The sequence below is a fragment of the Mesorhizobium sp. WSM4312 genome (assembly GCF_002294875.1).
Lineage (GTDB): Bacteria > Pseudomonadota > Alphaproteobacteria > Rhizobiales > Rhizobiaceae > Mesorhizobium.
On the sequence record NZ_NSFU01000013.1, the window covers coordinates 1 to 53,476 of the forward strand.

Genomic DNA, 53,476 nt, shown 5'->3' on the forward strand with positions numbered 1-53,476 from the left:
CGGCGACCAGAACCTGCGAAGCCGGCGCGGCGGCCGACGCCACGCCGACGATCAGGCTCGCGGTCGAGACGATGCCGTCATTGGCCCCCAGGACGGCGGCGCGCAGCCAGCCGATGCGCGACACCTGATGGTTTTCGATATGCAGGCGGCTCAATGCCTTTCTCCTGATCTTGCCTTCGCCGCCCACGGGGCGGGCGCTGTTCAGGCGTTTCTAGCCGCTTTTCAGGAATCCGGTTTTGATCCAGGTCAGAGCCGGGCCGTGCTGGCCCCGTTCACATGCGCGAGCACCCTGCTGGTTGCGGGTAAGGCCGCCATTGTGAAAGCGATGGCGAGTATATGCCGAAGCTGCATGGTCAAATTCCCTGTTGTTCGCGTCGGGCCGGCGTGCGCGCTCAATGCCGCCCGTTGAAGAACGCCGTCAGCACCGGCGCATGCGCGGCGGGTTTCAGCATGTGGTTCTGGCCTGCCAGCGTCTGGTGGCGGGCATTGGGCAGCGCCTGCGCCAACGCCTTGTTGCCATGGCGCATCCATGGCGGGCTTTTCCCGCCATCGGTCACCAATGTCGGCACGCCGAGCGTGGTCCAGCGGGCGCGGTCCAGCGGCTTGCCGAGCTGGTCGCCGGCGACGATGGCGCCGTCGTAAGGCAGCGTATGCGCCACTGCCTTGAGCTTGCGCCAGATCGGCGTCAGCTTCATGACGGCGATCAGCAGGCCGGGCATGCCGACCGATTTGAGGAAGGCGCTCACGGCGTCGCCGCGCCTGTCGTCGGCGATGGCTTGCCGGATCGTTGCCCAGTCGCCTTGCGTCGTCGCGCGGCTGTCGTCGACGATCAGCGGCGCTTCGTAGAGTGCAAGCTTCCCGATGCCGGGCAGGCGGGCTGCTGCCATCAGTGCCAGCATGGCGCCTGAGGACATGCCCCAGAGATGGGCTTCACCGCCGGCCGCCCGCAGCACGGCCTCGATGTCATCGACCTCGCGCTCGACCGTGTAGGGCGCGGTGTCGGCGCTGTCGCCACGGCCGCGGCGGTCGTAGCGAAACACGGTGAAATCGCCTTCCAGCGCCTTGGCAAGCGGACCGCTCGGACCCATGGCGCGCGAGCAGAGCGCGCCGTCGACGAGGATGAGCGGATGGCCCTGGCCGCGCCGCTCACACGCGATCGGCGTTCCGTCCCGCGACAGCACGGCTTGCGTGGTCGGTTTGGCGTTCTCAGCCAGCATGGTCGGCTCCCTTGCCTATCAGCTGTTCCAGCCGGTCGAAGCTCTGCATCCAGCCGCCGCGCATGCCGAGCGCCAGCAGGCGTTCGCGGTCGGCGGCAGTCTCCAGCGTCACCTCGAAATGGACATGGGTGCGCGCGCCGTCGGGCGTGAAGTTCACCGTGTGGCGGCTCCGACCCGGCGGCTTGCCGGCCCATTCACGGATTTCAGGATCGGGTTCGTCGCAATAACTCAGCCTGACGTTCTCGACGACTTCGAGATAGCTGCCCTGGTTGCGGTAGAGCGCGCCGCCCGCGGTCAGCATGTCGATGCGCCAGCGGCCGCCGACGCGCACGTCGAGCACGCAAAAGGGGACGGTGCAGTCCCTGATGCCCCACCACTGCGCCACCAGAAGCGGATCGGTCCACAGCCGGAAGACGCGTTCGACCGGCGCGTTGAAGATCCGCTCGATGGCAAAGCTGCGGTCGGCGGTCGCGGGCGCGCTCATTCCGGCCTGTCCGCGCCGTGCCGCAGCAGGTCCTCCATCCGGTCGAAGCGGTCTTCCCAGAGTTTTCTGTAGTCGTCGAGCCAGCGGTCGATGTCGCGCAGCGGCTTGAGTTCGATGCGGCTGAGATGCTTTTGCGCCGCCCGGCTGCGGGTGACGAGGCCGGCCTGTTCCAGCACGCCGACATGTTTGGAGACCGCGCGCACGGTGAGCGCGAAAGGCTGCGCCAGTTCGGCAACCGACGCTTCGCCGTCGAGCAGCCGGGCCAGGATCGCCCGGCGCGTGGGATCGGCGAGGGCGGCGAATGTGTCGTCGAGCGAGACTTGATGAGCCATTACGGAACCAATCAGTTCTGGAACTAGTTGGTTCTATATGTGGTTTTGCCCGAGCCGTCAACGCGCTTTACGGGGCTGGGAGAGCTCGGGGAAATATAGCTTGAAACCCCAGGCTCCCGTCTTTCGTCCGCAATGTCGTTCAGCACGTCGAGCGGGTCGGCCGGCAATTCCAGTTCGGCCGCCGCGAGGTTTTCCCTGAGGCGGCTTTTTTTACGTGCGAAGCACCCGGTAGATCGCGGGGATGACCAGCACCGTCAGCAGCGTCGAGGAGGCCAGGCCGAACAGCAGCGAGATCGCCAGCCCCTGGAAGATCGGATCGGTCAGGATCACCGCCGCGCCGATCATGGCGGCAAGCGCCGTAAGCAGGATCGGCTTGAACCTGATCGCGCCGGCCTCGATCAGCACCTCGCTCAACGGTCTGTCGGGCGACGCCGCATGGCGGATGAAGTCGACCAGCAGGATTGAATTGCGCACGATGATGCCGGCCAGCGCGATGAAGCCGATCATCGAGGTGGCCGTGAACGGCGCCCCGAACAGCCAGTGCCCGCCGAGGATGCCGATGAAGGTCAGCGGGATCGGCGTCAGGATCACCAGCGGAACCTTGAACGAGCCGAACTGGGCGACGACGAGGATGTAGATGCCGAGCAGCGCGACGCCGAAGGCCGCCCCCATGTCGCGGAAGGTCACCCAGGTGACTTCCCATTCGCCGTCCCACAAAAGCGTCGGCCGGCTTTCATCCTCCGGCTGGCCATGCAGCGAGATTGCGGGCTTCTGCAGTCCGGTCCAGTCCTGCGCGTCGATGGCCTTGCTGACGGCGAGCATGCCGTAAAGCGGCGCCTCGAAGCTGCCGGCAAGCTCGGCCGTCACCATTTCGGCGGCGCGGCCATTGTGCCTGAACACCGGGAACGAAGCGCGCTCCGGCGTCACCCGCACGACATCGCCGAGTTCGACCACGCCGCGGTCGCCAGGCAGGACATTGGCCGGAATGGAGGTGGTCAGGAAGCGCTCGTCGAGCGTCCTCTCGCCCTTCGGCCGCTCGATGCGGATCGGGATCGGCTGGCGGCCACCGCCGCGATGCGAATAACCGACGGTCCTGCCCCCATTGAGGATGGCAAGCGTGTCGAAGACGTCGCTTTCCTCGACATGGAAGAACTCCGCATCGTCGGTGGAAATCGTGGCGCGCAGCCGGCGTGCCGGCTGTCCCCAGGAATTGTCGACGTCGACGATGAAGGGCACGGAGCGGAACGCCGTTTCGATCCTGGCGGCGACCTTGCGGCGGGTCTCGCCGTCGGGTCCGTAGATCTCGGCCAGCAGCGTCGCCATCACCGGCGGGCCGGGCGGCGGCTCGACCACCTTCAGGCTGGTGCCTTGCGGTACGGGGATCGTGGCGATGCGCTGCCGGACGTCGAGCGCGATCTCATGGCTGGAGCGGGCACGGTTCGCCTTCGGCAGCAGGTTGAGCGCCACGTCGCCCTGCTGCGGCTCGGTGCGCAGGACGGCATGGCGGACGAGGCCGTTGAAGTTGAAGGGTGCCGCCGTCGCGGCATGTGTCTGGACCGATCGAACCTCCTTCAACTCGAGAACCCTGGCGGCGACGGCCTGCGCCACCGCATCTGTGGCTTCGACGGAAGACCCTTCCGGCAGGTCGATGGTCACCGACAGTTCGGACTTGTTGTCGAAGGGCAGGAGCTTGACCGTGACATGCTCGGTGTAGAACAGCGCGAGCGAGCCCAGGGTCAGCACGCCGACGACGAGCAGGAAGGCCCAGCTCGCCGTCTTCGAGGCCAGGATCGGCCGGGCGACGGCGGTGTAGGCGCGGCCGAGCGGGCCGCCATTGCCATGATCCTGACGGGCATGCACCGGCGCCCGCCCGGCAAGCTTGAGCATCAGCCACGGCGTCACCATCACCGCGACGAAGAAGGAGAAGATCATCGCCGCCGAGGCATTGGCCGGAATCGGGCTCATATAGGGGCCCATCATTCCCGAGACGAACAGCATCGGCAGCAGTGCGGCGACCACGGTCAAGGTGGCGACGATGGTCGGGTTGCCGACCTCCGCCACCGCCTCGATTGCCGCCTGCCGGCGATCGCGGCCGCCGCCCATGGCCCAGTGGCGGGAGATGTTCTCGATCACGACGATGGCATCGTCGACGAGAATGCCTATGGAAAAGATCAGCGCGAACAGCGAGACGCGGTTCAGCGTGTAGCCCATGACGCGCGAGGCAAACAGGGTGAGCAGGATGGTCACCGGAATGACGACGGCCACGACCATCGCTTCGCGGCGGCCGATGGCGACCCAGACCAGCACGATGATCGAGATCGTCGCCAGGCCGAGATGGTAGAGGAGCTCATTGGCCTTGTCGTTGGCGGTCTCGCCGTAATTGCGCGTCACGTCGATCGAGATATCGCCTGATATCAGCCCGCCCTGGAGCAATGCGACCCGGTGCAGAATGGCGTCGGCGACGGCGACCGCGTTCGATCCCGCGCGCTTGGCGATGGCGAGCGTGACCGACGGCACGCGCTCGACACCAACGCCGGCCCTGGTGACCGTCGACACCAGCGTATCACCGGCGTCGGCGGCGAAGGCGACGTCGGCCACGTCGCGGACATAGACGGGGCGGTTGTCACGCGAGGTCAAGAGCAGGTTGCCGATCTGGTCGGGCGAGGCCAATGTCTCGCCGGCGACGATGTCGATCTGCTCGCCCATGTCGCGCACGCGTCCGGCGGGAAAGGCCTTGTTGGCGCCCGACACCTTGGCGGCGAGCTGCTGCAGGGTGACACCGTAAAGGGCGAGCTTTTCAGGGTTCGGATTGACGCGGATGATCTCACCGGTGTCGCCGACCAGATAGGTCAGGCCGACATTGTCGATCTTGGCGATCTCGGTGCGCAGTTCGCGCGCGATGCGGGTGAGGTCGTTGGCTGTCATGCGCGCGGCTGTCTGCGGCTTCGGCGACAGCGTCAGCGTGACTATGGCGACGTCGTCGATGCCGCGGCCGACGATCAGCGGCTCGGGCACGCCGACGGGAATGCGATCCATGTTGGCGCGCACCTTGTCGTGGACGCGCAGCACGGCAGTGTCCGACGAGGTGCCGACGATGAAGCGGGCGGTGACAATCGCCTGGTCGTCTCGCGTCTGCGAATAGACATGCTCGACGCCGTCGATGCCCTTGACGATCGTCTCCAGCGGCTCGGTGATCAGCTTGACGGCGTCGTCGGCCTTCAGCCCATCGGCGCGCACGAAGATGTCGACCATCGGCACCGAGATCTGCGGTTCCTCCTCGCGCGGCAGCGTGAGCAGCGCCACCAGCCCGAAGGCGAAGGCGGCGACCAGGAACAGCGGCGTCAGCGGCGACGCGATGAAGGCCCGCGTCAGCGCGCCGGCAATGCCGAACGAGGCGGGACCTTTCATGGCGTGACCACGACGTCGCCGGCCGCAAGACCGGTCAGGATCTCGACATAGTCGCCGTCGGCGCGCCTGGACCGCTCGCCTGTTACCACCGCGCGCTCGACACTGCCGCCGCCTGCGGCGACGCGCACGAAATCGATCCCCGAACGGATCTGGATGGCCGAAGCCGGCACCAGCAGCGCGGAGCGCTCGGCGACCGGCAGCTCGACCAGGACGCGGGCGTCGATGAAATTGGTGTCGAGATCATCGACCTCGACGTCGGCGATGACGCGGCCATTGTCGATCTGCGGATAGATCTTGGCGAGGCGGCCGGGGATCTCCTTGCCGCCGGCATTGATACGGATGGCGGCTCCCTCTTTCAGCGACGCCGCGTAACGCTCCGGAACGGCAAGCCGCAGGAACACCCCGCCGCCGCCAATGGTGGCCACAACCTCACCGGCCATGATGACCGCGCCACGCGTCACGGGCACGGTCAGCACGCGGCCGTCGCCGGGAGCAAAAACATCGCCCTCGGCGCCCTGCTGCACGATCACGCCTCGGTCGCGGCAAGCTGGTTGCGCGCGACGTCGACTTCGGTGCGCAGCTGATCGAGACGCTGCGCGGTCATGACGCCCTTGTCGACCAGCGTCTGGCCACGGGCAAGTTCGGACTGCGCGGTGTCCAGCTGCGCCTGCAGAGCACGAAGCTGGGCGTCCAGAGCGGCGACCTGAAACGCGATCTTGTCGTCCTGGACGGTCGCGATCTTCTGCCCCGCCTTGACCTGCTCGCCCTCCGTGACGGCCAGATCGACAACAAGGCCGCCGATACGGGCGCGCGCCGGAACGGTGTCGCGCGCCTCGACACGGCCATAGACCGCTTTCCATTCGGTCACCGTCGTCGGCACCAGTGTCAGCGTGCCGGCAAGCGTCGGAGAGGCCGCCAACAGCGCGCCGAACAAAAGAGGCAGGCGCATCCGGATTTCCTTAGAACGCGCATCCCGGCTTGATGCCGAGCTTGCGGAAGACCATCGCCGCGGGGCAGAAGCCGGTGAACGCCGACTGCAGCATGTTCAAGCCGACGAACACCGTCAGCCATACGAACAGCGGCGAGACAAAGGCGGTGAGCACGACGGACAGCAGCACCATGATGCCGGCGAAGGCGAGAACGGAACGGTCGAGGGACATTGTCATCTCCATTTGTATATGATGATATCTAAATATAAGAATACAACTACCGACCGCAAGAGGCGGCGTCGAATTTGCGACAGCAACTCTCGCCCGCCGCCGGCTAGCGCCGGTCAGGCTCCCGGCACATCCGCCGATGCCTCGACCTTGATCTGCTTGAGCTTGTCGATCCCAAGCGCCTGCAATGCGAGGCGCTCATAGAAGGGTTCGGACTTGCCGGCCCTTATCTTGTGCAGGAAATACTTCTCGAAACCGACCTTGGCGGTATGCACCCATTTTCCGGAGGACGACCAGTTGACATTGCGCGGCGGGATCTGCGGCTGCGCCACGAAGGCGACGCCGGAATCGCCGAAATCGGCGAGGCAGACCGCATTCCATGTGCCCTGGGCGTCAGGCTGCTTGCCCTCCACCAGCCGGCCGATGTTGCGCGCCGTCGCCGTGACCATGGATTCGATCATGAAGCCGGTCTTGGGCACGCCGACGGGGACCGGCGTCTTGCCGATCGGCGGGATGGCGACGCAGACGCCGACCGCGAATATTTCGGGGAACGCCGGGTTGCGCTGGTGCTTGTCGACAAGGATGAAGCCGCGCGGATTGGTCAGGCCCTCGATGCCGCGCACCGCCGCCACGCCGCGAAAGGCCGGCAGCATCATGGCATAGGCGTGCGGCAGTTCATGCGCCTGCCTGACCGACCCGTCGTCGGCGAGTTCCTGGATGAACATCTTGCCCGGCTCGACCTTGTCGACTTTGGCGTTGCAGATCCACTTGATGTGATGCTGGCGCATCTCGCTCTCGAGCAGGCCCTTGGTGTCGCCGACGCCGTCGAGGCCGAGATGGCCGATATAGGGTTCGGAGGTAACGAAGGTCATGGGCACGCGGTCGCGCACCCTGGCGTCGCGCAGCGCCTTGTCGAGGATGAAGGTGAATTCGTAAGCCGGCCCGAAGCAGGACGCGCCCTGGACCGCGCCGATGACGACCGGGCCTGGCTTGGCGACGAGCGCGTCGAAGGCGGTCCTGGCCTTGAGCGCGTGATCGATGTGGCAGACTGACTGGGTGTTGTGCTCCGGCCCGAGGCCCTCGATCTCGTCGAAAGCGAGTTCGGGACCGGTGGCGATGACCAGATAGTCGTAGGAGACAGATGAGCCGTCTTTGAGTTCCACCGTGCGCTCGACCGGGTGGACGCGCCTGGCTCCCTGCGGATGAAAACCGATCTTGCGCCGTGCCAGCACCGGAGCAAGGTCTATTTCCACCGCTTGCCTGTCGCGCCAGCCGACGGCGACCCAAGGGTTGGACGGTACGAATGAATAGTGGCTGCCATTGTTGACGACGGAAACCTGGTGTTCCCCGGCCAGTCCGTCGCGAAGCTCGTAGGCCATGATGGTGCCTCCCAGCCCGGCACCCAGGACGACTATATGCGCCATGTTCTTCCTCCGTTGCGGCGTCGCTTTGGCGCAACGCCAACACTGCTGATCCCGCGCGGGATTGGCTGATTTTGCGCCATTGTGGCAGGCTGCGACTTGACGCTGATCAAGCGACCTTGACGGTGCGAAGCATCGGCATCGATCCATCGACTTGACAGGCAGCCGTGCCAGACTAATATTATTCGTAACTCTTAATATGATAATGTGTTCATATGCGCAATATAAAAATAGCCGACCTGGACAAGCAGGCGCGCGAGGCGTCCGAACTGCTTGCCGCGATGGCAAATGAAAAACGGCTGATGATCCTGTGCCATCTGCTGGACGGCGAGACGAGCGTGAACGAACTGGCCGAACTGGTTGCGATGAACCAGTCGGCGCTGTCGCAGCAGCTTTCAAAGTTGCGCGCGCTCAAGCTCGTGGACACGAGGCGCGACGCCCAGCAGGTCTACTACCGGTTGGCTTCGGTGGAGGTAGAGCGAATCCTGCAGACGCTCTACGGCATCTATTGCGATCCGCAGACACGGATCGCCAGGGTCGGCAGCCGGTAGTCTGCCGAGGAATGCCTTATGCCGCTTGCTCGGCTTCACTGCCGATGCCGTTCAGCACTTTGAGCGCGTCGGCCGGCAGGTCGAGTTCGGCCGCCGCCAGGTTTTCGCGGAGATGGCCGACCGAGGAGGTGCCGGGGATGAGCAGGATGTTGGGCGCGCGGCGCAACAGCCAGGCGAGCGCCACCTGCATCGGCGTCGCGCCGAGTTTCCTGGCGACATTGGCCAGCGTGTCCGACTGCAGCGGCGTGAAGCCGCCAAGCGGGAAGAACGGCACATAGGCGATGCCGTCGGCGGCAAGCGCGTCGATCAGCGCGTCGTCGTCGCGGTGCGCGATGTTGTACTGGTTCTGCACGCAGACGATCTCGGCGATGCTGCGTCCCTGGGCGATCTGGGTCGCTGTGACGTTGCTCATGCCGATATGGCGGATGAGGCCCTGGCGCTGCAATTCGGCGAGCGTGTTCAACTGCGGCTCGAGCGATCCTTCGGCGGGGCCGTGGATGCCATGCATGGAGCGCAGGTTGACGACCTCGATCACATCAAGCCCGAGATTGCGCAGATTGTCGTGCACGGCCTCGGTCAGCTCCTTGGGCGACATTGCGGGAAGCCACGATGCATCGGCGCCGCGCCGGGCGCTGACCTTGGTGACGATGGTGAGGTTGGCGGGGTAGGGGTGCAGCGCTTCGCGGATGATCTGGTTGGTGATGTGCGGGCCATAGAAATCGGATGTGTCGATGTGGTCGACGCCGCTGGCGATCGCCTCGCGCAGCACGGCAAGGGCTGCGTCGCGATCCTTCGGCGGGCCGAAGACGCCAGGTCCCGCCAGTTGCATGGCGCCGTAGCCGAGGCGCTTTACGGTGCGGTCGGCGAGTTTGAAGGTTCCGGCCTTGCTGATGTCGGTCATGGTCTCATCTCCTTTGGATCGGCCCAATGTAGACAAAGCGCGCATGCGCGATAATATGGTGCAATCGGCACAGCCTGTGCGAAAAGGCGAACAATGGCAGCGGATCTCGGCGACCTACAGGCGTTCATGGCGGTGGCGCGCGCCGGCGGCTTTCGCGAGGCGGCGCGGGTGGGCAATGTCAGCGCCTCCAGCCTGTCGGAGACGGTGCGGCGGCTGGAGACCGGGCTCGGCGTGCGGCTGCTCAACCGCACGACGCGCAGCGTCGCTCCCACCGAGGCCGGCGCGCGCCTGCTCGAGCGGCTGGGTCCGGCGCTCGGCGAGGTCGAGGCGGCGCTCGACGTGGTCAACGGCTTTCGCGGCCGCCCCGCCGGCACGCTGCGGCTCAACGTGCCGGTCGTCGCGGCGAAACTGGTGCTGCCGCGCCTGTTGCCGCCTTTCCTCGCCGCCTATCCCGACATTCGCGTGGAAGTGACCGCCGAGGACAGTTTCGTCGACATACTGGCGAGCGGCTGCGATGCCGGCATCCGCTATGAAGAGCGGCTGGAGCAGGACATGATCGCCGTGCCGATCGGCCCGCGCCGGCAGCACTACGCCACTGCCGCCGCACCGGCCTATCTCGACCGGCACGGCCGGCCCGAGCATCCGCGCGACCTGCTCCGTCACGCCTGCCTGCGCGGCCGCTTCGCCAGCGGCCTGACGCCGCCCTGGGAGTTCGAACGCGACGGCGAGGTGGTGAGCGTCGAGCCGACCGGCCCGCTGCTGGTCAGCACCGGCACGGCCATGGCGCTTGCGCTCGAGGTGGCGGTGGCCGGCGGCGGCATCGTCTCGCTGTTCGAGGACTGGCTGCGCCCCTATTTCGACGATGGCCGGCTGGAGCCGGTGCTGGAGCCCTGGTGGCAGGAATTCTCAGGCCCGTTCCTCTACTATCCCGGCCGGCGGCTGACGCCGGCACCGCTCAGGGCGTTCATCGACTTTGTCGGCGGGATGCGCTGGGGGTGATTTCGAGCCGATATCGCGCCGGCGGATATGCCATGCCCGTTGGCCTTGCCTGGTTCCTTCGACCGGGAGTCAAATGGCTGACGTAACACTTTGTTGTCATTGAGGGACTATCGAGGAGGCGATACGGCGAAAGCCCGGTGACAGGAAAGGCGCGCAATGGGTTCGCCCTGGTCCGAATTGCTGGCCAATCTCGCGGTCGTGGCGATGTTCGTTTCGGTCTGGATCCACACGCATGTGTGGCTGGACCGCAGGCCGGCCCCGGTAAAAGCCGCGGCCTTCGGCCTGCTGATGGGCGCCGGCGCCATCGTCCTGATGCTCACGCCCATGCAGTTGCAGCCGGGCGTGCTGGTCGATCTCAGGGCGACGATGATCGCCGTTGCCGGCTTCTTCGGCGGTCCTGTCGCCGGTATCGTCGCCGGCGTCATGGCCGGTGCTTTCCGGACTTTCGAGGGCGGCATCGGCGCCTTCGCCGGAGCGGTCGGGATCGCGGCCACCTTGCTGGTCGGTGTCGGCGGCAACCTTGCGCTCAGGGGCCGCGCGCCCACCATGGCCGATATCATGATCCTTGGCGTGGCGACCGCGGCCGGATCGCTGCTCGGCCTCAGCGTCCTGCCGCATTCCGTCCTGCAGACGGTTCTGCCAAAGGTGGTGCTTCCCTCCACCTTGCTCATCTTCGTCTCGGTGGCACTGTCGGGGCTTACGCTTTACCAGGAGAGGCGGCGCCTCGATGCATTGCAGTCCCGACGCATCTTCAAGGCCGTTGTGGAGACATTGCCCGATTGCCTCAACGTCAAGGATCTCGAAGGACGGTTCATCGCCGCCAACCCGGCAACAGCCGAACTGATGCATGCGGCTGATGCCAAGGCGCTGATCGGCAAGACGGATTTCGACTTCTTTCCGCGCGAAACGGCGCAGGGATACCGCCAGGACGAGCTTGCCGTCCTGGCCTCGGGCGCCTCATCCACCATCGAACAGCGCCTTCACCACGACGACGGGACCAATGGCTGGCTGTCGACATTGAAAGCGCCCTTTCGGGACAGAAGCGGAGCGATCGTCGGGCTGATTACGCACAATCGCGACATCACCGCACGCAAGCACTTGGAGGAGGAATTGGCGGAAAGCCAGGCAAGGCTGGGAGACGCCCTGACGCACATGGCCGACGGCCTGGTGATGTTCGATCCTGCGGGAAAGCTGATGCTGTGCAACACCCAGTACCGCGCGATGTTTCCGAAGACGGCTGACATCAGGGTTCACGGCACCGACTATCGCGACATACTGCGCGCCTCGGTCGCTCGCGGCGAAAGCATCACGCCGCCCGACGCCGTCGAGGGCTGGATTGCAGAGATCATGGCAACGCAGACGCATGCCAGCCACCGCCAGATCCGGCTCGCCGACGGGCGTTGGCTCGACGTGCGGACCCGTCCGACCGGCAATGGCGGCAGCCTGAGCGTGTTTTCCGACATCACCGAGGCCAAGCAGGTCGAGGCGGAATTGCTGGCCGCCAACGAGAAGCTGAACCTCCTGGCGCATCGCGACGGGCTGACCGAACTGATGACACGGCGGGCCTTCGACGAGGCCCTGGCGCGCGAATTCGCCCGCGGCCGGCGCAGCGCCACACCCCTCAGCCTGCTGATCATCGATGTCGACTGGTTCAAGCGGTTCAACGACCATTATGGCCACCCGGCGGGCGACGAATGCCTGCGCGCCGTCAGTCGCTGCATCGAGGCGACGGCGCGGCGGCCGGCCGACGCGGCGGCCCGCTATGGCGGCGAGGAGTTCGCGCTCGTCCTGCCCGAGACCGACGCCAGAGGCGCCTTCGTCATCGCCGAGACCCTTAAAGGCAAGGTGCGCGACCTCCGGCTCGCGCATGCCGGCAGCGAAAAGGGCATCGTCACCGTCAGCATCGGGGTCGCCACTTTCGACGGGAGTGCCGACATCGAGATCGCCGATCTGCTGCGGCGCGCCGACGAAGCCCTCTATGGCGCCAAGGCCGCCGGGCGGGATCGCGTGCATGGCTGGCGCCCGCATCTGAGCGAACCACGCACGACGGGTTCCCGGCGCAAAGCGTGAGCCATCGCCGTCACACCACTGTCATGCTCCACTGCCACTAATCCATAAATCTGGATATGTGGATTGATGGACAAGGCAACAGCATTGCAGGCGCTCGCCGCGCTCGGCCAGGAAACCAGGCTGGAGGTGTTCCGGCTGCTGGTGCGGGCCGGGACCGAGGGCGTGCCGGCGGGCGAGATCGCGACGCGGCTGGGTGCGGTGCAGAACACCATGTCGGCACATCTGAAGGTCCTCGGCCAGGCCGGGCTGGTGCATGCCGAGCGCGACGGGCGCAGCATCCGCTATACGGCCGACATGACCGGGTTTCGCGATCTGCTGGCCTACCTGATGGAGGATTGCTGCAATGGCGCGCCGGAGCTTTGCCAGCCGATCCTCCAGGCGGTGACCTGCAGATGTTGAGCTTGACATGACCGACCTTCGCCGCCGTCTCGCAGCCGAAGCGCTGGGCACCGCCATGCTGGTCGCCACGGTGGTCGGCTCGGGCGTCATGGCCAGCCGGCTGACCGGCGATGTCGCGCTTTCCCTGCTCGGCAACACCATTCCCACCGGCGCCATTCTGGTGGTGCTGATCACCACGCTGGGGCCGGTCTCCGGCGCCCATTTCAATCCGGCCGTGACGCTGGTTTTCGGGCTGCGGCGCGACATCGGCTGGCTGGCCGTGCTGGGCTACGTCGCTGTCCAGATTCTCGGCGGCCTCGCCGGCACGCTGGTCGCGCATGCCATGTTCGACCTGCCCTTGCTCGAGGTGTCGGCGACGGTGCGCAGCGGGCAGGGGCAGTGGCTGGCCGAACTGGTCGCGAGTTTCGGCCTGGTCTTCACCATCCTTGCCGGCTTGCGCTTCCGGGGCGATGCCGTCCCCTGGCTGGTCGGGCTCTACATCACATCGGCCTACTGGTTCACCGCCTCGACCTCCTTCGCCAATCCGGCGGTGGCCATTGCCCGTGCCTTCTCGAACACGTTTGCCGGCATCCGGCCCTCCGATGTGCCGGCCTTCATAGCAGCGGAACTGGCGGGCGCGCTGCTGGCGCTGGCCTTGGCCGGATGGCTGCTGGCTGAACCCAAGACCTTCACTGACAAGACCGTCACTGAGATGAAAGCCGCGCAATGACCATCACCATCTATCACAATCCGGCCTGTGGCACCTCGCGCAACACGCTGGCGATCATCCGCCAGTCCGGCGAGGAGCCGCGGGTGATCGAATATCTGAAGACGCCGCCGTCGCGCGAAAGGCTCGTCGAACTGATCGACGCGATGGCGATGACGCCGCGCCAGTTGCTGCGCGAGAAGGGCACGCCCTATGCCGAACTCGGCCTTGGCGATCCCAAATGGAGCGACGACGAGATCCTCGATTTCATGCTGGCGCATCCGATCCTGATCAACCGGCCGATCGTGGTGAGCCCGCTCGGCGTGGTGCTGGCCCGGCCGTCCGAAAAGGTGCTCGATATCCTGCCCAATCCGGATATCGGCCCGTTCGCCAAGGAGGACGGCGAGGTCGTCATCGACGCGAGCGGCAAGCGGGTCGTCTGAAGCCCTATTTCGATATTTTTCGAAATAGGGCTTGACGGTTTCCATCGTCGGCCGCATGCTATTTCCATGAAACTCGAACAAGCAGCGAAGCAGCTGGAGGCGCTCGGCAATCCGACGCGGCTGAAGCTTTATCGTATCCTGGTCCGGGCCGGCGAAGCGGGCCGGCCTGTCGGTTATCTGCAGGAAAGCCTCGGCATCGCCGCCTCGACGCTGTCGCACCATCTGCACCGCCTGATCCTGACCGGGCTGGTCAGCCAGGAGCGGCAGGCGACGACGCTGATCTGCCGCGCCAACTATCCCATGATGAACGATCTCATCGGCTTCCTGGCCGACGAATGCTGCGCCGATGCCGCCTGCAATCCGGCAGTGGATGACGCAGCCGCCTGAATTTTTTGCCTGTTATTTCGATAATACCGGAAGGATAGAAACTGATGCAAAACGATCTGCCCATCGCCGTCATCGGCGCCGGTCCGGTCGGACTGGCCGCCGCCATCCATCTCATCGCCCGGGGCCTGCCGGTAAAGGTCTATGAAGCTGGCGATGGTGTCGCCGCGAATTTGCGGGATTGGGGCCATGTGCGGGTGTTCACGCCCTGGCGCTATTGCGTCGATGAGGCGGCCAGGAAGCTGCTCGAAAGCCATGGCTGGCGAATGCCGGACGCGGAAGCCTTTCCCACCGCCGATGAACTCGTCGCGCACTATCTCGAGCCGCTGGCCAACCTGCCGGAACTGGCGCCGGCGATCAAAACCAAGGCGCGTGTCGTGGCCATATCGCGCTGGGGCGCCGACAAGGTGCGCGGCAGCGCGCGCGGGACGCGGCCCTTCATGCTCGTCGTCGAAACCGCCGATGGGACAAGGCGCGACAGCGCCCGAGCGGTCATCGACGCCTCGGGGACATGGCGCACGCCCAACCCGCTCGGTGCCGGCGGCATCGCGGCGGAGGGCGAGGCGGAGTTTGCCGACCGTATCGCGTATGGAATTCCCGACATTCTTGGCCGCGACCGCGCGCGCTATGCCGGCCGCACGACGCTGGTCGTGGGTTCCGGCCACTCGGCGGCCAACGCCTTGCTCGACCTTGCCAGGCTGGCGGATGCCGCGCCCGGCACGGCCTTCATCTGGGCGGTGCGCGGAACCGACCTCGTGCGCATCTATGGCGGCGGCGACGCCGACCAGTTGCCGGCGCGCGGCGAACTCGGCGCCGATATCCGCGACCTCGCCGAAAGCGGCCGCGTCCAGCTGGTGACCGGCTTTGCGACGCTTGCGATCGGCGAGCGTGACGGAAGGCTGATCGTCGAGGGGCAAAGCGGGGAGGGATTGCTGCAACTCGGCCCCGTCGACCGCATCATCGCCGCGACCGGGCAGCGCCCCGACCTGTCGCTGACCCGCGAGCTCAGGCTCGATCTCGATCCGTGGCTGGAAGGCGTCAAGGCGCTCGGTCCGCTCATCGATCCCAACGAGCATTCCTGTGGCGACGTGCCACCGCACGGCCACCGCGAACTCAGCCATCCGGAGCCCGGCTTCTACACGGTCGGCATCAAGAGCTATGGCCGTGCGCCGACCTTCCTGCTGTTGACCGGCTACGAGCAGGTGCGCTCGGTCGCGGCGGCGCTCGCCGGCGACATGGCGGCGGCCGACGCGGTGCAACTGGTGCTGCCCGAAACCGGCGTCTGCACGGTGCCGGCTGCCCGCTCGTCGCAGGGCTGTTGCGGCGGACCGGCGCCGGCGGCGATCGATGCCTGCTGCGTGGCGGATGCCGACGCCAAGGCCGCCGGCAAAAGCGGTTGCGGCTGCGCCGGCACGATGGAAGCCGCCGAGTGAGCGACGCCAAGATTCCTGCCTCCGCGATCTGGGCGCTGGGCACCACGCAGATCGTCGGCTACGGCACGCTCTATTACAGCTACAGCATCCTGGCGCCGGCGGTGGCGGCGGAACTCGCCTGGTCGCAGCAATGGGTGTTTGCCGTGCTGTCGGTGTCGCTGCTGGCAAGCGCCATCCTGGCGCCGTTCGCGGGCAGCCTGGCGGACCGGGTCGGGGCAGGGCGCCTGATGGTGCCGGGATCGCTGGCGGCGGCGGGCGCGTTGCTGTTGTGTGCGCTGGCGCCGGGTCGCGCCGGCTTTGCCATAGGCGTGCTGGCCATGGAACTCGCCTCCTGCTTCGTCCTCTACAGCACGGCCTTCGTCGCCATCGTACAGCTCGGCGGGGCGCGGCGCGGCATCACCCATCTCACCTTGATCGCCGGCTTCGCCTCGACCCTGTTCTGGCCATTGACGACGCTGCTGCACCAGCATCTCGGCTGGCGTGAGGTTCTCGCTCTCTTTGCCGCGCTCAACGCTTTTGTCTGCCTGCCGATCCATTGGTGGCTGGCCCGGCTTTCCAGCCGTATCGGCAAGGCGCGCGAGAGGATCGTTCCAGTCACGGCGAGCCTGTCGGGGCCAGCGCCCGGCCGGCGATGGTCGCTCCTGTTCGTCCTGGTGCTGGCCGGCTTTGCCATCGAAGGTTTCGTGCTTTCGGCTGTTCTCGTGCAGATGGTGCCGCTGCTCACTTTGGTCGGCCTCGGCGGCGCCTCGGTGCTGGTCGCCAGCCTGTTCGGCCCGTCGCAAGTGGCGAGCCGGCTGGTCAACATGCTGTTCGGCCGCGGCCTGTCGCAGACGTCGCTGGCGCTCGGCGCGACCGCCGGACTGGCCGGCGGTCTTGCGGTGCTGCTGATGGTGGCGCCCTCCGTTTCCGGCGCCATGCTGTTTGCCGTGCTTTTCGGCTTCGGCTCGGGCCTGATGAGCATTGTCGGCGGCACGCTGCCGCTCGAATTGTTCGGCCAGGAACGCTACGGCTCCTATGTCGGCTGGATCACGGCGGCGCGCCAGTTCAGCTCCGCCTTCGCCCCGTTCGGCCTGACCCTGATGATATCGGGCCTCGGCGTCTTCCCGGCCTTGTGGCTGAACGTCGTGGTCGGCCTGTTCGGCATCGCCGCCTTCGCCGCCGTCGCGCTGATCAGCCGGCAATCGCGCAAGGGTGAAAAGGGCGGCATGGCCGATGCGGCCGCGCCGGGCGCGGATAGTTTTACGGCAGCGCCGGATTACATGTCAGGTGCTCGTCTGAAAACGCTGAACTGAAAGGACTGGGAGGAGCCCCATGGCGTCAGATGCAGATGGTCGAGCGTGCGAACAAGTGCAAAGCCGGATCCAAGGACTTGGGCGAGCTTGCTTGCATCGTATCGTTGAACGGGCAGGCCGCTGCATTTCTCCGGCCCGTCGAGCGCGAACGTCGCGATAATCGCGTAGCCATTTGGTGCGAGTGCCCGCCTGAGTGTGACGAGGTAGGCGTCACGATCGGCTTCTTCGACCATGAAATGGAAGGCAGCCCTGTCATGCCAGACATCGTAAAGCCGCCTCGGCGACCAGGTGCGAATGTCGGCAACGATCCAATCGATGTTCCCGCCTGTCCCAGCCAGCCGATCGCGAGCCGCCGTGATCGCCGTAGCAGACAGATCCAGGACAGTGACGTCCTCAAAGTGTAGTTCTTGAAGATTATCCACCAGTCGAGAGGCGCCGCCCCCCACGTCAACGATGGCAGAGCTGCGCTCGGCAATCTCTTTGATCAACGAAAGCGAGGGCTCGGGATTATCTTGGAACCAACTGACGCCGTCCTCGCCCTTCGATTCATATGCTGCGTTCCAGTGCAGTTGCGATGCCTCTTTCTCCATCGGGCCGGCCCTCACTTTTGGTGACACCGTCCAGCATATCAGTCGCGGTGGCCGGCCGGCGATCAATTTGTGGCAGCACGATTGTTCAGACCGGCAAGGATTGATCCAGCAGGCGCCGTTCCCGGCAAGGCACAAATTGCTGCCGGCTGAAATTGCGCGGAATTGCCAACCGATATTGCGCTACACTTTCCCCCGGCAGTCGCGGTAAAATGCAGGGATGACCGATCCCTCAGCGCCGATCGTCAAGACCGTCGCCATAGCCGCCGAGCCGCCCAGGGTCTGGCGCGTGCTGACGACGCCTGGAATGATCCCGCAATGGATGTCCGACGAGGAGCTGACCGTCAGCCTGGAGGGGCATGCCGGCGGCGCGATCGTGATAGGCGGGCTGCTGCATGGCATGGCGTTCGAGAACCGTGGCATTGTCCGCGCCTTTGAGCCGGAGCGGCTGTTTGCCTACAGCTACTGGAGCACGCTGTCGGCCTCGCGCCTGGCGGACGTGCCGGAAAACCACACGCTGGTCCGTTTCGCCCTGGCGCCGGCGGATGAGGGAACACTGCTGACGCTGACGCTCAGCGACTTCCCCGAACCGGCGATCCGCCCGCACGCCAATCTCTACTGGGGTCCGACCTTGCAGATCCTGAAGGCCGTGTGCGAGCGCCGTTGAAGAGGGACGCCATCGCAGCGGCGCCGGTCTTACCTCGGGCGCCTGGCCAAAGCGCGGATGCGGTCGGCGACCTTGCCGTCGACCGGGTTGTAGACGGTCAGGTTCAAATCCGGCCGGCCGTCGACCGCGAAGGATGAATATTCCAGCTCGATGTCGCCCAGTTCCGGATGCTTCAGGCGCTTTGTCCCGTCGCCATGGGCGAGCACGTCGTTCTCCTGCCACAGCGTGGCGAACTCGGCGCTGCCGCTGCACAATTCGTCCACCAACTGGGTGACCTCGGAGACCGCGCCGGCGCGCGCCGCATCGGCCCGGAACGCGCCGACCACGAAACGGGCAAGGTTTTCCCAATCATGCTGCTTGGCGCGGATGTGGGGCGTGAGGAACATGAAGCGCAACACGTTGCGCCGGCCGGCGGGGATGGTGCCGTAGTCGGTCAGCACGATCTCGGCGGCGCGGTTCCAGGCGACGACGTCCCAGGTGGCGGTCTTGACCAAAGCGGGGCTGGCCTCGAGCGTGTCGATGAGGCGCTGCAGCCGGGGGCTGACGCCCTCGTCGCCCCGGTAGCGGACCTCGGGCGGGCGGCCTAGCCCGAGCATGAAGAGATGTTCGCGCTCCGCCTCGGTCAAAAGCAGCCCCTTGGCGATGCGGTTCAGCACATCGGCCGAAGGCGCGCCGCCACGGCCCTGCTCCAGCCATGTGTACCAGGTCGGGCTGATGTTGGCGCGCTGGGCGACCTCTTCGCGGCGCAGCCCCGGCGTGCGCCGGCGCCCGGAGAAGCCGAACGAGGCGGGATCGAGCCGGGTGCGGCGGTCTTTCAGGAAGGCGGCGAGCGAACCGGGGGCGGGCATCCTGTTAGCCATTATACCATGATAAGATCACTACTTTAATGGAATAATAGACCGGAGATACTGCGCGGGCAACTGTGCAGGAGATTTTGCATGCGTATCTTTTTGACCGGCGCCACCGGCTTCATCGGCTCGGCGCTCGTTGCCGAACTCATCCAGGCCGGCCATCAGGTGATCGGCGTCACCCGCTCCGATGCCGGCGCCGACGCGCTGGCGGCCGCGGGCGCCGAAGTGCATCGCGGAACCCTCGAGGAACCGACAAGCCTGCGCAGCGGCGCGGCGAAGGCGGATGCCGTGATCCACACCGCCTTCGACCATGATTTTTCGCGCTTTGCCGAGAATTGCGAAAAGGACGCCAGAGTCATCGCGGCGCTCGGCGAGGCGCTCGCCGGATCCGACCGGCCGCTGGTCATCACGTCGGGCGTCGGCATGGGCAGCCCCGGACACGGCCAGCTGGCGGTCGAGGACGTCTTCAACGCCAGCCACCCCAATCCGCGCATCGCCTCGGAACTTGCCGGCAATGCCTTGCTGGAGGCCGGCATCAATTTGTCGGTCGTGCGCCTGCCGCAGGTCCACAATCCGGTCAAGCAGGGGCTGATCACGCCGTTCATCGAGATCGCCCGCCAAAAGGGCGTGTCGGCCTATGTCGGGGAAGGCCGCAACCGCTATTCGGCCGGGCATCTCTCCGACGCCGCGCGGCTCTACCGGCTTGCCGTCGAAAAGCGCCAGCCGGGTGCGCGCTATCACGCGGTCGGCGAGGAAGGCGTCGAGGTGCGCGCCATCGCCGAGGCGCTTGGCCGGGGCCTGAAATTGCCGGTCGTCTCGATCGCGCCGGAAAAGGCGGCGGAGCATTTCGGCTGGATGGGAATGTTTGCCCCCATGGACCTGCCAGCCTCCAGCGCGCTGACCCAGGCACGGCTCGGCTGGCATCCGACCGGCCCGACGCTGATCGCCGATCTCGACGCCATGCGGTACTGATGGGCTGCGGCCTCAGCCAGGGCTGACGGCGTAGCGCAAATGGATGAGCCCATGCGCCAGCGTTTCGCAGCCTGTCAGCGACAGCTGCATCTTGCCGGCGAGGCCGCTTTCGCCGAACTCGACAAAACCCTGGTTTCGCGCCCGCGCATCGAGCGCGGGCGCGACCAGAAGACTCAACTCATCGACAAGCCCTGCCGCGAAGAAGGAGCCGTTGATGCCGGCGCCGCCTTCGAGCAGCAGCCGGCGGATTGCGAGTTTCCGCCCGAGCACTTCGAGCATGGCGGCGAGATCGATCTCGGCCGTTTCCGACACGATATAGGACACGCCGTCGGCGGCGAGCTCGGCCAGATGGCTGTCGGAGACGTCACGCCCAAGCAGCACCACGACATGGTCGCCGCCGACATCCGGCCTGGCGAAGTGGAGCCTGCCGGAGGCATCGAGCGCCACGGCATAGGTGCTCGCGTCGCGCTGCGCGAAATGATGCGGCCGCTCGACCTTGCCGATCCGCGCCGGTGGGTGTGCGCCGGCCTTGCTCATCTCGGCCATGGTGACGCGGCCGACGATCCAGGCGTCGCCCTGGAGATCGCCGTGGATCTGCTCATAGAGGCCTGACCACTCGGCCCGGGTTCCGTCCGGGCTCGTGGTGTAGCGGCTCGGATGAAGACCGCCGTCGAGCGAGGCGAGCATATGGCAGATGACGTGCGGCTTCATGGTTTCTCCAGGGACAGCCTGATCTTCGGGAAGGACTGAGCTTCAGGAATGACTCGGGGTTCAAACTAGGGCCGCAGCCCGGGAATGGAAGCCGGCAGGTCGGTTTGGCCAAAATTCCGACAATTCCGATAATTCGCCCCCAGCGCTGTTATATCGATGTTGCACAAATGGTTGACCCTGGGTTAGCATCCCGTGGCTGATGCCGATGGGAGGCAGTTTTTGCAACGGCGATCAGCTGGAGCGGCATGCGCTGTTCTGCGCAAGGAGGATGCTCCAACACTTTGAACCGACGCATGATCCTTCCTGAAACCGTCCCGGTTTCCGGGGCGTGCGTCTTGTGGAGGAGATCAACCATGAACAGACGTGAATTCCTGATGACGTCCGTGGCCGCGGGCGCCATGATGCTGGCCGCACCTTCGGCGTTCGCCGAGGATAAGCTGACCATCCTTGGCTCGGTGCCCAATCTCGGCTTTCCGTTCTTCGTGCACATGCTGAACGAGATCAAGGCCGAAGCGCAGGCCCAGGGCGTCAACCTGACCGAAAGCGACGGACAGAATTCGGCCACCAAGCAGACCGCCGACATCGAGGCGGCGCTGGTGCAGAAGGTCAACGCCATCGTGATTTCGCCGCTCGACGTCAACGCGCTGGCGCCGGCCATCGAGGAAGCGGTCAAGGCCGGCGTTCCCGTGGTGACGATCGACCGCCGCGTCGACGGTGTCCAGGGCATTCTCGCCCATGTCGGCGCCGACAACGTCAAGGGCGGCGAGGCGGAGGCGCAGGCCATGGTGGCGGCGTTCCCCAACGGAGCCAAGCTGTTCCACCTGCAGGGCCAGCCGGGTGCCGGTCCGGCGATCGACCGCAACAAGGGCGTGCACAATGTGCTCGATCCCTTGAAGGACAAGTACCAGATCATCTTCGAGCAGACCGCAAACTTTGCCCGCGCCGAGGCGCTGTCGGTGACGGAAGCCGGGCTCGCCGCCAATGGCAAGCCGGACGCCATCATCTGCGCCAATGACGACATGGCGCTCGGTGCGCTCGAAGCCTGCGCGGCGCGCAACTTCACCGACGTCAAGATCTACGGCTTCGACGCGCTGCCGGAAGCGCTGGTTGCCGTGCGCGACGGCAAGCTCGCCGGCACGGTCGAACAGTTCCCCGGCCAGCAGTCGCGCACCGCCGTGCAGATCGCTGTCGCCTACGCCAAGAACAAGACCGAGCCGAAGGAGAAGCTGGTGCTTTTGACGCCGATCGTCATCGGCAAGGACAATCTCGACAAGGCCGAGAGGTTGAGCGAGACGAAGTAGAACTTGGCGGAGACAGGCTCATTGGCAAGGCTGGCGGGACAGCGCGCCGAAGGCGGGCGCGCTCCCGCCACTTACCGCAATACGGGAGCAACCCTTGCCAGCTGAAGCCGCGCCCGTCCTGCTTGCCGTCGAGGGCGTCACCAAGCATTTCGCCGGTGTCACCGCGCTGAGCGACGTCTCGCTCGACATCCGCCCCGGCGAAATCCTCGGCCTGCTCGGCGAGAACGGCGCGGGAAAATCGACGCTGCTCAAAATTCTGTCGGGCGTCATGCCGCCGTCCAGCGGGCGCATCATTTTCGACGGCGCCGAATACGCGCCGTCCAGCCCGCAGGATGCCAAGCGGCTCGGCATCGTCACCATCTACCAGGAGCTCAGCCTGATCCCGACGCTGACCGTGGCGGAGAATATTTTCATCGGCCGCGCGCCGGTCGGGCCACTGGGGCTGGTGAGCTGGCGGCGCATGGAACAGGATTCCCGCGACATCATCGCCCGCGTCGGCCTTTCCATCGATCCGATGACGCCGGTCTCGGCGCTGTCGGTGGCCGAGCAGCAGCTGGTCGAGATCGCCCGCGCGCTGTCGCTCAAAAGCCGGCTGATCATCATGGACGAGCCGACCTCGGCGCTGACCGAGACCGAGGTGCAGCGGCTCTTGTCGATCATGGGCCGGCTGCGCCGGGACAAGGTCGCCATCATGTTCGTCACCCACCGGCTGGAGGAGGCCTCCGCCATCTGCGACCGCATGACGGTGCTGCGCGACGGCCGGCTGGCCGGGCATCTCGACCGCGACAAGGGACGGCCGATCCAGTTGCCGCGGATCATCGAGAAGATGGTCGGCCGGGCCGCTTCCGAACTCTATGCAAGGCCGGTGCAGCGCGCGGTGGCCGGCGATGTCGTGCTGTCGGTGCGCGGCCTGCGCACCGTGCGCGACCCTGAGGCGCCGCATGCCATCGTGCTCGACGGCGTCGACATCGATCTCAAGGCCGGCGAAATCCTCGGCGTCGCCGGGCTTGTCGGGTCGGGCCGCACGGAGCTGGCGCGCGCCATTTTCGGCGCCGACCGCATCGCCGCCGGTACCATCACGCTCGACGGCAAACAGATCGCGCCGGCCTCACCGGCGGATGCCATCGCGCTCGGCATCGGCCTGGTGCCGGAGGACCGCAAGCACCAGGCGATCTTTGCCGCGCTCGGCATCCTGCCCAATTTCTCCGTCGCTTCGCTCGGCACATTCAGCAACGGCTTCGGCTTCATGGCCGAGCGGCGCGAGCGCGACGCGCTGTCGGGTTTCAGGAAAATGCTGTCGATCCGGATGGCCTCGGCCGAGCAGGCGATCGAGGGCCTGTCGGGCGGCAACCAGCAGAAGGTGATCCTGGCGCGCTGGCTGGCGCGTGACCCGAAAGTGCTGATCGTCGACGAGCCGACGCGCGGCGTCGATGTCGGCGCCAAGGCGGAGGTGCATCAGATCCTGGTGCAACTGGCGGCGCGCGGCATCGCGGTGATGATGATCTCGTCCGAGCTGCCCGAAGTGCTGGCGGTGTCGGACCGCATCGTCACCATGCGCCGGGGCCGCATCACCGGTGAGATGCCGGGCGTCGAGGCAAACGAGGAAAAACTGATGGAACTGATGGCGCTCGACAGCCAAGATGCGCTTGGGCAGGATGCGGAGGATCAGGCACGATGAGCATCGCCGAAGAGCAGAGCCAGCGCGGCGGCGCGACGATCGCGCGGTTGCTGATGAGTTTCGGGCCGCTGCTGTTCCTGGCGGCGCTGGTCGTCGTCTTCACGGTGCTGAAGCCGAGCTTCATCGACCCGATCAATCTGTTCAACATCACGCGGCAGATCTCGATCACCGGGCTGATCGCGCTCGGCATGACCTTCGTCATCCTCACCGCCGGCATCGACCTGTCGGTTGGCTCGCTGCTGGCCTTCTGCGGCATGGTCGCCGCCGTCGTCGCCAAGGGCGGTGCGGCCAACACGCTGTCGCTGTCGACCTCAGGCACGCAGGGCTATGGCTGGTTCGCGGCGCTGCTCGCCGCCGTCATCGTCGGCGCCGCCGCCGGCGGCGTGCAGGGGCTTGCCATCACCCGACTGAAAGTGCCGCCCTTCGTCGTCACGCTGGGCGGGCTGACGGTGTTTCGCGGGCTGACGCTGACCATCTCCAATGGCGGCCCGATCTCCGGTTTCGACGCCTCGATGCGCTGGTTCGGCACGGGGCTGATCGGCCCGGTGCCGGTGCCGGCCATCATCTTCGCCATCGCCGCGATCCTGTGCCACATCGTGCTGCGCTACACGCGCTATGGCCGTGCCGTCTACGCCGTCGGCGGCAATGCAGAGGCGGCACGGCTCTCGGGCCTGCGCGTCGACCGCATCCTTGTCTCGGTCTATGTCATCGTCGGCTTCTTCGCCGGGCTTGCCGCCTTCGTGCTGTCGGCGCGGCTCAATTCCTCGGAAGCGGTCGCCGGCATCGGCTACGAGCTGACGGTCATCTCCGCCGTCGTCATCGGCGGCACCTCGCTGTTCGGCGGCATCGGCTCGGTCGGCGGTACGGTGGTGGGCGCGGCGCTCATCGGCGTGCTGCAGAACGGGCTGCAGTTCAACAATGTCTCGTCCTACACGCAAAGCATCGTGATCGGGCTCATCCTGATCCTGGCGGTGGCGTTTGACCGGTGGCTGAAGTCGCGGGTGCGGCGGTAAGGGCAAGAGGTCTGCGCTCACCCCCTCTGTCCTGCCGGACAGAGGGGGCGCCTCGCACCAGCACTTTCACCCCGGCAACTGCTCCTCGATAATCCGCGCCGAACCCGGCACCAACTGCCTGGCCTGATCAAACCGCAGCACGACCATCCATTTCCCGGCCCGGTTGCAAAACGATCGGGCCTTGCTAGAAAGGCCTGGGGCGGGTGGCATCGTGAGAGACCTCATGTTTGCCGATATCATCAGGCCGATCAGCTTGAGTTTTTCGCTGCTGCGGCGCTTCTGGCCGCAGCTTGTCGCGCTGGTGCTGGCCGGGGTGCTGGCCGGCGATCTCCTGCTGCAGCTGGCGGCGAAAGTGGCGCTCGCCAATCATTTCGCCGGGCTCGCCATGCTGACGCTGGTGGCGCTGGCGCAGCTGGTGGTGACGGTGGCGATGTTCCATGTGCTGCGCCCCGGCCTGCCGCATCTCTTGGCCGCGCAGCGCGGCGCCGACAAGGCCGCGAAGCAACAGGACACTGCCGACCGGCGCGGCTCGCGGCTGGTGCGCATGATCACCATCGCGCTGCTGCCTTTCTTCGCCTATTACGCGGCCTGGGGGTTTCTCGGCGATATCGTGCGGCAATATTCGCGCGCCACGCTCGACCAGGCCGATTTCGGCCAGGCCGGAAATGTGCTCGACGTGCTGGATTCGCGCTGGCTGCTGATCTCGGTGGCGGTGTCCTGGCTGATCCGCCGGCTGGCCAAGTTCATGCAGACGAAAACCAAGACCGCCTCGTTCTGGCAGATCGTGGTGGTGATCTGCGAGACCAACTGGATCTTCGTCGGTCTCTATGTGATCAGCCGCTGGAAGGACACGGCGCTGCAATGGCTGATGAGCCGCTCCTTCTGGTCGGCGCTGCAGGCCGCCGCCGACGGGCTGGCGAGCGCGGTGCCGGTGGCGAATGCGGCCCCGATGGTGCCGGTCGAAATCACCTCGATCGCGCCCTCGACGGTGGCGGTCAACCTGTTCTTCTACATGCTCCTGCCGCTGATCTGGCTGGTCATGGCGGCGCTGATCTACGGCTATGACGTGCGCGACGATGCCGCCCTGATGCGCGTGCACGATCGGGTGGAGCGCTTCGGCGCGCGCTATGCCGGCCTGCCGAAATTCCTGCGCGACTTCGTCGAGCATTTCATCGCCGGCTACCGCTCGCGCTATCTGCCGATCGCCAATGGCGTGCGGCTGACGGTGAGTTCCAGCCTGCTGCTTCTGTGCACGCTGATCGTCGGCTATCGCCTCATCGACTGGGGCGCCGCCTGGCTGTGGCTCGGCGCGACGCGGCTGATCGGGCCGCACGAACTCGATGTCTGGCAGATTTTCTCGCACGGCGTGACGCTGCTGTTCGGCAGCCCGTTCCAGGATTCCTCCACCGGCATTTTGATCGAGCCGATCAGGATATGTTTTCTAGCCGCGGTGCTGGAGACGGCGTTTTCGCTGAGTTCCCTTCGCCCCGTTCACGGCGAGAAGGTGCCGACAGGCGGATGAGGGGCGGCGCTGACGTGAAAGAATTGGGCTTGGATACGCAAAGCCGGTGCTGACGCGACGTTGGGCAAATCAGCCACTTACCGGAGCGTTGGCGCTGCGCCTCATTGCCCTGCCGGGCGTTCGTCACTCGAAAAGCCAAGCAATTGGCTTTTCGTCCGCTTCGCGGACCGCTTCTCAACTCCCCGTATAGTGACGGGGAGAAAGTAGCTATTTCGGCGGGCGCTGGAAGCGCAGAAACCAAGGCCGCTCGCTGCCCAGCCCGACCGCCGGGCGGATGGTTTTCACCGCATCCTCCGGCACAATAAAAGTGTCGCCGATGGTGATGGTGTCGCCCTTCCTGGCGCTGGAGAAGATCGCCGAGGTGCAGCTCATCACACCCGCCGGCAGGCTGACGCCGCTGATGGCATCCGGCAGCCAGCGGCGCCCGGCGGCGTCGGTCAGCATCAGCTTGCAGCCCAGCCACTGCTTTTGCAGGTCGGGGTCACCTATCTTGACCGAGAACGTGGCGATGACGGCGAAGGCGTGGTCGGGCAGGCGGCCGGCCTTGCCGCCGCGCAGATCGGCCAGTTTCCAGTCGCTGCCGCCGAACGGCACGGCCTGGCCGAAATCGACATCCCGGGCGATGAGGTCCTCGCCATGCAGCCATTCGCGCAGGCTGTCATAGCTGGTCTCGGCCAGCGTCAGCGGCAGCAGGATGGCAAGCGCGACAAGGCTGCGCCGCCGCCATTTTTTCTCGGGCTGCCGGTCTTCGCCGGCGATCGGTCCGGTAGAAACGGCGCTCATGACTTGCCTTGAGGTGTCCGGGCCTGCGGGGCATCCAAGTCGAATTCCGGCAGCACATCCGCCGGCTGGCCGTCGGCGCTTGTCGGCACCCCATCGAGGCTGATGCGCGCCTGGGCGTCGAGCGGGGCGAACTGGCGCGCTGCTATCAGCAGGCTGGCGCCGCGGATCTGGTCGGGCGGTATTTCGAACACGAACAGGCCGCGCTTCTCCAGGCCCGGATCGACGCCATGCGGCGGCATGTCCTGGCGGTAGCCGAGCCGCTCCGTCTGGTGGTAGCGCAGCCCGGTCGGGCCTTGCCAGGTGCCCTCGGCAACCGTTGTGGAGGCGGCGGTGGCGGTGAGATTGGTCGACACCACCGCCCACAGGCCGCTGGTGGTCAAAGACCTTTCCTGGCCGAACTGGTTGGTTTTCAGGGCGCGGGCAAAGACGACCTTGTCGAGCCGGACATCGAAGCTGCGCGCGCGCACGGTGTCGCGCATGGCGCCATCGACCGGGATCGGCGCGGTGAGGTCGGCATAATGTGGTTTCGACACCTGCATGCCGTAGCTCAGCGCTACGGTGCTGGCGAGGATGACGAGATTGCCGAGGATGCGGATTCTCATGAGCCGGTTCCCGGCGCCGGCACGTCGGCGACCGGCAAGGTGATGGTGCCGAGCCGGTAGGGATTGAACCAGCCGGGCATGCCGTAGAGGTTGTCGCGCGGCTTGAAGATCTCGGCGGTGACGCCGAAGCTCAAGCTGGCCGGGACAGCGGCGTCGCCGGCCAGCGGCCAGACATAGGCCATGCGCTCGGTCATGCCGGGATGGAGTTCCGGCGTCAGCGTCGAATCACGGATTAGCGCGATCGTCGGCATGGGGTCGGGCAAGGTGATGCCGTCCGGCTTGAAGACATCGAAATAGGCCTTATCGGATTGCGCGGTGCGGTTGGTCATGTCGGCCTCCAGCACCAGCGCCTTCTGGCCGGGCTTCAAGAGCACGCCATAGGTTCTGGCGTGGCTGACATAGGCGCGCACCGGCTGGACGCGCCAGCGCCCGGCATCGATGGCGGCATCAAGCGGCAATTGCGGCGGAGCGTGGGCGGGCAGGGCGCCGAAAGCGCCCATCAGACCGGCGACGAACAGCGCCGCGATGGTCCCCGCGCCGGCCGTGATCCAGGTTTGAACTTTTGAGCGGGCAGTCCTGAACATTCCAAATCATGCACGTCGAACAGCCACCCACGCACAATCTAGAAAGAAACAGAACCGATTGGAACCCGCAAATGGCTGGTCCAACATGGCCGGTCTTCAGGCCGCTTCGCGCGCCCACAGGCGATGGCCGTGGCGGCGGAAGAAGCGGGCCACGAGACGCTGCTGCCTCGCCCGGACGAGGTCGGGCAGGCGCCGTTCCTGGCGCCAGCGCGACATGTTGCGCCAGCAGGCGATGAAACGGGCAGTGTCCTCGATGGCCTCCTGCGCCGACAGCGCCGGGCCGATCGCCGCCAGGAACAGCGGTTCGGATTGTTTCAACTCGTCGATGACGGCCTTGCGCCGGAAATGCTCCTGGCGGGCCTGCGCGATGCCGTTGCGGCGGATCGCCTCGAAGGCTTCAAGCAGAGCAGGGCTGTCGCCGGTGTAACCGCAGGCGCGGGCGAAATCGGCGGCATCCATCATTGCTCCCGGGTCTGGTGCGGCAGGCGACTCACGTTTGTGAGTTTTTGGAAGCATAACTCAAAAATTGATAAAAGGGAAACTTTTGGGAAAGTGTTAAAACTGCGACTCGACTCCAGGGCTAAAACGCAGGATTATGCGAACAAATCAGGAACAAATGGGGTGGAGTGGCAATGGCATTGCCGGGCAGGAAACCAGTCATCGCGCATGTCGTCTCTATATCGGTCGAGTGCGCCGATTGCGGCCGCAACAGATGGTGGAAACCGGATGAACTCCGGCGTTTCGGGGTGACGGGCAGCACGCCGCTGGCGGAGCTTTCTGGCCGCATCGTCTGCTCGGCCTGCCGCGCCGACGGGCTGCCGGGCACGGCGATCTCGATCCAGGCGGCCTTCCTCGACGAGCGCCAGCGCGTGCGCAGCGAAGCGCAGATGCTGAGCGAGCGCGAGGTGCTGGTGGAGGGGGCGAAGCGGGCTTGAGGGGGCTGGTTCTTCCTTCTCCCACAAGGGGAGAAGGAAAAAGGGCCTAATATCCCAGCAATTCCTTCAGCGGGATGACCCGCCAGACATGCTTGATCGCGTAGCGGTTGAAGGTCAGCGTCTTGGGCGGATTGTACTGCTCGACCACCAGCTCGCCCGCCGTGCGCTTGACCAGCTTCTTGATGAAGGCCTTGCCGTTGCGCTCGTTTTCTTCCGGAAACGTCTCGATCACCACATGGTCGCCGGGGATCGCGTCGCGGCCGCCGCAATAGATGAGGTCGCCGGGTTCGTAGCGCGGCACCATGGAGTCGCTCAGCACATGCAGCGCGAAGACTTTCGGCAGGTTGCGCACGCCCGGCGGGCGCTGGACATAGCCGGCGGGCTCGCCGTTGAAGGTGAAGTCGCCGTCATCGCCGCCGACCGCGGCGCCCAGCACCTCGATATCCATTGAGCCGGCGGGCATCGGGCCGGCATCGGTGACGATCTCGGCGTCGGCCACCGGGCCGGCATCGTCGAGGAAGACGACCTGCCCCTGGCCGAGTGCGACCGGGTCGACGCGCAGGAAGGCGGCGGTCTTCAGAAGGTTCTCGGTCTTGGGCAGGTTGCGGCCGGTTTCCCAATTGCCGACGGCAGCGACATCGGTGTCGTTGTGCTCGGCAATGTGGCGCATGACCAGGCCGCGCTGCTTGCGCGCCTGGCGTATCGCCGCCCCGACCTTGATCGACAGTTCCGTTTTGGCCATGGCACCCATGTGAGCGATGAAAGCGGCTCTCGTCTATGAAAGAATGGCTTGCATATATTTTTGAGTTATGCTTATATCCGGCCATGCAAAACCTGTCCAGCTTTCATGGCGCGGTAGCGCCGGCCTCACGCGAGGCAAACAAGGCGACCTATGTCGCCGCCCTTCCGTCCCGGCCGTCCTCCTCCCCGGCCGAGGCGAAGCCCGAGCGCCTTGATGCCTCGGGTCCGGCCCGCCCGTCCCCGGCGGCCGGAACGGCCGGAGCCGCCGCTCCCCTCGGCTCCGGCCCCCAAATCGACCGGCCCGTTTTGTTCGCCGGTCCTTATGCGCGCTGCTGCATCCGCACGCAGGACGGCACCGTGTTCGAGCCGATGACGGGCAGGGCGGTTTCGGCTCCCGACAGGAAGACCGCCGGGGCGCGGCTGGCGCGCCTGGCCGCCGGGCACGCGATCCGCCCCGGCTGATCCGGCCCGCGAGCCGGCTTTCGCACCGAACCACCCTGACCGTGGCCCGGACCGGGCCGAACCCTGACGCCTGGCCGACGGCGCGCTCTCGAGCGCTGCCGAAGGCGGACCCCTGGATGGAGCCTGGAGATGGCAAGCTACAGCGACGCCGAACTGCAAGAGATCGCCCGCTGGCTGCAGGAGGGGCTTTCGGCCTCGAGGATCGCGGCGGCGTTCAGCGCGCTGCGCGGCAGCCCGGTGTCACGCAACGCCATCATCGGCATCGTCCACCGCAACGCCATGCTGGGCGCGATCGGCTTTGCCAATGGCCGTGGGATACCGCCGGCCGCGAGACAAGCCGCCGGCGAGCAGGCAATATGCAAGCCGGCGGCCGCAAAGCAGGCAAATGGCAAGCCCAGCGGCAAGGCAGTGGCGCAACACCGCGCCGGCGTCCACGCCGCCGGGGACGCGCGCAAGAACAAGGCGCGGACCAGGCGCGAATCCTCGCCGGCGTGGCTGCCGCCGCGCCTGTTCGTGCGCGAGGTGGGCATGCTGATCGCCGATGGCGAGGCCTACCGTCTACAGGTGCCGGCGCCGCAGCGCGCACCGATCGGCCGCCAGCCGCATGGCGTGGCGATGCGCTTCATCGACTGCCTGTTCGACCGCTGCCGCGCGCCGCTCGATCTCACGCTGGAAGAGGATCCGGAGAACGAGGCGCCGGGCGGCCGGCCTGGCGCCGACATGCTGTGCTGCGGCATGCGAACGAAAGCACAGAAAAGCTACTGCGGCTACCACCAGGCGCGGTTTCAGCGGCGGGTTTGCCAGTGAGCTTATTTCGGTATCTGCCGGCCCTGCTTGGGCATGCGGCTTTGCACGCTGCGTGCCTCGAGCCGCATGGCCGGGCCGCCTTCGGCAACCAGGATGCCGGAGACGCGGGCAAAGCCGGTGAACACCTTAATCGCGTCGGATTCGGAGATCTGCGCGGCGATCGCGGCACTGCAGGCGTTGAGCGCGCTGCGGTAGACGTGACCGCGCCGCTCGATCGGCCAGCGCTGCAGGAAATCGGCGGCATCGCTGACGCTGTCGATCTCCTCGACATGTCCTTCCAGGCTTACTTTGAGCGGCACTCCGGTTTTCAGCGTACCCACGGCGTCCACCTTCGATCTCAGCGAGACTATAAAGCCCGCGCTTATAAACGCGCAAGGCCGCCACGCGGTTGCATCGCCCCGGCGTCACGGGCCGGCGGCGGCGTCGAGCCAGTCATGCGCGCGGCTTCTCGGCTTCACCACCAAGATGCCCTGTTGCCTGGCGGCCTTGCTGAAGGCCTCGAAGGCGGTACGCGGGCAGCAACTGCCCTCGACCGCCAGGCGGACCAGCCTTGCGGCTTCGATGTAGGCGGGTGCGGTCTTGTCGGGCCATTGCTGTCGCAATGCCGTTTCGGCGTCGGCCACCGAGCCGACCAGCATGGTCTTGTTGTTGCAAAAGCGCAGCGTAATCGGCATGAACGCCGTCATCGGCAAACCTCCCCTTTGCATCGACGCGTCATAACGTGCGGGCCGGCGGCTGGTTCCATTAGCTTGCGTGCAGGCATGGTATGAGCGAGCGGCCCTTCATGCAGCTCTACGTCTCCGATTTCGTCGGCGACACCTTGCAACTCTCCACCGAGCAGATCGGTGCCTACATGCTCATCCTGATGGCGATGTGGAACGCCGGCGGCCGGCTGCCCGATGACGACGCCAAGCTCGCGCGGGTCGCGCGCCTTTCCCTGAAAAGATGGCGCGCCATCAGCGCCGATCTGTTGGGTTTCTTCGAGCGCCAGGCGGGCGAGATCGGCCACAAGAGGCTGACCAGGGAATTGCACAAGGCGCAGGTCAAAAGCGAGGCGAGGGCCGCCGCCGGCGCACGCGGCGGTGCCGTCACCGCCTTGAAAACAAAGGCGCATGGGGCGGCAAGTGCCGGCGCTTTGCCGCGGCATTCTCCAGACTCCAGAAACCAGAGTGAAAAAGCTTCCGCTTTTTCAGGCGAAAACAACAGGCATGTTTCGGCGCAAGGACAACGAGAGCCGTTCTGTCGCGACGGTGCGCAGCGTTCTTCATCGCGCGCGGCCAGTTCCAAGAAACCGCCCGGCTGGCAGCGGCCGAGAACCCATGCCGACGCCGCCAACGCCATCATCGAGGAGATCCGCAGCCATGACCGCAGCCGAACTGCAGCAGGCGACGAAGGCGCTGGCGGCGATGTTCTCATGCTTCCCGCAATCCGCCCTGACTGACGTCGAGATGCAGATGCGCGGCTATCTCGGCGCGGTGCGCGACGCCGAGCTTGCCGATCTGCAGGCCGCCATCCAGCGCTTCGTGCGCGGCGAGGTGAGGAGCGGCAACGCCCAGTTCTGCCCGTCCAGCGCGCAGCTCTGCATCGAAGTGCGGGAGCGGAAAACGATGCGCGAGCTGATGGCGCGGCGGGCGGCGCAAGCGCCCGCGAATCTGGTGACGGGATGATCAGACCGGTCGGTGGGACAGCGCCCCCCTCTGGCCTGCCGGCCATCTCCCCCACGGGTGGGGAGATTGGCAGCGTCGCCGGCGCCGCCTTTCCTGCAACGCTGATGATTGGCGAAAGCCGACACGACATCTGATCTCCCCCCTCGTGGGGAGATGCCTGGCAGGGCAGAGGGGGGCGCTGCCCCGCCGACCTTTCCAAAAACACCACACGCCAAACCCAAGGAGCCACTCCATGCCCAAAAAAGCCAAAGCCGCCAAACCGCAGGCGCCGAAATTGCCGAAGGGCGAGGCAGAGCAAGTGCGCATACGTCGCGAGCTCGGCCATGATTTCGCGCTTAGCGACGACGCCTTCGGCCGCAAGCGGCTGGCCGCCGGCACGGCTGAGGCGCGGCGCGTCTACGAGGTGTCGAATGACGGCTACACGTCCACCGGCGGCATCGTGCGGGTGCGCAATGTCGACCCGCTCGTCGGCATCACCTCGCTGTCGCGCCAGCAGCGCGAGGCCGGCCAGCGCTACCGCGAGGATTTCCAGTGCAGCCAGCAGGCGAGCGTGAAGCCGATGCGCTGGAGCGAGCGCGTCGATAGCGGCCGCCATGGCGGCGGCATCGCCGACAGCGTGCTCGACGCCGGCCGCGCGCATGCCGCCGCCACAAGGGCGCTGGGGCATTGGGAGGTCGTGGCGGTGGTGCGGCAAGTCTGCTGCGCGGGCGGCTCGATCAAGAGCCTGGCGGAGCAGACGGGCGAGGGGCGCGATGTGGTGACGAAGCTGTTGAAGGTGGGGCTCGACCTGCTGGCGGTGCATTATGGGATGATGATGGGGCGCGGATAGCGGCGCTGTCATCCGGGAGCGATGCGCAAGCGAATGTCAAAGGGCAATCCGGCCGGCATGGTGCCAGCCGGATCAATTCGCAAGTCAGTTCCTGCAGACGCGGACTGTTTCGATGACGCGATGGTGGTGACGCCAGTGCCTGATCACCTCGGTGTGACAGCGGCGATGGTACATGCCGTAGTAACGGTGATGGTACATGCCGTAGTAACGCGGCCGGTAGCCTTCGTCGTCATACATACTGTATCGGCCATAGTAGCCGTCGTCGTTGTAGTCGCGATGATGATGACGATATCTGGGAACGTAATAGTCGTCGTCATAGCCGTTGCCGATGCCAAGCGTGATGCTGGCGGCATTCGCCGGTGCAATCACCGACACGGCCGACGCAATCGCGATCACGGATGCGAGCAAAAGTTTCTTCATGACAACCTCCTCTTCAAGGTCTGCCTAATAAACGCCGCCGGCGCGGCCCTGTTCCCATGAAGCCGGTAAACCAATGTTTCTCACGGTGACGGCGACAGGCGGGGGAATGCGCAGGATCGAGCGCGTCGTCGGGATAGGCTGGCCAACGGGCAGGTCCCGCCCTTGGGGCCGCAAGGCCAATCCGGGTCTGCCAGGGCGCCGACTTAGCGCGCCCTCGCAACGCGGCGGCTCACGCCTTTTTCAGGAATTCGGTTTTCAGCACCAGGCCCTTCACCTGCTTGGTGTTGCATTCGATCTCGCCTGGATTGCCGGTGAGGCGGATGTTCTTCACCAGCGTGCCCCGCTTGATCGTCTCCGATGTGCCCTTGACCTTCAGGTCCTTGATCAGGGTCACGGAGTCCCCCTCGTTCAACTGGCTGCCGTTGCTGTCTCTCACGATCGGGTCTGTCATGTCTTTCTCTTCTGCGCGGGGCCGGGTGAGCGCGGGCTTAAGGCTTCGACCGCCGCCTCGTCAATGCGCTGCCGGGCCAAATCGTCGGGCTGTTGCGGTCAGACGCCGCTGTCTCGACCTCAAACCTAAGGCGCGCCGCGTTGAAGCTGGATCCACTTTTGCACGACATGCATTGGAGCGGGTTATCGTCCATGGAAAGGCCGACCCGCTCTATCTCTTTGTTTTTCTTGAAATTCCGAACGGAGAATTGCTCTAGAACAGCGCCTTCTCCAGCGGCCCCTCCAAGGTCTCGGCAAAGGCCGTCGCCAGATGATGCCGGTCACGAAATGCCAGTTTGCCTGATATGAACACGTGGCACTGTGTGGGGCCACAGAAGCGGTCGGTGAGGTCGACATAGCGCGTGTCGGGCACGCTCTTGACCACGGCGCGCTCTTGCGCCGCCGCGCCGTCATTGGCGGCCTCAGCCCGCGGCGTGTCGCAGCGCGAGGGCGCCTCGCGCCACCACAGGGCGCGCGCCACGCAGGAATCGGCGAAACTGTCGCCGATCGGCGTGTCGCGGATGACGGCGGTCTCGACGCCGGCCTGGCTGAAGGCATGCAGTGTGGAGCGCAGGCCGGCCTGCCAGCGCGCCGTCTCGGCCTTGCGGCCGGCGGCGGGCATGTCGCGCGTCAGATTGCCGATCGAGAATTCCGAGATCACCACAAGGCGCGGCTTGCGGCGGATGATGTCGGCGATCGCCTGTTCGCGCCAGGCGTCGCATTCGGTGTAGTCGCGCTTCAGCACGGTGTTGAAGGTCGACAGACGCGAGGCGCGGCACGAGGATTTGAGATAGGTGATCACCTTGGTGTCGTTGCGCCTGGCAGCCTCGACCAGCGGGGTCGACCAATGGTCGGCGTGCGAATCGCCGAACAGCACGATGGTGTGGGCGGCATCTGCCGGGCCGAAGGTGCAGGGTTTCGGCCTCACCGTGTGGAAGTCGAGCAGGCAGTTTTTGTCGGTGGCGCGCGCGATGGAGGGCTGTTCGGCGGCCTGTTCGATGCCGCGCTGGGCGGGGTCGATGTTGCGAGTCGCCAGATGCGCATTGGCATAGGCCGCCGCCACGCCCACGCCGGTCAGCGCCAGCGCGGGAACCAGAGCAATTCCGGGAAAAGTGTGAAGCGGTTTTCCCTGGGGAATTGCGGCAAAACGAACCGCACGCGCGCCCGCCGTCAGCCAGCCGGCGCGCCGTGCCGGGTTCTCGATCAAATGATAGGTGAGGAATGCCAGCGCCAGCGCCAGCGCGCCGCAGCCGAGGCGCTGGAGGACGCTGAGATCCGGCACCAGCATGCCGGCATAGACGATGACCGGCCAGTGCCAGAGATAGAGCGAATAGGAGAGCGTGCCGACCCATTGCAGAGGCGGCAGCGACAGCGCGGCGGCGGGCGTCAGGGCCTGCCGACGGGCCGGACCCGCTGGCTGCTGGTTGTGTTCTTCGCCCGCGCCGCTCAGCAGCAGCAGCACCGTGCCGGCCACCGGCAGCAGCGCGTACCAGCCGGGGAAGGGCAGGTCTTCGCTCAAGCAAAGATAGGCGGTCGCGATCAGCGCCAGGCCGAGCCAGCCCTGCGCTGTTCGCAGCCATGGCCGCTGTTGCCACAAGGCTGCCGGCGCCAGCGTCGCCAGCCCGCCGGCGGCGAACTCCCAGGCGCGCAGCGGCGAGAAGTAGAAGGCCCAGGCCGGCGACAGGCTGGTCAGCCACAGGCAGGCGGCGAAGGAGGCGAGGCCGGCGACGCCGATCACCACGACAGCCATGCGCCGACCCGGGCGCAGCCAGGCGGCCAACAGCAGCAGCGCCGGCCAGACGAGATAGAACTGCTCTTCCACCGACAGCGACCAGAAGTGGATGAAGGGGTTGCTCAAGGCGTCCGCGGCGAAATAATCGAACGACCAGCGCAGCAGCCACAGGTTGATGGCATAGGCCGAGGCGAACATGGCGCCGCGCGAATAGAGCGCCTGCTCCTGCGGCGCCAGGATGAAATAGCCGAGGCCAAGCGTCGCCAGGATCACGAACAGGGCCGCCGGCAAGAGACGCCGGGCGCGCCGCGCATAGAAGCGCCAGAGGTCAAGCCGGCCGGTCTCGGTGATCTCGCCCATAAGGTGCGTGGTGATCAGCCAGCCGGAGATGACGAAGAAGATGTCGACGCCGGCAAAGCCGCCGGGGAGGGCCGAGAGGCCGAAATGATAGGCCACGACGCCGCCGACCGCCAGCGCGCGCAATCCTTGTATATCAGGCCGAAACGATGCCGCCACGACAGCTCCTTCGTTACTTCAAGCCCGCCCCGCATCGCGGCCCTGGTCGGCCGATATCGCAATGCAATATTCTTTTCGCAGTGCAACATGGCCAGAACAAGGAAAGGATTGGAGAGGACGGCGGCTTCGCCGACCGACACTCAGCCCGGCACCCGCGCTCTGCGCGCGGCGTAGAGGCCTGCCGCTGCCGCGAGGATAACCAAAGCGGAGAAAATCGCCAGCTTCTGTGCTGTCGCGCCCTGCGGGCCGAAGGCGACGGCATACATGGTGCGGCCGGGAATGAAGGTCAAAAGCCCGGTGATGATGAGGCCGAAAATGTAGGTGCCCTGCATGATGCGGCGGTGGGCGGCAATGTTGCCGCCGCGCGCCGCGCGCACGCCACGCCACAGCATCACCAGCACCAGCAGCGACAGAAGGTGGATCGGGCTGAACGGCCCCCACAGCCGGATCGTCCAGATGAACAGGCCGGAGCCGGCGACCGTCGCCATCAGCGCCACCCAGACGCGGCCAAGCGCGCGGTGCAGCCGGTCGCCCTTGGTGCGCCAGAGCTGCGCGGCGCCGAGCAGCAATGCGGCGATGGCGATCAGCGCGTGGAGCTGGATGACGGGCGAGGCGTTGAATAAAGGGCTGAGCGACATCGATGTTCTCCGCGAGATGGCGGATTATCGCCGAGGGGGCGTTGAGGCGGCAAGGGTTTGCGGCGGCGACCGCTCAATCCGCCGTCCACAAAACAGCCCCGCGAACGGGGCTGCTTTTCAACGGTATGGAGGCATCGTCTACTTGCTGCCGCCGATCTTTTTCACGTTGCTGCAGAATTCCGGATGGGTGTTGGTGGGGTTGGCGTTCTTGACCTCGTCGGCGCAGGCCGTCATCATCATCTTCTGGTCTTCGGGTGTCAGTGCTTTCCAGGCCTTGGTGAACTCGTCATCGCTGCGCATCTTCTTCATGGTGGAGTCCGTGTAGAAGGGCTGCATCTTGGCCGGATCGTCGAGAGCGGACGTGCCGCTGCCGCCCGATGCGGCGAGAGCCGAGCCGGCGACCATCGAAAGCGCTATGGCGCCAAGGCAGATCATCTTGATTTTCATGATAGGATCCTTCCCTGTTGCTTTGTGATCGTCTAAGCAACGATCAAGGGCGTAACGGCAGTATTTGGGTAAAAGTTCCAAATTTCCGGGCAAAATGAGCTCTACTTTTCTAAAATATATTATACGAAAGCTTGAATATGTCATACGAAAGCTTGAAAATTTCCGAGCTTTCACTCATACGCACAAGCAAAAGCCCATTTTGTTGTCGAATAGCCACGCAGTAACCTGCCCCCCGTGGACCGTGGCCGGCGTCGAAGGTCGGTCGGACGTCGCAGCGTCCAGCGATTTCAAAACTTCCCGGCTCTGGGATTGTTCCGCGCCGTCAGCCCCAAAAAGGCCCCACCGGCAGGACCGGCGGGGCATTGATCGGAGGTCTGCGATCGCCCGCGAGGCGATCCCTAAAGCAACGGGAGCGGCATGCGAAAAGTTTCACCGTTCCGGCGCCGGCTGTCGCCGATGGCGGGTCTCAGCCGCTCATCTCGGCCTGACGCTCGCGGCCGTCACGTCGCGGCTGATGGGCGATCTGGTTGCCGGGCGCGACGATGCCGGTCGCCTTGTGCCCTTTGCGGCAGACCGATTCTGAGGCCGCATGTCTAAGATGCCTCTTCCTCCCGCCTCGGCTGGATCAGCGCACGCGCCGCATCCGCGCCCGCCGCCAGGATGCGGTCCGACAAATCCGTTCCTTCCACTGCACGGGCCAATTGAAGGGCGCCGATAAGCGCGGCGAATACGCCCAACGCCACGCCTTCGCGATCGCGGGTGCGCGGCGGCAGGTCCTTGGCCAACTGGTGCACCAGGGTCAGCAGCTTTTCGGTGTAGAGGGCGCGCGTCTCGGGCGATTGACGCGCGATTTCCGGCAACAGCGCGGCGGACGCACAGCCGGTCTGCGGATGATCCCGGTGCTCGGGCGACAGATACATCGCCATCACCAGTTCCAGGCCGCCTGAGGCCAGTGCCTGCTGCAATTGCTGCGACTGGGTTTCCAGTGCCGATGCCATGCTCTCGCGGACGAGGTCGGCCTTTGACTGGAAGTGCGGATAGAAAGCCCCGTTGGTCAGCCCGGCGTCTTTCATGATGGTTGCCAATCCGGACGCAGCGATGCCGTCACCGCGAAAACGGTTGGCGGCAACCTCCATGATCCGGCTGCGTGATGCGTCCTTCCGGCCCTTGTCATAGCGCATGATGGTTCCTTCTCATTTCACTATTGCATTATGATCATAATGTGATATTACAACCATAATGCAATCGCCGACCGCAGGCAAGACCTCTCATGTTTGGAGCCTTCGGAATGAACCGGAATTCGGGAAAGACCGCGATCGTGACCGGCGCCTCGTCAGGCATTGGCCGTGCCAGTGCGGAGATTTTGGCACGCGCCGGCTTCACTGTCTTCGGCACCAGCCGCAAGGCATCCAATCAGGCCTCGAACGGGATATCGATGCTGGTTTGCGACGTGACCGACGACGCGTCCGTCGCGTCCCTTGTCTCAACTGTCCTCGGCAAGACCGGCCGGATAGACCTGTTGGTCAACAATGCCGGTATCGGGCTGCTGGGAGGGGCGGAAGAGTCCTCGGTCTCGCAGTCGCAGGCCCTGTTCGACATCAACCTGTTTGGCGTCATGCGGATGACCCACGCGGTGCTGCCCTGGATGCGCCGGCTGGGCGAGGGGCGCATCGTCAATATAGGCTCGATCCTAGGGCTGGTCCCGGCGCCGTATTCGGCCCATTATTCAGCCGTCAAGCACGCGCTTGAAGGCTATTCGGAATCGCTCGACCATGAGGTTCGCGCTTTCAATATTCGCGTCTCGGTCATCGAACCGGCATTCGTGCGCACCGTCTTTGACCAGAACGGATTCGAGCCCGATTCCGTCAAGAAGGAATATGATGAGGCGCGGGCCGGTGTCGAGGCATTGCTTCGCGACGTGATGCCCAAGGCCGATCTGCCGGAGGTGGTGGCGAAGGTGGTTCTGCGGGCTGCGACCGACCGGAATCCGCTGCGGCGCTACACCGCCGGCAAGGCAGCGCGGCAGGTAAGCATGCTGCGCCGGTTCGCGCCGACAGCGATGTTCGACAAAATCTTGCGCAAGCAATTTCGCCTGCCTGTCTGAACGAAGCCGCGGATTTAACAGCAACATCGCCGATCTTGTCCGGCGACCGACCACACCTTGCGGCTTGGCCGTTCGTGCCGGCCACAGAAAATCATTTTTGGAAAGCGACCATGATGAAAGCCTTTGTTGTCGACAAGTATCAAAAGAAGGGCGCCCTGCGGCTCGCCGAGATGCCGGAACCCGAGTTGCGGGACAATGATGTCCTGGTCGAAATTCACGCCGCCGGGGTGAACCTTCTCGATTCCAAGCTTCGGGACGGGGAGTTCAAGCTGATATTGCCCTATCGCCCGCCGTTCATCCTGGGCCATGACGTGGCGGGGATCGTCGTGCGGGCCGGATCGAAAGTCCGCAAATTCAGGCTCGGTGACGAAGTCTATGCGCGGTCGCGCGACGGGCGGATCGGCACGTTCGCCCAATCCATCGCCATGGATGAAGCCGATGTGGCGCTGAAGCCAAAAAACCTCAGCATGGAAGAAGCCGCCTCGATTCCGCTGGTGGGCCTGACCGCCTGGCAGGTGCTGGTGGAGACAGCCGGGCTGAAGAAGGGCCAGAAGGTGTTCATCCAGGCCGGCTCGGGCGGAGTGGGGACCTTCGCCATCCAACTGGCGAAGCATCTCGGCGCGACCGTCGCGACGACGGCGAGCGCGGCGAATGCCGATCTGGTGAAAGGTCTGGGAGCCGATATCGTCATCGACTACAAGAAAGACGATTTCGAGAAAATCCTGCAAGGCTACGACGTCGTCCTGAACAGCCAGGACGCCAAAACACTGGAGAAATCCCTGCATGTGCTGAAGCCGGGCGGGAAACTCATCTCCATTTCCGGCCCGCCGGATCCCGAATTTGCGGGAAAGCAGAAGCTGAACATGGTCCTGAAGCTGGTGCTGCGCCTGCTGAGCCGCGGCATACGCAGCAAGGCCAGACGCGCCGGTGTCGGCTATTCTTTCCTGTTGATGTGGGCGCAGGGCGATCAGCTGGGCAAGATCACGTCGCTCATCGAATCCGGCATCATACGCCCCGTCATCGATCGGACCTTTCCGTTCGAGAAGACCAACGAGGCATTGGCCTATGTCGAAGCGGGGCGTGCCAAGGGCAAGGTCGTCGTCAAGGTCAGGTAGAGACAGCGTTCGGCGACTATCTCCTTGTTCTTTTGCGCCATTACGGATGGACGGTCGTTGCTTCAGCCAGCCGGCGCCGTCTCGATCTCCTGGAGATAAAACACCTTGCTCGGCTGCAGATGGTCGACGCACAGCTGCGCCAGCACCCAATTGTCCCGGCGCTTCAGCGCCTGGATCATCATCGCGTGGTGCTGACGCGAGATGTCGAGCTTTTCCCTGTCGGCCAGCGAATTGGCCCGCACCGGCAGGCTGAGGCGCATATAGTGTTCGATCGAGGCGACGAGATAGGCGTTGCCGCAGGCCGAGAACATGGTCAGGTGGAAGCGGTCATTGGCCTCGTGGATGCCCCTGAGATAGCCTGCATCGACATGGCCGCTGTAGATGCGGTGGATCTCCTCCAATTGCGCGATCAGCACCTCGGTGACCGGCAAGGGGATCATCAGCGCCGCCTGGCGCTGCAGCATTTCGCGCACTTCGTAGATCTGCCGCACTTCCTCCGGCGAGAGCCGGCGCACCATGGCCCCCTTGTTGCGCTCGCGCGTGACGATGCCGAGCTTTTCCAGCTGGTACAGCGCCTGGCGGATGGTGTGGCGCGAGACCGGGAAGCGGGCCAAAAGGACATCCTCGACAAGGCGCGTGCCGGGCGCCAGCCGGCCGAAGATGATGTCCTCCTCCAGCGCATGCACGGTATCGGCTTCCTTGCCGCCATAGTCGAAGCTGTTGAGCATCGCGAATCCCTGTTAGCCCGGGTCAACGTCCGTTGACCCGGGTCAACGTCCGTTGGTTCGGACGGCACTCTAGCCTTCGCGCGCAAGGCTGGCCACAAGCTGGTCGAGGCGCGGGTCATCGAGGCTGACGAGCCCGGTCATCCGCAACGTCTGCCTCAGGCCGATCCTGCCGACCTCCCGGCGCATGATGACCTTTACGCAGACCGGCCTCGTTCCGGTCAGGACGAAGGCGTTGCCGACCAGGACCGGCTCCGAGAACGGCGCCCACTGCACGGCAACGATGGATGGCTCGCCGGTCTGGCGGCGGTTGATGCCGGCGAAATAGATCCAGTTCAGCTGCGAGATCGCCACGCCATAGTGCCAGCCCGGCGCCCGCGCCCCGCTCCGGCGGAGGCCCTCGGCCCAGCGGGTGACGCGCCTGAAGGTCACCAGCTCGGCCTCGCGCCGCACGAAGGTGACCGACCGCATGACAAGGTCGGGACGGTCCGGAACCATGAAGTAGGTGAAGTAGGTGCCGCCGGCGATGGCCGGAGCCGGGCCGCGCACCATGTTCTCGTAGAGCGCCTGGTGGATTGGCAACAGGGCTTTGTGTCCAGGCGCGGGGACTTCCGGCGCGCGGTACAATTCATCCTCGTCGATGCGGAAATAGGCGCAGATCAGCCTGGCCGTGGCCCGGTTGGGCACGCTCTTGCCTTGCAGATAGCGCTCGAACTGCGTGCGGTTCATGTTCAATCCGCGGCATACCGCTGCCACCGACGCATGGCTGCTGACCAGCCGTCGCAGATTCGCGGCAAGATTCCTGCGAATTGGCACGACACCGCCCCTCGACAGCCGTTCGAACCATTATTCAAGCAATCGCTTATATTGCGACAATCTCGCACAACATCGCGGCGCCGCGAATGGGACCTTGGGCCAATAGTGCGCGGCGGCGCGGAGCAACGGGATAATCCTTATTCAGGTCAGGAACCATTGCGTGCGGCCGGCCGTTGGGGCGCACGGAAGGGACATCCGAAAATGACGGACAAGCAAGAGAAACCACCTGCCGCGACGGACGAGGTTGTTCGCCGTTTGGTCGACAAAACCGGAATCACCGACGCGCAGGCCCGCGAGCTTGTCGCCTTTCTCGGGCCGAACAATTGGACATCGCTGTTGCGCGAAGCGCGGATATTGAAGCCGAAGGGCCCTAAAGCCGTATGAAGTCGGCAAGGCCCAAGCGCATCCTCTGGCCTTCCGCGAAGGCCAAGGCAGAGGATTCAATCTCAAAAGATCGGGTTAGGTCCTGGTCTTCCTCGACCACGCGGACGAACCATTCGCCGCAGGCCTCGATCACTTCCACGCAAGGGCAAACCTTGCCGTTCGGCATTGCGTTATCCATCGCAACCTCCCTAGAAAGCAATGGGGAACGTCGATTTCTATAACGCTCGTCCGAAGCCGTTTTCAACATCAAATGTGAAGGCGCGGCCAAGCCAGGCGCGCCGCGATTCGACTCGCTATTTCCATAGGAAAGCGTAGGCTTACGGCGTCGTCCGTTCTACACGGCATACGGATGCTTGGTAGCCAACTCAGGTGCTCCCGCCCTCGACGCGGAGACTGAAATGGCTGAGGTCCACTCAGACAGTAGGGTAACCGCCTTGGACTGCGAGATCCTTCGCGGCGCCTTCCGAAAATCGGTCGCGGAAAATCGCATCGCGGAACGCGAATGGCGCATGCACGCCAAGCTGCTGGCGCGCGAATTGACCGGGCTTGACGATATCGATCCGGACATTCTGGACTGGATCGTACGCAAGTAGACTTTGCCGGCCTTCGCTTTGCGGGCGGTTACGCACTTTCGGAGCGCACGGTCTCCACCAGAAGCGCTCCAGCCGGAAGTGGACGCAACAGTTCGGCCTCCGGCTTTGCCAGGTTGATCCAGGCCGCCCAGTCCGCGGGCTGAAGAACCACGACCTGGCGATTGTGGTAGGGCGCGATATCCGGCCGCAAATGAATAGGCCGCCGGTTCGAACGGCGGCCTCCAATTGTCTTTGGAAAAGCGAAGAACCTTAGAGGTTCTTGTTGATGGCGGCGGCCGTCTTGTTGGTCGCCTCCTTGACGGCGGACTTGGCGTCGCCGACAGCCTTTTGGACTTTACCCTTGGCCTCCTGTGCGGCGCCTTCGGCGCGCAGGCGGTCATTGCCGACCGCCTTGCCGACGCCTTCCTTGGCCTTGCCAACGGCCTGATTGGCGAGACCAGAGGCCTTGTCACTTGTGCTTCCCATGGAATGTTCCTTTTTGCGAATTGTCTGCCTGACCGGCGAGGACCAACGTCGCTTTGTTGCGAAGGTTCCTCATGCCATGGAGTGCGCAGCAAAACGAAAAGGCCCGCCACCGACGCGAATCGTGACGGGCCTTCTGGAGTAGGTCGGGCGTCCCACCGCCCGGCCTATTGCAAAACCTGTCAGGGGGACGATTGTTCCATCACGACGAGACGCGCGTCGGCCTGTGGGCTTTCCGGATCAGTCAAATCTCCCGCCACCAAGCGGGTGTGCCCGCCCCGTCAGTTCCGGTCCACCGGCTTGGAGCGCATGCGCGAGACCGTTTCGCGCTCGGCGCGCTTGGAGCGCAGCGGCGGCAGGCCGCGATCGATCAGGTCCATGTCCTCCAGCACCATGTCGCCCATGCGCTTGAAGGCGATGTCGAGCGCGCCGGCGCGGTGGGCCGAGCGCAGGAAGCCGGGCAGGGTGCGGACCGGATGGTCGCTCGCCAGCGGCTCTTCCGGGAAGACGTCGCTGGCGGCGACGATATGGCCGCTCTTCACCGCCGCCATCAGCGCGGAAAAATCGACGACGCCGGCGCGGCTGAGCAGGATGAAGGCGGCGCCCCTGCGCATGCTGGCGAAAGCGTCCGCGCCGAGAAAGCCCTGGTTCTCGGAGGTCACCGAGGCGACGACGAAGACGAAGTCGCTCGATGTCAGCACCTCGTCCAGCGAGGCCGGCTCGACGCCGTTGTCGATCAGGATCGACGGCGGCAGCCAGGGATCGAAGACTTTGGTGCGGGTGCGGAAACCCGTCAGCAGCCGGTTCAGCGCACGGCCGAGATCGCCGAAGCCGATGATGCCGACATTGGCGCCGGAAAGCAGCCGCGCCGTCTGGTTGCCGTCGCCGCCCCACAGCTCCTCGCCGCGGCGGAAGGCAAGGTCGGCATCGACGATATCGCGGGCAAGGTTGAGCGCCATGGCAAGGCCAAGCTCGGCCACCGGCTCGGCGAAGACCAGGCCGGTGGTGACGACATGGATGCCGCGCACGAACAGCGTCTCGTAAGGCATGTTGTCGAGGAGGTTGGATTCGACATTGAAGACGCAGCGCAGCGCCGTCATCCGACCCAGCGTCTCGGAAGAGATCGGCGGCTGGCCGACGATATAGCGGGCCTGCGCCAGCACGTCGTCCGGCAGTTCGGCGACGTCTTCGGCCGTGGTCTCGACGATGCGGTATTTCGCCCGAAAGCGCGCCAGCTGCGGCGGCGTGAAGATCAGCTCCAGCGAGCGCGGTTCCGGCGCGCTGATCACCAGCGGCAAATCCTTGTTTGGCACGACGATTCCTCCCGACGCGATCCCGACGCCGCGCATTCTTGCTTTGCCCAAGTCATTGCCCCAAAGCCGTATTACATTTTGGGCGACATGTGGCTCTGCCGCTAAAATACCGCCGATGAACCGATTTACAACCGAGAAAAATCGATTTACTCGTTTCTCCAGCGGACAGAAATGCCTCTGTCTGCGCCTCGGGAGGAGGAGCAATGGCGCACAGGCAGGACCAGCAACGGCGTGCGTCGATCCACGACGTGGCCAGCCGCGCCGGCGTGTCGGCGGCCACCGTCTCCAAGGTCATGGCCGGCGTCACCACGGTGAAGCCCGAGAATGCGCAGCGCGTCTTCGACGCCATCGAACAGCTTGGTTACCGCGTCGATCCGCTGGCCTCCGACATGCGCCGGGCCAAGCGCCGCATCATCGGCGCCATCATGCCGGAATTCGAAAGCGAGTTCTTCGGCCAGATGGTCACCCAGCTCGAAAGCCTCGCCGAGCAGCGCGGCTACACGCTGGTGGCGGCGTCGAGCCGCGAATCCGAAGCGCGCGAAACGGAAATCCTCGCCCGCATGCATGACTGGCGGGTCGCCGGCGTGGTGCTGGCGCCGGTGCGCAACGAGCACGGCCCGGCCGCCGCCTTCATGAAGGCCAACGGCATGACCGGCGTGCTGATCGACCGGGTGCTCTGCGACGATGCCTTCGACACGGTGTCGGCCGACAGCGCCGCGGCCAGCGCCGAAGTGGCGCGCGAACTGATCGGCAAGGGCCACCGTCACATCCTTGTCGTCGGCCTCGGCGAGCAGGCGGCGACGGTGCGCGCCCGTCTCGACGGATTTCGCACCACCGCGCTGCACCTGGCGCCGGATGTGCGCATCGATGTCGTGCTTGCCGAAACCGATGTCGAGCCGCTCAGGGCGCAGCTGCGTGACTATTTCGACAAGGGCGAATTCGACAGGGGCGAAGGCCGGGGCAAGCGGCCGACGGCCGTCTATTCGCTGTTCCTCAAGGGCACGCTGGTGGCGCTGTCGGAGTTCCGGCGGCGCGGCTGGCACTGCCCCAACGACATTTCGCTGGTCGGCTTCGACGATGCCGAATGGATGCAGGTGACATGGCCGGCCATCGCCGCCGTGGTGCAGCCGGTGCGCCAGATCGCCGGCCACGCCATGGCGGCGCTGTTTGCCCGGATCGAAGGCGAGGAGGGGCCGCCGACGGCGCGGCTCGAACCTTGCAAGGTTCTGATGCGGGAATCCGTTGGCTCGCCAGCCAACGGCCCGCATTCCGCAAACCCGCGATAGCCGCTCGGCGACGACAGCATCGCGACCGCGCACGATCACAGAGGCTGAGATGAACACTTTTGGACTGCACACTTTCGCCATCGCCCCGGTCTGGGACCTCGACCTGATCGAGCCGCGGATGGAGCGGCTGAAGGGCCTCGGCATCGGCCTGCTCGAAATCCCGTTGCTGCGTCCCGAAGAGATCGACACCAGACGTACCCGCGCGTTTGCCGAACGCTGGAATGTCGAGCTTATTCCATCGCTTGGCCTGCCGGCTTCACTTGACGTTGTGGCACGGCCGGACGAGGCTTTGGCCTTTCTCGAACCGGCCTTCGGCGTCTGCCAGGCGGTCGGCAGCAGCGCCCTTGGCGGCGTCACCTATGGCACGATCGGCAAGACGTCGGGACGGGCGCCAACCGAAGGCGAGATCGACGGCATGTGCCGGTTCCTGGTGCGCGCGGCCAAGGCCGCCAAGGCGCATGGGCTCAGGCTCGGCATCGAGCCTGCAACCGCTACGAGACGCATCTGATCAACCGCGGCATCGACGCCGCGCGCATCATCGAACGCGTCGGCGCCGACAACATCTTCATCCATCTCGACACCTATCACATGCATATCGAGGAGGAGAGTTTCGAGGCCGGCTTCAGGGCCGCGGCGCCCTATCTCGGCTATGTCCACGTCTCGGAAGCCAATCGCGGCGTGCCGGGACGGGGCATGCTCGACTGGGCGGCCTGCATGAAGGCTATCGCTGACATCGGCTACTCCGGCGCCATCACGCTCGAAAGCATGAATCATGTCGATGTCGACATCGCCGGCGGGCTCGCCGTCTGGCGGCCGGTGGCGGAGAACCCGGACGATGTGATCGGTGTTGGCCTGCCGTTCCTGCGCGAGGCGGCGAGGAAGGCTGGGCTGCAATTGGGGTGAGGGTTTCCTCGGATTATGTGGCCCGCCGCGTAGGGCGGCGGATGCAAGCAACAGCATCAAAGCGTTCGCGCGTTGTAGGCCTTTGAGGCTGGCGGGACAGCCCCCTTCGGCCTCTTAGCGCTCGTTTGCTACCAGTTGCTGCGCCCGCGATCACAAGGCCGGCGCGCTTCCCTTTCTCCCGAGGGAAAGCAGAAGGCAAGACGCCTCTGCCTTCGATGGCGGGAGAAAGCGGAGGACCCTCACGCCATTCCGGGCTCCCGCCGCGGTCCCAAATGGCGCATCTTGCGGCCGATGATCATCAGCTGACGCGCCGTGTTGTTGCGCAGGCGCCGCACGCGCCATTCCAGTCCGGTCTCGGTGGTGATCTGCTTGGCGTAGAAGCTCACCCGCATGCCTGCCTTATCGGAGGCCACCTTGACCGGGTCGTCATAGAAAGCGCCGATCTTGTCGGCCGCCATGCCCGGTGTCTCCAGCCAGCGCGGAATGTGAACGGAATGGAGCTGATCGACATCGATCATGACCCGCCCGATGCCGACGCCGGGCGTCGGGCATGTCGTGCTGAATGCGTCGCCGATGAAGACGACCCCGTCGCGGCGATGGCCTTGTGTCGTGGTCAGACTGACCTGCCTGACCTCGACCGGGCTCGCCACCTCGAAGTTGCCGCATTGCGCCGCGATCTCGGGCATGAGCTCGCGGAGCATTTTCTGCGGATCGGCGCGGAAGTCCCGCGTCCATTGTTCGGCGACGGTGCGATAGACGAACATGTTCGCGCGCATCTTGTCGCCGATGGGAAAGACGGTGAGATAGGCGACACGGTCAGAGGCTCGCTTGCCGTAGCAGGTGACCGCCCCAAAGGCGCAGTCACGCCGCGCAAGAGCGAGGTCGAATCCCATCGACAGCGAATGCGCCTTCGACAATTCGACGCGCTCGACGCCGATGGTGCGCCGCACCGATTCGCTGTGGCCGGTGGCCACCACCAGCAGCCGGGCATCGATGACGCCGCCGTCGGCCAGCACAAGCCGCTGCCGGTCTGGTCCGGTCGAGACCTCGGCCACCTTGCCGACGGTGATCGGCACTTGCGGCGGCAGTGCATCGCGCAGGCCGTTGATCAACCTGCCATAGGAAAATGCGTACTCCCACTTCTTTTCGCGGGCGAAGAATTGACCGAGGCGGAAGACATCGATGTCGGTAAACCGGGTGACGAGCGGCATGACCATCTTGTCGATGCCGAGCTTCTCGAACAGCTGCATTTGGTCCGCGCCGATCTTCTCGGCCCGGAACTCGTCATGATGAACGCGGTGCGGATCGATCAGCGCCACCTTGCGGCCGGCGTTTGCCAACAGCGTTGCCAGGGTGGTGCCGGCCATTCCGGCGCCGATGATCGCTACGTCGACTTCGGTCGGGCCAGCCGCGGCGGTGGTCATGTCTTTGCCTTTCTGCTGGTCATCTAGCGCCTGTCATAGTCCGCAGTGGAAATATCTTCCGGCCCCATATCAACCTCAAGCAACCAGCGCGGGTGGCCGGTAGTAACGATTGTTTACGTTAACGGCGAACGCTTCTGTTTCCAGCGCGGCGCGATCGCCGAGCCATCGATGAACTCCAGGCCGCCCGCTTCGTTGAGCGTGTGCAGCTTGCGCCCATTCCATAGCGCGCCAGGAGTTAAGATGGTCTCGACGACTTGCTCCATGCCGTTCAAATCAAGGTGAGCGACGCGTGCGATGCCAAGGGCGGCGCCATAGCTCCTGCGGCAATCCTGCACCGGACGCAGCAGGTCGTTGCCGCGCCTGACCATGCGGCCGGCCGGCCGCGCCGACGCGATGTCGACCAGCACGGGGTTCTTGGGATGCGGCGTCCAGGGGCCGCGGAAGTCGGGCGCCGACCACAGATGCAGCGCATCGGAGAAGGCGCCGCCGCCGCCGTCCCGGACAGTGGCGAACAGCCACCAGCGCCCGCCATGCTCGACCAGAGTGGCGTCGCTGGCGATGACGTCGGACAAGAGCGTCGCTTCCTTGACCCATCCGCCGGGAAAGGCGGTGGCGCGGTAGAGATCGACGGTGCGGTTTGCGCAGCTTTCCGGCACCATCCAGACCTCGCCGTCGCGCTCGAAGACGAAGGGGTAGGAGAGGTGGTAGGGCAGGTCGAGCACAGGCTCGGGATGCCCGATCGGCCCCGACGGACCGAACGGCACGGCGGAGATGATGGCCCGGCCGAGACGATGGATATAGTCCTCGACGAACAGGGTCACTTGTCCCTGGTACAGGATCGGGAACGGATCGGCGTAGAAGCGGCTGCCGTCGTCGGGCAGCACCTGCCAGCCGGTTGCCGGATGCGCGCGCAGATCGAACAGATCCTGCCCCTTGGTCTCGCGCCAGCCGACCTTCCAGTGGGGGGCGTTGTAGCAGAGATGGTAGATCTTCTGGACGATGCGCCGCGCCAGCGCCTTGCCCGCCCTGATGCCGAGCTTGGTGGTGGAGGGTATCGGTGGCGGGCCACCGGTCTGCGCCGGTTCGGGCAGCACCGGCAGGGCGGCCCGCGCCGCACCATTCACTGCCGAGGGGGGCATTGCCGCGAGGATCAGGCTTGCGGTGCGCGCCAGCATGTCCTGGAAAGAGGCCAGCGCGATGCCGCCATATTCGGTGCCCAGGCGTCCTTCGGCGACGGTGGCGCCGCTCTCCTCGATGCGGGCAATCGGCGTACGTCCGTCCAGGATCAGCGCCAGCAAGGCTGCTTCGCCGGCGGCGCCGTCATAGGTGACGCGCCAGACCCGCGTTCCTTCCAGGTTCACGTCGCCGCAGAGGTCGATCACCAGATCGGCAGAGGCGGGCGGCTGCGTCCGATAGGGTGCCAGCGCCGACAGCGGCTGGCGCTTGGCCAGCCCGTCCGCCGGCAGGCCATGGATGGCTGTCTCAAGCTGGAACAATGCCGCGGCGCTGCCTGGAATGCCGCTTCCGGCCGGCCTGGCATCGACGGACACCTCGACCTGGGCCAGTGCCGCCAGGCGCTGCGCCAGCAGCAGATGAAAAGCACGGACGCATTCGCTGTCCAGGCGCAGGCTCACTTGCATGTCGCACCCCTAGAATCTTCATCGGTGTCTGGCCGGTGTTCGAAAATAGGGCAGGAGAGATGGCCGCGCGGATGGTCTGGACTGATATGCTGCCCCATTTCCATCCGTCTCCTGCTCACCAGCGCCCGTGTCGACATGCACGTGCCTTTATTAGGCAAACTCCGTGCCAAAAATCAGAAGAGCTCTCAACATAATTAACAGTGTTTTAACAGTTGGAGGAATAGCTAGGTCGAAGCTGCAATTTACACTTGCAGGCACACGGAGTGTTGTCGGAGCGACCTTTGCAATCATCCCTGCTCTCGTTGCCGCAACAACCCGCTCCGGAGGCGATGCAATATGCGCCGGAGCCAGTGCCGACGGCGCCCTATGCATCCTCGACCGTCGAGCTGGGTGACGTGAAGCGCATATTGGTGCGCCGCCGTTTCCTGATCCTCCTGACCGCCGCGCTGCTGACCCTCGGGGCGCTGGTCTATGGCTTGATGACGCCGGCGCTCTACAGCTCGGTGGCGGAAATCCTCATCGATCCGCAAGACCTGCAGGTGGTCACCAACGACGTCAATCCGAGCCGCGTTCCGCCCGATGGCGGCATCACCATGGTGGAAAGCCAGGTCAGCGTCGTCCAGTCGACGGGCGTGCTGCTGCGGGCCATCGAGGCGACCAACCTGACCGAGGATCCGGAATTCAACGGGCAGGGCGGATTGCTGGGCCGCCTGCTCGGCGGCGTGCTGGGCTCGGGGTCGGCCGAAACCGACAGTACGGGCAAGACGCTCGACGCGCTGCGCCGGCGGCTGGCGGTGAAGCGTGCCGACAAGGTGCTGGTGCTCGACGTGATCGTCACCGCCAAGAGCGCCGACAAGGCGGCGAAGCTCGCCAACGCCATCGCGCAGGCCTACCTGGCCGACCAGGCGAGCGCGCGCGCCAAGATGGCCACGGACGCTTCCGATTCCATCACCGCGCGGCTGGAGGAGCAACGCAAGCGCGTGCAGCAGGCCGAGAACGCCGTCGAGGCCTACAAATCCGCCCACAACATGGTGATGGCGGCGGGCAATCTGGTCAGCGACCAGGAACTGACCGAGATCAACACGCAGCTTTCGGCGGCGCAGAGCCGCACCGCGGCGCTGAAGGCGCAGGTCGACCAGTTGCGCCGCTCCGGCGGTGCGCCGGACGCCACTTCGGAAGCCATGCGCTCGTCGGTCATCTCGAGCCTGCGGGCGCAGGAGGCGACGCTTGTCGACCAGGTCTCGCAGCTCGGCACTGAACTTGGGCCGCGCCACCCCTCGATGATCGCCGCCCAGCAGCAGCTGCGCGACACGCGCGCCCTCATCGCGCGCGAACTCGGCCGCATCAGCGCTGCCGCCGAAACCGACTACGAGCGGGCGCTGGCCAACCAGCAGGCACTGGAGGCCAAGGTCGCCGGCATGAAGAGCAAGTCGCTCGACACCGACCAGGCCTCGGTCAGGCTGCGCGAATTGCAGCGCGACCTCGAGGCGGTGCGCTCGGTCTACGCCACCTATCTGCAGCGGGCGCAGGAAACGCGCGAGCAGATCAATGTCGACAGCACCAATGCGCGCATCATCTCCAACGCCATGCCCGCCTTGAAGAAGAGCTGGCCGCCCTTGCCGCTGCTGGTTCTCGGCGCCCTCTTCGGCGGGCTGGGGCTGGGCACCGCGCTGGCGCTGATCGCGGAATATTCCTCGCCGACCGTGCTTTCCAGCGCGCAGATGCAATCGGCCATCGACGCGCCGGTGTTCGGCGTGCTGCCGGCAAAGGCGGGCAGTGGCCGCCGCTGGTGGCCTTTCGGCGGCGGCGCCGCCGCGGCCGGCCAGAAGACGGATGCGGTCGCGGGCCTGGCGCTGAGGCGGCTGTTCGCCTCCAGCCGGCGCCCGCCGAACTGGCCGCTGGTGCCGTCCATCCTGCTGACGTCGCCGCCGGAAGACGCCGCGCATCGCGGCCGGGTGGCGCGGCTGCTCGCCAATGCCGCGGCCGCCAGGGGCAGCCGCGTCCTGTTCATCGACACCAATGCCGGCAGCGGCAAGAAGGAGCCGCAGCCCGGCCTGCTCGACGTGCTGCGCGGCGAATATGCCTTCGAGGCACTTAGCCAGCACACCCCGGGCAGCAATGTCGCTGTGCTGGGCAGGGGCCGGCAAAAGGCCGTCTTCTCCGAGGCGCAGGGCGTCTATTTCACGCAGCACATGCTGGCCCAGGCAGGCCGCAACTTCGATCTCGTCGTCGTCGACGGCGGAGCGCTGGCCGATAATCTCAACGCCTCGCCGCTGGTCGCCATGGTCGACGAGATCGTGATGGTCGCGACGCTGAACTCGACGCCGATGCGCGACGTCACGGCGGCCTCGCAGGCCATTTCCGTCATGGGGCGGCTGCCGACCGGCGCCTTGCTGGTCGACGAGGCGGCCTGACATGGCCGCGACCGGGACCGCCACCCGGACGGCCAACCCGGCAGTCGGCTGGGCCGGTTCGGGCCAAGCCCCCGCCCGCGCCGGCGATACCGTCGACTGGGTGACGCGCTTCGGCCTGGTCATGACGGTGGCGTTGCTGTTCGCCATCTCCGGCGGCATGCTGTGGC

Annotated in this window: 63 protein-coding genes and 1 pseudogene (1 of these 64 cut by a window edge); 30 read left to right on the forward strand and 34 right to left on the reverse strand. The window is 65.6% G+C overall.

Annotated elements, in window-relative coordinates:
• The 9 genes from CK228_RS22100 to CK228_RS22135 form a co-directional block, all read right to left on the reverse strand.
• A partial coding sequence (locus CK228_RS22100) for a VIT1/CCC1 transporter family protein (protein ID WP_179296007.1) occupies positions 1 to 154 on the reverse strand: 154 nt, incomplete at its 3' end.
• A gap of 238 nt (positions 155 to 392) precedes the next feature.
• The gene (locus CK228_RS22105; RefSeq protein ID WP_095789222.1) at positions 393 to 1,217 is read right to left on the reverse strand and encodes an alpha/beta hydrolase; all 825 of its coding nucleotides are present in this window, start codon (positions 1,215 to 1,217) and stop codon (positions 393 to 395) included.
• Positions 1,207 to 1,701, reverse strand: coding sequence for an SRPBCC domain-containing protein (locus CK228_RS22110; RefSeq protein ID WP_095789223.1), 495 nt, complete (start codon positions 1,699 to 1,701; stop codon positions 1,207 to 1,209). Before CK228_RS22110 ends, CK228_RS22105 begins: the two co-directional genes overlap by 11 nt.
• Entirely contained in the window at positions 1,698 to 2,033 is a 336-nt protein-coding gene (locus tag CK228_RS22115; RefSeq protein ID WP_095789224.1) for a metalloregulator ArsR/SmtB family transcription factor, read from the reverse strand. Before CK228_RS22115 ends, CK228_RS22110 begins: the two co-directional genes overlap by 4 nt.
• 210 nt (positions 2,034 to 2,243) lie before the next feature.
• Positions 2,244 to 5,441, reverse strand: coding sequence for an efflux RND transporter permease subunit (locus tag CK228_RS22120; protein ID WP_095789225.1), 3,198 nt, complete (start codon positions 5,439 to 5,441; stop codon positions 2,244 to 2,246).
• On the reverse strand, positions 5,438 to 5,971 hold the full coding sequence (locus tag CK228_RS35850; protein WP_245438091.1) for an HlyD family efflux transporter periplasmic adaptor subunit: 534 nt from the start codon (positions 5,969 to 5,971) through the stop codon (positions 5,438 to 5,440). The genes CK228_RS22120 and CK228_RS35850 overlap by 4 nt, the downstream gene beginning before the upstream one ends.
• Complete coding sequence (locus CK228_RS35855; RefSeq protein WP_245438092.1) at positions 5,968 to 6,390, reverse strand: biotin/lipoyl-binding protein; 423 nt, start codon at positions 6,388 to 6,390, stop codon at positions 5,968 to 5,970. Before CK228_RS35855 ends, CK228_RS35850 begins: the two co-directional genes overlap by 4 nt.
• A gap of 10 nt (positions 6,391 to 6,400) precedes the next feature.
• Entirely contained in the window at positions 6,401 to 6,601 is a 201-nt protein-coding gene (locus CK228_RS22130) for a DUF2892 domain-containing protein (protein ID WP_095776080.1), read from the reverse strand.
• Between the two features lie 113 nt (positions 6,602 to 6,714).
• Positions 6,715 to 8,022 carry an FAD/NAD(P)-binding oxidoreductase gene (locus CK228_RS22135; protein WP_095789226.1) on the reverse strand — a complete coding sequence of 436 codons (1,308 nt, stop codon included), beginning with the start codon at positions 8,020 to 8,022 and terminating at the stop codon, positions 6,715 to 6,717.
• A gap of 212 nt (positions 8,023 to 8,234) precedes the next feature.
• Between CK228_RS22135 and CK228_RS22140 the strand changes: the two genes are divergently transcribed.
• The gene (locus tag CK228_RS22140; RefSeq protein WP_095789227.1) at positions 8,235 to 8,570 is read left to right on the forward strand and encodes a metalloregulator ArsR/SmtB family transcription factor; all 336 of its coding nucleotides are present in this window, start codon (positions 8,235 to 8,237) and stop codon (positions 8,568 to 8,570) included.
• Between the two features lie 16 nt (positions 8,571 to 8,586).
• Here CK228_RS22140 and CK228_RS22145 read toward each other — a convergent pair whose 3' ends face one another.
• Positions 8,587 to 9,471 (reverse strand): aldo/keto reductase family oxidoreductase, encoded by an 885-nt coding sequence (locus CK228_RS22145; RefSeq protein ID WP_095789228.1) that lies wholly within the window; start codon positions 9,469 to 9,471, stop codon positions 8,587 to 8,589.
• Between the two features lie 93 nt (positions 9,472 to 9,564).
• Between CK228_RS22145 and CK228_RS22150 the strand changes: the two genes are divergently transcribed.
• The 8 genes from CK228_RS22150 (at position 9,565) to arsK (ending at position 17,176) form a co-directional block, all read left to right on the forward strand.
• Complete coding sequence (locus CK228_RS22150) at positions 9,565 to 10,470, forward strand: LysR family transcriptional regulator (protein WP_095789229.1); 906 nt, start codon at positions 9,565 to 9,567, stop codon at positions 10,468 to 10,470.
• Positions 10,471 to 10,626: 156 nt separating this feature from the next.
• Positions 10,627 to 12,540, forward strand: coding sequence for a diguanylate cyclase (locus CK228_RS22155; protein WP_095789230.1), 1,914 nt, complete (start codon positions 10,627 to 10,629; stop codon positions 12,538 to 12,540).
• A 66-nt stretch (positions 12,541 to 12,606) separates the two neighbouring features.
• A complete protein-coding gene (locus CK228_RS22160) occupies positions 12,607 to 12,939 on the forward strand; it encodes a helix-turn-helix transcriptional regulator (protein WP_095789231.1) in 333 nt (110 codons plus the stop codon).
• A 7-nt stretch (positions 12,940 to 12,946) separates the two neighbouring features.
• Complete coding sequence (locus CK228_RS22165) at positions 12,947 to 13,648, forward strand: MIP/aquaporin family protein (RefSeq protein WP_095789232.1); 702 nt, start codon at positions 12,947 to 12,949, stop codon at positions 13,646 to 13,648.
• Positions 13,645 to 14,067 (forward strand): arsenate reductase (glutaredoxin), encoded by a 423-nt coding sequence (arsC, locus tag CK228_RS22170; RefSeq protein WP_095789233.1) that lies wholly within the window; start codon positions 13,645 to 13,647, stop codon positions 14,065 to 14,067. Before CK228_RS22165 ends, arsC begins: the two co-directional genes overlap by 4 nt.
• Positions 14,068 to 14,133: 66 nt before the next feature.
• A complete protein-coding gene (locus CK228_RS22175) occupies positions 14,134 to 14,454 on the forward strand; it encodes a metalloregulator ArsR/SmtB family transcription factor (RefSeq protein WP_095789234.1) in 321 nt (106 codons plus the stop codon).
• Between the two features lie 44 nt (positions 14,455 to 14,498).
• Positions 14,499 to 15,884, forward strand: a complete 1,386-nt coding sequence (locus CK228_RS22180) for an NAD(P)-binding protein (RefSeq protein ID WP_095789235.1) — start codon at positions 14,499 to 14,501, stop codon at positions 15,882 to 15,884.
• Positions 15,881 to 17,176, forward strand: a complete 1,296-nt coding sequence (gene arsK / locus CK228_RS22185; RefSeq protein ID WP_095789236.1) for an arsenite efflux MFS transporter ArsK — start codon at positions 15,881 to 15,883, stop codon at positions 17,174 to 17,176. Before CK228_RS22180 ends, arsK begins: the two co-directional genes overlap by 4 nt.
• Here arsK and CK228_RS22190 read toward each other — a convergent pair.
• Entirely contained in the window at positions 17,140 to 17,766 is a 627-nt protein-coding gene (locus tag CK228_RS22190; protein WP_095789237.1) for a class I SAM-dependent methyltransferase, read from the reverse strand. The genes arsK and CK228_RS22190 overlap by 37 nt on opposite strands.
• 217 nt (positions 17,767 to 17,983) lie before the next feature.
• Between CK228_RS22190 and CK228_RS22195 the strand changes: the two genes are divergently transcribed.
• Positions 17,984 to 18,430: an SRPBCC domain-containing protein gene (locus CK228_RS22195; protein WP_095789238.1), complete on the forward strand. Its 447-nt coding sequence runs from the start codon at positions 17,984 to 17,986 to the stop codon at positions 18,428 to 18,430.
• A 29-nt stretch (positions 18,431 to 18,459) separates the two neighbouring features.
• Here the strand turns inward: CK228_RS22195 and CK228_RS22200 are convergent, their stop codons facing one another.
• Positions 18,460 to 19,290: a helix-turn-helix transcriptional regulator gene (locus CK228_RS22200; RefSeq protein ID WP_095789239.1), complete on the reverse strand. Its 831-nt coding sequence runs from the start codon at positions 19,288 to 19,290 to the stop codon at positions 18,460 to 18,462.
• A 78-nt stretch (positions 19,291 to 19,368) separates the two neighbouring features.
• Here CK228_RS22200 and CK228_RS22205 point away from each other — a divergent pair, with 78 nt between their 5' ends.
• Complete coding sequence (locus CK228_RS22205; RefSeq protein ID WP_095789240.1) at positions 19,369 to 20,253, forward strand: SDR family oxidoreductase; 885 nt, start codon at positions 19,369 to 19,371, stop codon at positions 20,251 to 20,253.
• Between the two features lie 12 nt (positions 20,254 to 20,265).
• Here CK228_RS22205 and CK228_RS22210 read toward each other — a convergent pair whose 3' ends face one another.
• A complete protein-coding gene (locus CK228_RS22210) occupies positions 20,266 to 20,964 on the reverse strand; it encodes a RibD family protein (protein WP_095789241.1) in 699 nt (232 codons plus the stop codon).
• A 353-nt stretch (positions 20,965 to 21,317) separates the two neighbouring features.
• Between CK228_RS22210 and CK228_RS22215 the strand changes: the two genes are divergently transcribed.
• The 4 genes from CK228_RS22215 to CK228_RS22230 all read left to right on the forward strand — a co-directional run bounded on the left by CK228_RS22215 (position 21,318) and on the right by CK228_RS22230 (position 26,478).
• Positions 21,318 to 22,265, forward strand: coding sequence for a substrate-binding domain-containing protein (locus CK228_RS22215; protein WP_027047106.1), 948 nt, complete (start codon positions 21,318 to 21,320; stop codon positions 22,263 to 22,265).
• Positions 22,266 to 22,359: 94 nt separating this feature from the next.
• Positions 22,360 to 23,943 carry a sugar ABC transporter ATP-binding protein gene (locus CK228_RS22220; RefSeq protein WP_095789242.1) on the forward strand — a complete coding sequence of 528 codons (1,584 nt, stop codon included), beginning with the start codon at positions 22,360 to 22,362 and terminating at the stop codon, positions 23,941 to 23,943.
• Positions 23,940 to 24,956 (forward strand): ABC transporter permease, encoded by a 1,017-nt coding sequence (locus CK228_RS22225; protein ID WP_038648308.1) that lies wholly within the window; start codon positions 23,940 to 23,942, stop codon positions 24,954 to 24,956. The genes CK228_RS22220 and CK228_RS22225 overlap by 4 nt, the downstream gene beginning before the upstream one ends.
• Positions 24,957 to 25,179: 223 nt before the next feature.
• Entirely contained in the window at positions 25,180 to 26,478 is a 1,299-nt protein-coding gene (locus tag CK228_RS22230) for a hypothetical protein (RefSeq protein ID WP_095789243.1), read from the forward strand.
• A gap of 207 nt (positions 26,479 to 26,685) precedes the next feature.
• Here CK228_RS22230 and CK228_RS22235 read toward each other — a convergent pair whose 3' ends face one another.
• The 4 genes from CK228_RS22235 to CK228_RS22250 form a co-directional block, all read right to left on the reverse strand.
• The gene (locus tag CK228_RS22235; RefSeq protein WP_095789244.1) at positions 26,686 to 27,261 is read right to left on the reverse strand and encodes a hypothetical protein; all 576 of its coding nucleotides are present in this window, start codon (positions 27,259 to 27,261) and stop codon (positions 26,686 to 26,688) included.
• Positions 27,258 to 27,863 (reverse strand): hypothetical protein, encoded by a 606-nt coding sequence (locus CK228_RS22240; RefSeq protein WP_095789245.1) that lies wholly within the window; start codon positions 27,861 to 27,863, stop codon positions 27,258 to 27,260. The genes CK228_RS22235 and CK228_RS22240 overlap by 4 nt, the downstream gene beginning before the upstream one ends.
• Positions 27,860 to 28,447 (reverse strand): hypothetical protein, encoded by a 588-nt coding sequence (locus tag CK228_RS22245; protein WP_095776041.1) that lies wholly within the window; start codon positions 28,445 to 28,447, stop codon positions 27,860 to 27,862. Before CK228_RS22245 ends, CK228_RS22240 begins: the two co-directional genes overlap by 4 nt.
• 96 nt (positions 28,448 to 28,543) lie before the next feature.
• Positions 28,544 to 28,906 (reverse strand): hypothetical protein, encoded by a 363-nt coding sequence (locus CK228_RS22250; protein ID WP_095789246.1) that lies wholly within the window; start codon positions 28,904 to 28,906, stop codon positions 28,544 to 28,546.
• A 173-nt stretch (positions 28,907 to 29,079) separates the two neighbouring features.
• On the opposite strand from CK228_RS22250, the gene CK228_RS22255 reads away from it, so the two are divergent.
• Positions 29,080 to 29,382: a hypothetical protein gene (locus CK228_RS22255; RefSeq protein ID WP_095776040.1), complete on the forward strand. Its 303-nt coding sequence runs from the start codon at positions 29,080 to 29,082 to the stop codon at positions 29,380 to 29,382.
• A gap of 46 nt (positions 29,383 to 29,428) precedes the next feature.
• On the opposite strand, the gene CK228_RS22260 is transcribed toward CK228_RS22255, so the two are convergent.
• Positions 29,429 to 30,133, reverse strand: coding sequence for a helix-turn-helix transcriptional regulator (locus tag CK228_RS22260; protein WP_095776039.1), 705 nt, complete (start codon positions 30,131 to 30,133; stop codon positions 29,429 to 29,431).
• 26 nt (positions 30,134 to 30,159) lie between these two features.
• Between CK228_RS22260 and CK228_RS22265 the strand changes: the two genes are divergently transcribed.
• Positions 30,160 to 30,585 (forward strand): hypothetical protein, encoded by a 426-nt coding sequence (locus CK228_RS22265; protein WP_095789247.1) that lies wholly within the window; start codon positions 30,160 to 30,162, stop codon positions 30,583 to 30,585.
• 129 nt (positions 30,586 to 30,714) lie between these two features.
• Complete coding sequence (locus CK228_RS22270; protein ID WP_095789248.1) at positions 30,715 to 31,392, forward strand: GcrA family cell cycle regulator; 678 nt, start codon at positions 30,715 to 30,717, stop codon at positions 31,390 to 31,392.
• A 2-nt stretch (positions 31,393 to 31,394) separates the two neighbouring features.
• Here CK228_RS22270 and CK228_RS22275 read toward each other — a convergent pair whose 3' ends face one another.
• On the reverse strand, positions 31,395 to 31,721 hold the full coding sequence (locus CK228_RS22275) for a DUF982 domain-containing protein (RefSeq protein WP_179296009.1): 327 nt from the start codon (positions 31,719 to 31,721) through the stop codon (positions 31,395 to 31,397).
• Between the two features lie 75 nt (positions 31,722 to 31,796).
• Entirely contained in the window at positions 31,797 to 32,078 is a 282-nt protein-coding gene (locus CK228_RS22280) for a DUF982 domain-containing protein (RefSeq protein ID WP_095789250.1), read from the reverse strand.
• 80 nt (positions 32,079 to 32,158) lie between these two features.
• Between CK228_RS22280 and CK228_RS22285 the strand changes: the two genes are divergently transcribed.
• The 3 genes from CK228_RS22285 (at position 32,159) to CK228_RS22295 (ending at position 33,888) form a co-directional block, all read left to right on the forward strand.
• Entirely contained in the window at positions 32,159 to 32,833 is a 675-nt protein-coding gene (locus CK228_RS22285) for a DUF1376 domain-containing protein (protein ID WP_095776034.1), read from the forward strand.
• A complete protein-coding gene (locus tag CK228_RS22290) occupies positions 32,754 to 33,059 on the forward strand; it encodes a hypothetical protein (RefSeq protein ID WP_142878302.1) in 306 nt (101 codons plus the stop codon). The genes CK228_RS22285 and CK228_RS22290 overlap by 80 nt, the downstream gene beginning before the upstream one ends.
• Positions 33,060 to 33,291: 232 nt before the next feature.
• On the forward strand, positions 33,292 to 33,888 hold the full coding sequence (locus CK228_RS22295; protein WP_095776032.1) for a DUF6456 domain-containing protein: 597 nt from the start codon (positions 33,292 to 33,294) through the stop codon (positions 33,886 to 33,888).
• A gap of 84 nt (positions 33,889 to 33,972) precedes the next feature.
• Here the strand turns inward: CK228_RS22295 and CK228_RS22300 are convergent, their stop codons facing one another.
• The 6 genes from CK228_RS22300 to CK228_RS22330 form a co-directional block, all read right to left on the reverse strand.
• On the reverse strand, positions 33,973 to 34,308 hold the full coding sequence (locus CK228_RS22300; RefSeq protein WP_095789251.1) for a hypothetical protein: 336 nt from the start codon (positions 34,306 to 34,308) through the stop codon (positions 33,973 to 33,975).
• A gap of 229 nt (positions 34,309 to 34,537) precedes the next feature.
• Positions 34,538 to 34,759, reverse strand: coding sequence for an alkylphosphonate utilization protein (locus CK228_RS22305; protein WP_095776030.1), 222 nt, complete (start codon positions 34,757 to 34,759; stop codon positions 34,538 to 34,540).
• A 252-nt stretch (positions 34,760 to 35,011) separates the two neighbouring features.
• A complete protein-coding gene (locus CK228_RS22310; RefSeq protein ID WP_095789252.1) occupies positions 35,012 to 37,045 on the reverse strand; it encodes an acyltransferase family protein in 2,034 nt (677 codons plus the stop codon).
• A gap of 140 nt (positions 37,046 to 37,185) precedes the next feature.
• The gene (locus CK228_RS22315; protein ID WP_095776028.1) at positions 37,186 to 37,683 is read right to left on the reverse strand and encodes a DUF2306 domain-containing protein; all 498 of its coding nucleotides are present in this window, start codon (positions 37,681 to 37,683) and stop codon (positions 37,186 to 37,188) included.
• Positions 37,684 to 37,821: 138 nt separating this feature from the next.
• A complete protein-coding gene (locus CK228_RS22320; RefSeq protein WP_095789253.1) occupies positions 37,822 to 38,130 on the reverse strand; it encodes a hypothetical protein in 309 nt (102 codons plus the stop codon).
• 593 nt (positions 38,131 to 38,723) lie between these two features.
• Complete coding sequence (locus CK228_RS22330; RefSeq protein WP_095789255.1) at positions 38,724 to 39,311, reverse strand: TetR/AcrR family transcriptional regulator; 588 nt, start codon at positions 39,309 to 39,311, stop codon at positions 38,724 to 38,726.
• 107 nt (positions 39,312 to 39,418) lie between these two features.
• On the opposite strand from CK228_RS22330, the gene CK228_RS22335 reads away from it, so the two are divergent.
• Positions 39,419 to 40,234, forward strand: a complete 816-nt coding sequence (locus CK228_RS22335; protein ID WP_095789364.1) for an oxidoreductase — start codon at positions 39,419 to 39,421, stop codon at positions 40,232 to 40,234.
• A 113-nt stretch (positions 40,235 to 40,347) separates the two neighbouring features.
• On the forward strand, positions 40,348 to 41,349 hold the full coding sequence (locus tag CK228_RS22340) for an NADP-dependent oxidoreductase (RefSeq protein ID WP_095789365.1): 1,002 nt from the start codon (positions 40,348 to 40,350) through the stop codon (positions 41,347 to 41,349).
• 62 nt (positions 41,350 to 41,411) lie between these two features.
• Here CK228_RS22340 and CK228_RS22345 read toward each other — a convergent pair whose 3' ends face one another.
• On the reverse strand, positions 41,412 to 42,077 hold the full coding sequence (locus tag CK228_RS22345; protein ID WP_095775064.1) for a GntR family transcriptional regulator: 666 nt from the start codon (positions 42,075 to 42,077) through the stop codon (positions 41,412 to 41,414).
• A gap of 69 nt (positions 42,078 to 42,146) precedes the next feature.
• The gene (locus CK228_RS22350; RefSeq protein ID WP_095789256.1) at positions 42,147 to 42,890 is read right to left on the reverse strand and encodes a helix-turn-helix transcriptional regulator; all 744 of its coding nucleotides are present in this window, start codon (positions 42,888 to 42,890) and stop codon (positions 42,147 to 42,149) included.
• A 201-nt stretch (positions 42,891 to 43,091) separates the two neighbouring features.
• On the opposite strand from CK228_RS22350, the gene CK228_RS22355 reads away from it, so the two are divergent.
• A complete protein-coding gene (locus CK228_RS22355; protein WP_095789257.1) occupies positions 43,092 to 43,274 on the forward strand; it encodes a hypothetical protein in 183 nt (60 codons plus the stop codon).
• On the opposite strand, the gene CK228_RS22360 is transcribed toward CK228_RS22355, so the two are convergent.
• Positions 43,261 to 43,452 (reverse strand): hypothetical protein, encoded by a 192-nt coding sequence (locus tag CK228_RS22360; protein WP_245438093.1) that lies wholly within the window; start codon positions 43,450 to 43,452, stop codon positions 43,261 to 43,263. The two genes, CK228_RS22355 and CK228_RS22360, sit on opposite strands and share 14 nt — an antisense overlap.
• Positions 43,453 to 43,672: 220 nt before the next feature.
• On the opposite strand from CK228_RS22360, the gene CK228_RS34845 reads away from it, so the two are divergent.
• Positions 43,673 to 43,867 carry a hypothetical protein gene (locus tag CK228_RS34845; RefSeq protein ID WP_142878311.1) on the forward strand — a complete coding sequence of 65 codons (195 nt, stop codon included), beginning with the start codon at positions 43,673 to 43,675 and terminating at the stop codon, positions 43,865 to 43,867.
• Positions 43,868 to 43,895: 28 nt separating this feature from the next.
• Here the strand turns inward: CK228_RS34845 and CK228_RS35860 are convergent.
• The 3 genes and pseudogenes from CK228_RS35860 to CK228_RS22375 form a co-directional block, all read right to left on the reverse strand.
• Positions 43,896 to 44,051: pseudogene (locus CK228_RS35860) on the reverse strand (SOS response-associated peptidase); the annotation flags it as partial.
• Between the two features lie 65 nt (positions 44,052 to 44,116).
• Positions 44,117 to 44,332 carry a CsbD family protein gene (locus tag CK228_RS22370; protein WP_095789258.1) on the reverse strand — a complete coding sequence of 72 codons (216 nt, stop codon included), beginning with the start codon at positions 44,330 to 44,332 and terminating at the stop codon, positions 44,117 to 44,119.
• Positions 44,333 to 44,610: 278 nt separating this feature from the next.
• A complete protein-coding gene (locus tag CK228_RS22375) occupies positions 44,611 to 45,642 on the reverse strand; it encodes a hydroxyacid dehydrogenase (protein ID WP_095789367.1) in 1,032 nt (343 codons plus the stop codon).
• A gap of 203 nt (positions 45,643 to 45,845) precedes the next feature.
• Here CK228_RS22375 and CK228_RS22380 point away from each other — a divergent pair, with 203 nt between their 5' ends.
• Genes CK228_RS22380 through CK228_RS35870 form a run of 3 tightly spaced genes read left to right on the forward strand, consistent with a single transcriptional unit; the run spans position 45,846 to position 47,831 of the window.
• The gene (locus CK228_RS22380) at positions 45,846 to 46,928 is read left to right on the forward strand and encodes a LacI family DNA-binding transcriptional regulator (protein WP_095789259.1); all 1,083 of its coding nucleotides are present in this window, start codon (positions 45,846 to 45,848) and stop codon (positions 46,926 to 46,928) included.
• Positions 46,929 to 46,977: 49 nt separating this feature from the next.
• A complete protein-coding gene (locus CK228_RS35865; RefSeq protein WP_245438094.1) occupies positions 46,978 to 47,436 on the forward strand; it encodes a hypothetical protein in 459 nt (152 codons plus the stop codon).
• Complete coding sequence (locus CK228_RS35870; RefSeq protein WP_245438095.1) at positions 47,346 to 47,831, forward strand: TIM barrel protein; 486 nt, start codon at positions 47,346 to 47,348, stop codon at positions 47,829 to 47,831. Before CK228_RS35865 ends, CK228_RS35870 begins: the two co-directional genes overlap by 91 nt.
• Positions 47,832 to 48,070: 239 nt before the next feature.
• On the opposite strand, the gene CK228_RS22390 is transcribed toward CK228_RS35870, so the two are convergent.
• Both CK228_RS22390 and CK228_RS22395 read right to left on the reverse strand, forming a co-directional pair.
• The gene (locus tag CK228_RS22390) at positions 48,071 to 49,255 is read right to left on the reverse strand and encodes an NAD(P)/FAD-dependent oxidoreductase (RefSeq protein WP_095789260.1); all 1,185 of its coding nucleotides are present in this window, start codon (positions 49,253 to 49,255) and stop codon (positions 48,071 to 48,073) included.
• 113 nt (positions 49,256 to 49,368) lie between these two features.
• Complete coding sequence (locus tag CK228_RS22395) at positions 49,369 to 50,895, reverse strand: formyl transferase (protein WP_095789261.1); 1,527 nt, start codon at positions 50,893 to 50,895, stop codon at positions 49,369 to 49,371.
• A 329-nt stretch (positions 50,896 to 51,224) separates the two neighbouring features.
• Between CK228_RS22395 and CK228_RS22400 the strand changes: the two genes are divergently transcribed.
• The gene (locus CK228_RS22400) at positions 51,225 to 53,309 is read left to right on the forward strand and encodes a Wzz/FepE/Etk N-terminal domain-containing protein (protein WP_095789262.1); all 2,085 of its coding nucleotides are present in this window, start codon (positions 51,225 to 51,227) and stop codon (positions 53,307 to 53,309) included.
• A gap of 1 nt (position 53,310) precedes the next feature.
• On the forward strand, positions 53,311 to 53,476 hold the 5' end (the start) of the coding sequence (locus tag CK228_RS22405) for a VpsF family polysaccharide biosynthesis protein (protein WP_095789263.1). It continues 1,166 nt past the right edge of the window; only the first 166 of its 1,332 coding nucleotides appear in the window; it begins with the start codon at positions 53,311 to 53,313; the stop codon falls past the right edge of the window.

Bases quoted from the DNA above. Each gene is read 5' to 3' on its own strand.
- CK228_RS22335 (WP_095789364.1), top strand. From the start codon at position 39,419: ATGAACCGGAATTCGGGAAAGACCGCGATCGTGACCGGCGCCTCGTCA.
- CK228_RS22340 (WP_095789365.1), top strand. From the start codon at position 40,348: ATGAAAGCCTTTGTTGTCGACAAGTATCAAAAGAAGGGCGCCCTGCGG.
- CK228_RS22215 (WP_027047106.1), top strand. From the start codon at position 21,318: ATGAACAGACGTGAATTCCTGATGACGTCCGTGGCCGCGGGCGCCATG.
- CK228_RS22165 (WP_095789232.1), top strand. From the start codon at position 12,947: ATGACCGACCTTCGCCGCCGTCTCGCAGCCGAAGCGCTGGGCACCGCC.
- CK228_RS22190 (WP_095789237.1), bottom strand. From the start codon at position 17,766: ATGGAGAAAGAGGCATCGCAACTGCACTGGAACGCAGCATATGAATCG.
- CK228_RS22230 (WP_095789243.1), top strand. From the start codon at position 25,180: ATGTTTGCCGATATCATCAGGCCGATCAGCTTGAGTTTTTCGCTGCTG.
- CK228_RS22285 (WP_095776034.1), top strand. From the start codon at position 32,159: ATGAGCGAGCGGCCCTTCATGCAGCTCTACGTCTCCGATTTCGTCGGC.
- CK228_RS22400 (WP_095789262.1), top strand. From the start codon at position 51,225: ATGCAATATGCGCCGGAGCCAGTGCCGACGGCGCCCTATGCATCCTCG.
- CK228_RS22390 (WP_095789260.1), bottom strand. From the start codon at position 49,255: ATGACCACCGCCGCGGCTGGCCCGACCGAAGTCGACGTAGCGATCATC.
- CK228_RS22305 (WP_095776030.1), bottom strand. From the start codon at position 34,759: ATGACAGACCCGATCGTGAGAGACAGCAACGGCAGCCAGTTGAACGAG.
- CK228_RS22395 (WP_095789261.1), bottom strand. From the start codon at position 50,895: ATGCAAGTGAGCCTGCGCCTGGACAGCGAATGCGTCCGTGCTTTTCAT.
- CK228_RS22370 (WP_095789258.1), bottom strand. From the start codon at position 44,332: ATGGGAAGCACAAGTGACAAGGCCTCTGGTCTCGCCAATCAGGCCGTT.
- CK228_RS22270 (WP_095789248.1), top strand. From the start codon at position 30,715: ATGGCAAGCTACAGCGACGCCGAACTGCAAGAGATCGCCCGCTGGCTG.
- CK228_RS22260 (WP_095776039.1), bottom strand. From the start codon at position 30,133: ATGGGTGCCATGGCCAAAACGGAACTGTCGATCAAGGTCGGGGCGGCG.
- CK228_RS22225 (WP_038648308.1), top strand. From the start codon at position 23,940: ATGAGCATCGCCGAAGAGCAGAGCCAGCGCGGCGGCGCGACGATCGCG.
- CK228_RS22235 (WP_095789244.1), bottom strand. From the start codon at position 27,261: ATGAGCGCCGTTTCTACCGGACCGATCGCCGGCGAAGACCGGCAGCCC.
- CK228_RS22110 (WP_095789223.1), bottom strand. From the start codon at position 1,701: ATGAGCGCGCCCGCGACCGCCGACCGCAGCTTTGCCATCGAGCGGATC.
- CK228_RS35855 (WP_245438092.1), bottom strand. From the start codon at position 6,390: ATGCGCCTGCCTCTTTTGTTCGGCGCGCTGTTGGCGGCCTCTCCGACG.
- CK228_RS22155 (WP_095789230.1), top strand. From the start codon at position 10,627: ATGGGTTCGCCCTGGTCCGAATTGCTGGCCAATCTCGCGGTCGTGGCG.
- CK228_RS22150 (WP_095789229.1), top strand. From the start codon at position 9,565: ATGGCAGCGGATCTCGGCGACCTACAGGCGTTCATGGCGGTGGCGCGC.
- CK228_RS22380 (WP_095789259.1), top strand. From the start codon at position 45,846: ATGGCGCACAGGCAGGACCAGCAACGGCGTGCGTCGATCCACGACGTG.
- CK228_RS22330 (WP_095789255.1), bottom strand. From the start codon at position 39,311: ATGCGCTATGACAAGGGCCGGAAGGACGCATCACGCAGCCGGATCATG.
- CK228_RS22160 (WP_095789231.1), top strand. From the start codon at position 12,607: ATGGACAAGGCAACAGCATTGCAGGCGCTCGCCGCGCTCGGCCAGGAA.
- CK228_RS22145 (WP_095789228.1), bottom strand. From the start codon at position 9,471: ATGACCGACATCAGCAAGGCCGGAACCTTCAAACTCGCCGACCGCACC.
- CK228_RS22255 (WP_095776040.1), top strand. From the start codon at position 29,080: ATGGCATTGCCGGGCAGGAAACCAGTCATCGCGCATGTCGTCTCTATA.
- CK228_RS22265 (WP_095789247.1), top strand. From the start codon at position 30,160: ATGAAAGAATGGCTTGCATATATTTTTGAGTTATGCTTATATCCGGCC.
- CK228_RS22105 (WP_095789222.1), bottom strand. From the start codon at position 1,217: ATGCTGGCTGAGAACGCCAAACCGACCACGCAAGCCGTGCTGTCGCGG.
- CK228_RS22200 (WP_095789239.1), bottom strand. From the start codon at position 19,290: ATGGCTAACAGGATGCCCGCCCCCGGTTCGCTCGCCGCCTTCCTGAAA.
- CK228_RS22120 (WP_095789225.1), bottom strand. From the start codon at position 5,441: ATGAAAGGTCCCGCCTCGTTCGGCATTGCCGGCGCGCTGACGCGGGCC.
- CK228_RS35865 (WP_245438094.1), top strand. From the start codon at position 46,978: ATGAACACTTTTGGACTGCACACTTTCGCCATCGCCCCGGTCTGGGAC.
- CK228_RS22280 (WP_095789250.1), bottom strand. From the start codon at position 32,078: ATGACGGCGTTCATGCCGATTACGCTGCGCTTTTGCAACAACAAGACC.
- CK228_RS22180 (WP_095789235.1), top strand. From the start codon at position 14,499: ATGCAAAACGATCTGCCCATCGCCGTCATCGGCGCCGGTCCGGTCGGA.
- CK228_RS22320 (WP_095789253.1), bottom strand. From the start codon at position 38,130: ATGAAAATCAAGATGATCTGCCTTGGCGCCATAGCGCTTTCGATGGTC.
- CK228_RS22240 (WP_095789245.1), bottom strand. From the start codon at position 27,863: ATGAGAATCCGCATCCTCGGCAATCTCGTCATCCTCGCCAGCACCGTA.
- CK228_RS22300 (WP_095789251.1), bottom strand. From the start codon at position 34,308: ATGAAGAAACTTTTGCTCGCATCCGTGATCGCGATTGCGTCGGCCGTG.
- CK228_RS22290 (WP_142878302.1), top strand. From the start codon at position 32,754: ATGACCGCAGCCGAACTGCAGCAGGCGACGAAGGCGCTGGCGGCGATG.
- CK228_RS22315 (WP_095776028.1), bottom strand. From the start codon at position 37,683: ATGTCGCTCAGCCCTTTATTCAACGCCTCGCCCGTCATCCAGCTCCAC.
- CK228_RS22295 (WP_095776032.1), top strand. From the start codon at position 33,292: ATGCCCAAAAAAGCCAAAGCCGCCAAACCGCAGGCGCCGAAATTGCCG.
- CK228_RS22245 (WP_095776041.1), bottom strand. From the start codon at position 28,447: ATGTTCAGGACTGCCCGCTCAAAAGTTCAAACCTGGATCACGGCCGGC.
- CK228_RS22140 (WP_095789227.1), top strand. From the start codon at position 8,235: ATGCGCAATATAAAAATAGCCGACCTGGACAAGCAGGCGCGCGAGGCG.
- CK228_RS34845 (WP_142878311.1), top strand. From the start codon at position 43,673: ATGGCTGAGGTCCACTCAGACAGTAGGGTAACCGCCTTGGACTGCGAG.
- CK228_RS22130 (WP_095776080.1), bottom strand. From the start codon at position 6,601: ATGTCCCTCGACCGTTCCGTTCTCGCCTTCGCCGGCATCATGGTGCTG.
- CK228_RS22210 (WP_095789241.1), bottom strand. From the start codon at position 20,964: ATGAAGCCGCACGTCATCTGCCATATGCTCGCCTCGCTCGACGGCGGT.
- CK228_RS22195 (WP_095789238.1), top strand. From the start codon at position 17,984: ATGACCGATCCCTCAGCGCCGATCGTCAAGACCGTCGCCATAGCCGCC.
- CK228_RS22360 (WP_245438093.1), bottom strand. From the start codon at position 43,452: ATGGATAACGCAATGCCGAACGGCAAGGTTTGCCCTTGCGTGGAAGTG.
- CK228_RS22345 (WP_095775064.1), bottom strand. From the start codon at position 42,077: ATGCTCAACAGCTTCGACTATGGCGGCAAGGAAGCCGATACCGTGCAT.
- CK228_RS22175 (WP_095789234.1), top strand. From the start codon at position 14,134: ATGAAACTCGAACAAGCAGCGAAGCAGCTGGAGGCGCTCGGCAATCCG.
- CK228_RS22115 (WP_095789224.1), bottom strand. From the start codon at position 2,033: ATGGCTCATCAAGTCTCGCTCGACGACACATTCGCCGCCCTCGCCGAT.
- arsC (WP_095789233.1), top strand. From the start codon at position 13,645: ATGACCATCACCATCTATCACAATCCGGCCTGTGGCACCTCGCGCAAC.
- CK228_RS22205 (WP_095789240.1), top strand. From the start codon at position 19,369: ATGCGTATCTTTTTGACCGGCGCCACCGGCTTCATCGGCTCGGCGCTC.
- CK228_RS22250 (WP_095789246.1), bottom strand. From the start codon at position 28,906: ATGGATGCCGCCGATTTCGCCCGCGCCTGCGGTTACACCGGCGACAGC.
- CK228_RS22135 (WP_095789226.1), bottom strand. From the start codon at position 8,022: ATGGCGCATATAGTCGTCCTGGGTGCCGGGCTGGGAGGCACCATCATG.
- CK228_RS22355 (WP_095789257.1), top strand. From the start codon at position 43,092: ATGACGGACAAGCAAGAGAAACCACCTGCCGCGACGGACGAGGTTGTT.